At 65.4% G+C, this 56,619-nt stretch carries 51 protein-coding genes, 2 pseudogenes and 1 other annotated feature (2 of these 54 cut by a window edge); of the genes and pseudogenes, 30 read left to right on the forward strand and 23 right to left on the reverse strand.

All coding sequences use genetic code 11. From position 1 onward, the window contains the following. The 5 genes from ACXAD2_RS00565 to ACXAD2_RS00585 all read right to left on the reverse strand — a co-directional run. Positions 1-943, reverse strand: partial view of a dihydroxyacetone kinase subunit DhaK gene (locus tag ACXAD2_RS00565; protein WP_108970035.1) — the 5' portion only. Its footprint begins 59 nt before the window's first position; only the first 943 of its 1,002 coding nucleotides appear in the window; its start codon is at positions 941-943; the stop codon falls past the left edge of the window. A 4-nt stretch (positions 944-947) separates the two neighbouring features. Further along, the gene (locus tag ACXAD2_RS00570) at positions 948-2,012 is read right to left on the reverse strand and encodes an ABC transporter permease (RefSeq protein ID WP_475165485.1); all 1,065 of its coding nucleotides are present in this window, start codon (positions 2,010-2,012) and stop codon (positions 948-950) included. 2 nt (positions 2,013-2,014) lie between these two features. Further along, complete coding sequence (locus tag ACXAD2_RS00575) at positions 2,015-3,562, reverse strand: sugar ABC transporter ATP-binding protein (protein ID WP_475165490.1); 1,548 nt, start codon at positions 3,560-3,562, stop codon at positions 2,015-2,017. 67 nt (positions 3,563-3,629) lie between these two features. Next, positions 3,630-4,619 (reverse strand): substrate-binding domain-containing protein, encoded by a 990-nt coding sequence (locus ACXAD2_RS00580; RefSeq protein WP_475165495.1) that lies wholly within the window; start codon positions 4,617-4,619, stop codon positions 3,630-3,632. 30 nt (positions 4,620-4,649) lie between these two features. Next, positions 4,650-5,663 (reverse strand): ABC transporter permease, encoded by a 1,014-nt coding sequence (locus ACXAD2_RS00585; protein WP_475165497.1) that lies wholly within the window; start codon positions 5,661-5,663, stop codon positions 4,650-4,652. 175 nt (positions 5,664-5,838) lie between these two features. On the opposite strand from ACXAD2_RS00585, the gene ACXAD2_RS00590 reads away from it, so the two are divergent. Further along, positions 5,839-6,885, forward strand: a complete 1,047-nt coding sequence (locus ACXAD2_RS00590) for a LacI family DNA-binding transcriptional regulator (RefSeq protein ID WP_475165502.1) — start codon at positions 5,839-5,841, stop codon at positions 6,883-6,885. Between the two features lie 3 nt (positions 6,886-6,888). Here the strand turns inward: ACXAD2_RS00590 and ACXAD2_RS00595 are convergent, their stop codons facing one another. Then, the gene (locus tag ACXAD2_RS00595) at positions 6,889-7,902 is read right to left on the reverse strand and encodes a LacI family DNA-binding transcriptional regulator (RefSeq protein ID WP_475165505.1); all 1,014 of its coding nucleotides are present in this window, start codon (positions 7,900-7,902) and stop codon (positions 6,889-6,891) included. A gap of 159 nt (positions 7,903-8,061) precedes the next feature. On the opposite strand from ACXAD2_RS00595, the gene ACXAD2_RS00600 reads away from it, so the two are divergent. The 7 genes from ACXAD2_RS00600 (at position 8,062) to ACXAD2_RS00630 (ending at position 13,713) form a co-directional block, all read left to right on the forward strand. Then, complete coding sequence (locus tag ACXAD2_RS00600; RefSeq protein WP_475165509.1) at positions 8,062-9,042, forward strand: tripartite tricarboxylate transporter substrate binding protein; 981 nt, start codon at positions 8,062-8,064, stop codon at positions 9,040-9,042. 14 nt (positions 9,043-9,056) lie between these two features. Further along, positions 9,057-9,512 (forward strand): tripartite tricarboxylate transporter TctB family protein, encoded by a 456-nt coding sequence (locus ACXAD2_RS00605; RefSeq protein ID WP_475165511.1) that lies wholly within the window; start codon positions 9,057-9,059, stop codon positions 9,510-9,512. 10 nt (positions 9,513-9,522) lie between these two features. Continuing rightward, positions 9,523-11,043: a tripartite tricarboxylate transporter permease gene (locus tag ACXAD2_RS00610; protein WP_108970043.1), complete on the forward strand. Its 1,521-nt coding sequence runs from the start codon at positions 9,523-9,525 to the stop codon at positions 11,041-11,043. Next, on the forward strand, positions 11,040-11,816 hold the full coding sequence (locus ACXAD2_RS00615; RefSeq protein WP_475165516.1) for an HpcH/HpaI aldolase family protein: 777 nt from the start codon (positions 11,040-11,042) through the stop codon (positions 11,814-11,816). The genes ACXAD2_RS00610 and ACXAD2_RS00615 overlap by 4 nt, the downstream gene beginning before the upstream one ends. 264 nt (positions 11,817-12,080) lie before the next feature. Continuing rightward, positions 12,081-13,082 carry a Gfo/Idh/MocA family protein gene (locus tag ACXAD2_RS00620; RefSeq protein ID WP_475165518.1) on the forward strand — a complete coding sequence of 334 codons (1,002 nt, stop codon included), beginning with the start codon at positions 12,081-12,083 and terminating at the stop codon, positions 13,080-13,082. 29 nt (positions 13,083-13,111) lie between these two features. Beyond that, the gene (locus ACXAD2_RS00625; protein ID WP_475165520.1) at positions 13,112-13,303 is read left to right on the forward strand and encodes a GntR family transcriptional regulator; all 192 of its coding nucleotides are present in this window, start codon (positions 13,112-13,114) and stop codon (positions 13,301-13,303) included. 179 nt (positions 13,304-13,482) lie between these two features. Next, positions 13,483-13,713 carry an FCD domain-containing protein gene (locus ACXAD2_RS00630; protein WP_475165524.1) on the forward strand — a complete coding sequence of 77 codons (231 nt, stop codon included), beginning with the start codon at positions 13,483-13,485 and terminating at the stop codon, positions 13,711-13,713. 444 nt (positions 13,714-14,157) lie between these two features. Here the strand turns inward: ACXAD2_RS00630 and ACXAD2_RS00635 are convergent, their stop codons facing one another. Genes ACXAD2_RS00635 through ACXAD2_RS00645 form a run of 3 tightly spaced genes read right to left on the reverse strand, consistent with a single transcriptional unit; the run spans position 14,158 to position 17,622 of the window. Beyond that, the gene (locus ACXAD2_RS00635) at positions 14,158-15,147 is read right to left on the reverse strand and encodes a membrane dipeptidase (RefSeq protein ID WP_475165528.1); all 990 of its coding nucleotides are present in this window, start codon (positions 15,145-15,147) and stop codon (positions 14,158-14,160) included. 55 nt (positions 15,148-15,202) lie between these two features. Next, positions 15,203-16,633 carry an NAD(P)-binding domain-containing protein gene (locus ACXAD2_RS00640; protein WP_475165531.1) on the reverse strand — a complete coding sequence of 477 codons (1,431 nt, stop codon included), beginning with the start codon at positions 16,631-16,633 and terminating at the stop codon, positions 15,203-15,205. Positions 16,634-16,635: 2 nt separating this feature from the next. Further along, positions 16,636-17,622 carry a LysR family transcriptional regulator gene (locus ACXAD2_RS00645; protein ID WP_475165534.1) on the reverse strand — a complete coding sequence of 329 codons (987 nt, stop codon included), beginning with the start codon at positions 17,620-17,622 and terminating at the stop codon, positions 16,636-16,638. 123 nt (positions 17,623-17,745) lie between these two features. Here ACXAD2_RS00645 and ACXAD2_RS00650 point away from each other — a divergent pair, with 123 nt between their 5' ends. Genes ACXAD2_RS00650 through ACXAD2_RS00670 form a run of 5 tightly spaced genes read left to right on the forward strand, consistent with a single transcriptional unit; the run spans position 17,746 to position 21,696 of the window. Then, the gene (locus tag ACXAD2_RS00650) at positions 17,746-18,741 is read left to right on the forward strand and encodes a TRAP transporter substrate-binding protein (protein ID WP_475165536.1); all 996 of its coding nucleotides are present in this window, start codon (positions 17,746-17,748) and stop codon (positions 18,739-18,741) included. Between the two features lie 3 nt (positions 18,742-18,744). Continuing rightward, positions 18,745-19,320, forward strand: a complete 576-nt coding sequence (locus ACXAD2_RS00655; RefSeq protein WP_475165539.1) for a TRAP transporter small permease — start codon at positions 18,745-18,747, stop codon at positions 19,318-19,320. Continuing rightward, positions 19,317-20,606, forward strand: coding sequence for a TRAP transporter large permease (locus ACXAD2_RS00660; RefSeq protein ID WP_475165541.1), 1,290 nt, complete (start codon positions 19,317-19,319; stop codon positions 20,604-20,606). Before ACXAD2_RS00655 ends, ACXAD2_RS00660 begins: the two co-directional genes overlap by 4 nt. Before the next feature lie 14 nt (positions 20,607-20,620). Then, positions 20,621-21,112, forward strand: coding sequence for an esterase (locus ACXAD2_RS00665; protein WP_475165543.1), 492 nt, complete (start codon positions 20,621-20,623; stop codon positions 21,110-21,112). Then, positions 21,109-21,696, forward strand: a complete 588-nt coding sequence (locus ACXAD2_RS00670) for a peroxidase-related enzyme (protein WP_475165546.1) — start codon at positions 21,109-21,111, stop codon at positions 21,694-21,696. Before ACXAD2_RS00665 ends, ACXAD2_RS00670 begins: the two co-directional genes overlap by 4 nt. A 4-nt stretch (positions 21,697-21,700) precedes the next feature. Here the strand turns inward: ACXAD2_RS00670 and ACXAD2_RS00675 are convergent. Together ACXAD2_RS00675 and ACXAD2_RS00680 are read right to left on the reverse strand one after the other, a co-directional pair. Continuing rightward, a pseudogene (locus ACXAD2_RS00675) lies at positions 21,701-22,340 on the reverse strand (IS5 family transposase); the annotation flags it as partial. 24 nt (positions 22,341-22,364) lie between these two features. Further along, positions 22,365-23,075, reverse strand: a complete 711-nt coding sequence (locus ACXAD2_RS00680) for a GntR family transcriptional regulator (RefSeq protein ID WP_475165550.1) — start codon at positions 23,073-23,075, stop codon at positions 22,365-22,367. Between the two features lie 160 nt (positions 23,076-23,235). Between ACXAD2_RS00680 and ACXAD2_RS00685 the strand changes: the two genes are divergently transcribed. From ACXAD2_RS00685 to ACXAD2_RS00715, 7 genes are read left to right on the forward strand one after another with little or no spacing between them, the layout of a single operon-like run. Beyond that, positions 23,236-24,525, forward strand: a complete 1,290-nt coding sequence (locus ACXAD2_RS00685; RefSeq protein WP_475165552.1) for a M20 family metallopeptidase — start codon at positions 23,236-23,238, stop codon at positions 24,523-24,525. Positions 24,526-24,544: 19 nt separating this feature from the next. Beyond that, positions 24,545-26,101, forward strand: coding sequence for an ABC transporter substrate-binding protein (locus tag ACXAD2_RS00690; RefSeq protein ID WP_475165555.1), 1,557 nt, complete (start codon positions 24,545-24,547; stop codon positions 26,099-26,101). Between the two features lie 57 nt (positions 26,102-26,158). After that, positions 26,159-27,106, forward strand: coding sequence for an ABC transporter permease (locus ACXAD2_RS00695; RefSeq protein WP_475165557.1), 948 nt, complete (start codon positions 26,159-26,161; stop codon positions 27,104-27,106). Then, positions 27,099-27,923 carry an ABC transporter permease gene (locus tag ACXAD2_RS00700; protein WP_475165561.1) on the forward strand — a complete coding sequence of 275 codons (825 nt, stop codon included), beginning with the start codon at positions 27,099-27,101 and terminating at the stop codon, positions 27,921-27,923. The genes ACXAD2_RS00695 and ACXAD2_RS00700 overlap by 8 nt, the downstream gene beginning before the upstream one ends. A gap of 9 nt (positions 27,924-27,932) precedes the next feature. Beyond that, entirely contained in the window at positions 27,933-29,561 is a 1,629-nt protein-coding gene (locus ACXAD2_RS00705; RefSeq protein ID WP_475165565.1) for a dipeptide ABC transporter ATP-binding protein, read from the forward strand. Positions 29,562-29,577: 16 nt separating this feature from the next. Further along, a complete protein-coding gene (locus ACXAD2_RS00710; protein WP_475165567.1) occupies positions 29,578-30,825 on the forward strand; it encodes a M20 family metallopeptidase in 1,248 nt (415 codons plus the stop codon). Further along, the gene (locus tag ACXAD2_RS00715; RefSeq protein WP_475165573.1) at positions 30,815-31,396 is read left to right on the forward strand and encodes an aminopeptidase P family N-terminal domain-containing protein; all 582 of its coding nucleotides are present in this window, start codon (positions 30,815-30,817) and stop codon (positions 31,394-31,396) included. Before ACXAD2_RS00710 ends, ACXAD2_RS00715 begins: the two co-directional genes overlap by 11 nt. Here the strand turns inward: ACXAD2_RS00715 and ACXAD2_RS00720 are convergent. Next, a pseudogene (locus ACXAD2_RS00720) lies at positions 31,332-32,566 on the reverse strand (IS3 family transposase). The gene ACXAD2_RS00715 and the pseudogene ACXAD2_RS00720 overlap by 65 nt on opposite strands. Continuing rightward, positions 32,163-32,279, reverse strand: a sequence feature (AL1L pseudoknot). Its footprint overlaps the pseudogene before it by 117 nt. Positions 32,567-33,005: 439 nt before the next feature. Here ACXAD2_RS00720 and ACXAD2_RS00725 point away from each other — a divergent pair. The 4 genes from ACXAD2_RS00725 (at position 33,006) to ACXAD2_RS00740 (ending at position 38,575) form a co-directional block, all read left to right on the forward strand. Then, a complete protein-coding gene (locus tag ACXAD2_RS00725; RefSeq protein WP_475165576.1) occupies positions 33,006-34,514 on the forward strand; it encodes a fumarate hydratase in 1,509 nt (502 codons plus the stop codon). 148 nt (positions 34,515-34,662) lie between these two features. Then, positions 34,663-35,826, forward strand: a complete 1,164-nt coding sequence (locus tag ACXAD2_RS00730; RefSeq protein ID WP_475165577.1) for an acyl-CoA dehydrogenase family protein — start codon at positions 34,663-34,665, stop codon at positions 35,824-35,826. After that, positions 35,826-37,793, forward strand: a complete 1,968-nt coding sequence (locus ACXAD2_RS00735; protein ID WP_475165579.1) for a CoA transferase — start codon at positions 35,826-35,828, stop codon at positions 37,791-37,793. Before ACXAD2_RS00730 ends, ACXAD2_RS00735 begins: the two co-directional genes overlap by 1 nt. Continuing rightward, positions 37,787-38,575 (forward strand): HpcH/HpaI aldolase/citrate lyase family protein, encoded by a 789-nt coding sequence (locus ACXAD2_RS00740; RefSeq protein ID WP_475165580.1) that lies wholly within the window; start codon positions 37,787-37,789, stop codon positions 38,573-38,575. The genes ACXAD2_RS00735 and ACXAD2_RS00740 overlap by 7 nt, the downstream gene beginning before the upstream one ends. A 2-nt stretch (positions 38,576-38,577) precedes the next feature. Here the strand turns inward: ACXAD2_RS00740 and ACXAD2_RS00745 are convergent, their stop codons facing one another. From ACXAD2_RS00745 to ACXAD2_RS00785, 9 genes are all read right to left on the reverse strand, one after another. Further along, positions 38,578-39,327, reverse strand: a complete 750-nt coding sequence (locus tag ACXAD2_RS00745; protein ID WP_475165582.1) for a class I SAM-dependent methyltransferase — start codon at positions 39,325-39,327, stop codon at positions 38,578-38,580. 44 nt (positions 39,328-39,371) lie between these two features. After that, positions 39,372-40,121, reverse strand: a complete 750-nt coding sequence (locus ACXAD2_RS00750) for an SDR family oxidoreductase (protein ID WP_475166046.1) — start codon at positions 40,119-40,121, stop codon at positions 39,372-39,374. Between the two features lie 80 nt (positions 40,122-40,201). Continuing rightward, positions 40,202-41,671: an aldehyde dehydrogenase family protein gene (locus ACXAD2_RS00755; RefSeq protein ID WP_475165585.1), complete on the reverse strand. Its 1,470-nt coding sequence runs from the start codon at positions 41,669-41,671 to the stop codon at positions 40,202-40,204. Then, positions 41,668-42,348 (reverse strand): ABC transporter ATP-binding protein, encoded by a 681-nt coding sequence (locus ACXAD2_RS00760; protein WP_475165587.1) that lies wholly within the window; start codon positions 42,346-42,348, stop codon positions 41,668-41,670. Before ACXAD2_RS00760 ends, ACXAD2_RS00755 begins: the two co-directional genes overlap by 4 nt. After that, positions 42,348-43,127: an ABC transporter ATP-binding protein gene (locus ACXAD2_RS00765; RefSeq protein ID WP_475165589.1), complete on the reverse strand. Its 780-nt coding sequence runs from the start codon at positions 43,125-43,127 to the stop codon at positions 42,348-42,350. The genes ACXAD2_RS00760 and ACXAD2_RS00765 overlap by 1 nt, the downstream gene beginning before the upstream one ends. Next, positions 43,124-44,149 (reverse strand): branched-chain amino acid ABC transporter permease, encoded by a 1,026-nt coding sequence (locus ACXAD2_RS00770; RefSeq protein WP_475165591.1) that lies wholly within the window; start codon positions 44,147-44,149, stop codon positions 43,124-43,126. The genes ACXAD2_RS00765 and ACXAD2_RS00770 overlap by 4 nt, the downstream gene beginning before the upstream one ends. Before the next feature lie 9 nt (positions 44,150-44,158). After that, entirely contained in the window at positions 44,159-45,064 is a 906-nt protein-coding gene (locus ACXAD2_RS00775) for a branched-chain amino acid ABC transporter permease (protein ID WP_475165594.1), read from the reverse strand. A 166-nt stretch (positions 45,065-45,230) separates the two neighbouring features. Beyond that, positions 45,231-46,520 (reverse strand): ABC transporter substrate-binding protein, encoded by a 1,290-nt coding sequence (locus ACXAD2_RS00780; protein WP_475165598.1) that lies wholly within the window; start codon positions 46,518-46,520, stop codon positions 45,231-45,233. Between the two features lie 28 nt (positions 46,521-46,548). Next, on the reverse strand, positions 46,549-47,541 hold the full coding sequence (locus ACXAD2_RS00785; RefSeq protein WP_475165600.1) for a cyclase family protein: 993 nt from the start codon (positions 47,539-47,541) through the stop codon (positions 46,549-46,551). A 184-nt stretch (positions 47,542-47,725) separates the two neighbouring features. On the opposite strand from ACXAD2_RS00785, the gene ACXAD2_RS00790 reads away from it, so the two are divergent. After that, positions 47,726-48,853, forward strand: coding sequence for a zinc-binding dehydrogenase (locus tag ACXAD2_RS00790; RefSeq protein WP_475165604.1), 1,128 nt, complete (start codon positions 47,726-47,728; stop codon positions 48,851-48,853). Then, positions 48,850-49,779, forward strand: a complete 930-nt coding sequence (locus tag ACXAD2_RS00795) for a LysR family transcriptional regulator (RefSeq protein WP_475165609.1) — start codon at positions 48,850-48,852, stop codon at positions 49,777-49,779. The genes ACXAD2_RS00790 and ACXAD2_RS00795 overlap by 4 nt, the downstream gene beginning before the upstream one ends. Positions 49,780-49,791: 12 nt before the next feature. On the opposite strand, the gene ACXAD2_RS00800 is transcribed toward ACXAD2_RS00795, so the two are convergent. Both ACXAD2_RS00800 and ACXAD2_RS00805 read right to left on the reverse strand, forming a co-directional pair. Then, entirely contained in the window at positions 49,792-51,141 is a 1,350-nt protein-coding gene (locus tag ACXAD2_RS00800) for an MmgE/PrpD family protein (protein WP_475165614.1), read from the reverse strand. A gap of 576 nt (positions 51,142-51,717) precedes the next feature. After that, positions 51,718-52,698, reverse strand: coding sequence for a GntR family transcriptional regulator (locus ACXAD2_RS00805; RefSeq protein ID WP_475165616.1), 981 nt, complete (start codon positions 52,696-52,698; stop codon positions 51,718-51,720). Between the two features lie 150 nt (positions 52,699-52,848). On the opposite strand from ACXAD2_RS00805, the gene ACXAD2_RS00810 reads away from it, so the two are divergent. The 4 genes in view from ACXAD2_RS00810 to ACXAD2_RS00825 are tightly spaced (at most 14 nt apart) and all read left to right on the forward strand, a layout consistent with a single transcriptional unit that may run on beyond the window. Beyond that, positions 52,849-53,835 carry a sialic acid TRAP transporter substrate-binding protein SiaP gene (locus tag ACXAD2_RS00810; protein WP_475165619.1) on the forward strand — a complete coding sequence of 329 codons (987 nt, stop codon included), beginning with the start codon at positions 52,849-52,851 and terminating at the stop codon, positions 53,833-53,835. A gap of 6 nt (positions 53,836-53,841) precedes the next feature. Continuing rightward, positions 53,842-54,405 carry a TRAP transporter small permease gene (locus ACXAD2_RS00815; protein WP_475165622.1) on the forward strand — a complete coding sequence of 188 codons (564 nt, stop codon included), beginning with the start codon at positions 53,842-53,844 and terminating at the stop codon, positions 54,403-54,405. 1 nt (position 54,406) lies between these two features. Then, positions 54,407-55,684, forward strand: a complete 1,278-nt coding sequence (locus tag ACXAD2_RS00820; RefSeq protein ID WP_226628323.1) for a TRAP transporter large permease — start codon at positions 54,407-54,409, stop codon at positions 55,682-55,684. A 14-nt stretch (positions 55,685-55,698) separates the two neighbouring features. Further along, on the forward strand, positions 55,699-56,619 hold the 5' portion of the coding sequence (locus tag ACXAD2_RS00825) for a mandelate racemase/muconate lactonizing enzyme family protein (RefSeq protein WP_475165625.1). Its footprint extends 186 nt past the window's final position; only the first 921 of its 1,107 coding nucleotides appear in the window; it begins with the start codon at positions 55,699-55,701; its stop codon lies beyond the right edge, outside the window.

A 56,619-nucleotide genomic window follows, 5' to 3' on the forward strand; every position in this document is an offset into this window, starting at 1 on the left:
GCTCGTCGTCGAGGTGCAGCACCGAGATCGACGCCCCGGCCATCTCCATCGACGTGGCAAACTCGCCGAGCCAGCAATGGCGGATCCTCACGCCGCGTTCCTCCATCAGGATCGAGACCCGGCGGAACAGGACGTAGAGTTCCTCGAGCGGCGTGCCGCCGAGGCCGTTGAGCAGGACGGCCACCTCGTCGCCGGAATTGTAGTCGGTCTCGGCGAAGATCTTCGCCATCATCGTGTCGACCACCTCGTCGGCGGGCTTGATCGTCTCGCGCGAGATACCCGGCTCGCCATGGATGCCCATGCCGATCTCCATCTCGTTCTCGCCGATCTCGAAACCGGGCTTGCCCACCTCGGGCACGATGCAGGGCGAGAGAGCTACCCCCATGGTGCGGGTGCGGGCGCGGGCCTTGTCGGCGATGCGGGCGACCTCTTCGAGCGGCAGCATCCGAGCCGCCGCCGCGCCGGCGGCCTTGTAGAGAAAGAAGATCCCGGCCACGCCGCGGCGCTTGTGCTCTTCGCCGACCACCGAGGAGGCGACATCGTCATTGCCCATCACGGTGCGGGTCGCGATGTCCTCCAGCTCGGCCAACTCGCCGGCCATGTCGAAGTTCATGATGTCACCGGTGTAGTTGCCGTAGAGGTAGAGCACCCCGGCGCCCTGGTCGACGTATTTGGTCACCTCGAGGATCTGGTCCGAGCTCGGCGACTGGAACACCCCGCCCACGGCGCAGCCGTCGAGCATGGTCTCGCCGACGAAGCCGAGGAAAGTCGGCAGGTGTCCTGAGCCGCCGCCGGTGACGATGCCCACCTTGCCGGGCACGGGATTGGCGGTCACGTAGCAGCGCAAGTCGCCTGCGGCATAGGTGACTTCAGGGTGGGCGCGGTAGATGCCGTCGAGCATCTCGTCGACGAAGGCCTCGGGATTGTTGAGAAACTTCTTCATGGGCTCACTTCCGGGTTCGGGATTGCAGTTTGCGGCGGCGGGTCACGAAGAAGGCCGCGGCGAGAAGGATGAAGGCGCCGACCACGACGCGCTGCCAGGTCGAGGGGATGCCCACCAGCACCAGCACGTTATTGACTACGGTGATCAGCAGCACGCCCGTGACGGTGCCTAAGACCGAACCGGTGCCGCCGGTGATCCGCGCCCCGCCCAGCACCACGGCGGCGATCACGCCGATCTCGGTCCCCACGAGGTCGAAGGGATTGGCCATGCGGTTGGCGCAGACGTGCACGATCCCCGCCAGCCCGGCGAGCCCGCCGGCGAATGCGAAGACGAAGAGATGCACCCGGCGCTGGTCGTAGCCGAGCCGAGCCGCCACCTCGGGGTTGCCGCCGGTAGCAAATATGGCGCGGCCCATCAGCGTGCGGTTGAAGATCACCCAAGTCAGCAGCGCGGCGGCCGGGAAGACCAGGAAATACCAGGGCAGCGTCACCGTCGCGCCGTTCGCGGTGGTGACGTCGAACATCGAGGCCTTGCCGAAGGCGACCATCTGCGGCGGCAGCTCCATCAGCCAGACCGTGCCGACAAAGGCCAGCAGGATGCCTCGGAACAGGTATTGCGTGCCGATGGTGACGATCAGCGCCGCCACCTTGAGGCCGTGCACCAGCCAGCCGTTGACCGCCCCGAGCATGGTGCCGCCGAGCACGGCGATGACCAGGATTGCCGCCATCGGCAGCCCCGGCGCGACCTTCAGCACGAAGAGCGTCAGCGAGTACATGCTGAGCGCCGCGATTGCGGTGAAGCTAACGTCGATGCCCCCCGCCGCGAGGATCGCGAAGACCCCCAGCGCGAAGAGTCCGGTGACCACCGAGGCGCGCCCCATGTCGATCAGCGAAGTCGGCGACAGGAAGGCCGGGTTGATCACCGCCACTGTGACGCAGATGGCGATCAGCAGGCACAGGCTGACCAGTTCCGGACGGCGCGCGAAGGTCTCGGCGATACCCGGGCTGCGGCGGGCCTCGGCCTCGGCGGTCTCTGTCGTGTCTGCGGTATCGAGGGAAGATTGGGTCATGGTCATTCCGCGGCCTCCAGCTGGGAGGCGAGCATTGCCTGGTAGATGTCGTCTTCGCTGGCGGTCGCACCGGCGACCTCGGCCGCGACCCTCCCGGCGTTCATCACCAGGATGCGGTCGCAGTTCTGCAGCAGCTCGGGCAGGTCGTCCGAGACGATGATCAGCCCGATGCCGCGCTCGGCCATGGCTTGGATGGCGCGATAGATCGTGTCCTTCGAGCCCACGTCGACGCCCACGGTCGGCCCGTGCAGTACCAGCAGGCGCGGCTCGATGCTGAGCCATCGGCCGATCAGCACCCGCTGCTGGTTGCCGCCCGAGAGCGTCCCCACAGGCAGGTCGATGTCGGAGGTGTTGAGCTGCATCTCTTCCGAGATGCGCCGCGCGGCGGCGCGGGCCTTGCTACGATCGACGGTGCCGAGCGGTCCGAGGATGCGGTCGAGGATCAGCGTCACCTCGTTGTCGAGGATCGATTTCTCGATGAACAGCCCCTCGCCCAGCCGGTCCTCGGGCACGTAGCCGATGCCAAGCTCGATGGATTGCGCGGGCGTGTCGATGCGCACCGGCGCGCCGGCCATGCTGACCCGCCCGTCGGTGATCGCGCGATGCCCCGACAGCGCCAGCGCCAGCTCGTTGCGGCCCGAGTCCGACAGGCCGGTCACGCCGAGGATCTCGCCCTTGTGCAGCACCGTGCTGACCCCCTGGAAGGCCTCGTCCGAACCGAGCCCCTCGAGGCGCAGCAGCTCCTCGCCCGAGGGCGCGCCCGAACGGTAGCGCCGGGCCTCGATCTCGCGCCCGGTCATCAGCGCGCTGAGCTGGCTGCGGCTGTAATCCTCGATCGGCCCCTGCGCCACGCATAGCCCGTCGCGGAAGACGATGGCCTGGCCGCCGATGCGGTAGCATTCCTCGAGCTTGTGGGTGACGAAGAGCACCGCGACATTCTGTGCGCGCAGCCGGCCGACCACCTCGATCAGCGTCTCCACCTCGTGCCGCGTGAGCGAGGTCGTCGGCTCGTCCATGATCACCAGCCGCGCATCCTGGGCAATGGCGCGGGCGATGGCGACACGCTGACGGATCGCCAGCGGCAGGTCCGACATGCGGGTGCCCAGCAGCGTCCGGCTCGGCTCCAGGCCGACCTCGCGCAGCGCCTTGGTCGCGGTCTCGCCCAGCTTGCCGCGGTCGAGCCAACGCAGCATCCGGCCGTGCCCGCCGACCAGCTGTTCGCCAAGCGCGACGTTCTCGGCGACCGTCAGGTTCGGCAGCAGCGAGAGATCCTGGTAGACGGTCTCGATCCCCGCCTCGAGCGCCATGATCGGGCTCAGCGCGGCGTGGTGCACCCCGTCGAGCAGGATGTCGCCCTCGGTCGGCGCATGGGCGCCGGACATGATCTTGATGACCGTGCTCTTGCCGCAGCCGTTCTCGCCCAGCAGGTGGTAGGCCTCGCCGGCGCGCAGGGTCAGATCGACCCCGCGCAGCGCGTGCACGCCGCCGAACCGCTTGTGGATGCCGCGCAGCTCGAGAAACGGCTGATCCTGAAGATCGCTGTGGGTCACGGGAAAAGCGCCTCTTGATCGGATGTGTCCGAGGGCGCGGTCAGGCGCCCCCGTGCGAAGGGCAACCTCAGAAGAGGTAGTCCTTGTAGGTGTCCTTGTCGGCCAGCACCATGCCGTTGCCGATCAGCAGCTTGCCGTCGCCCGGGCCATCCTTGAGCGTCACGCTCTCATAGCCCTCGACGCCGAGATCCATGCCATCAGAGAGCTCGCCGCCCTCGAGCAGCAGCTTGGCCACGGCGTTCATCGCCATTCCGGCCTTCTGCGGATCCCAGAAGCCGATCGCGGTGATCGCGCCGCTGTCGAGATAGGCCGCCGAGGGGTTCGGCAGACCGGTGCCGACGAGGCAGACCTGATCGGTCAGGCCGGCCTCCTCGACGGCGCGGCCCACGCCCAGCACATCGTTGCCCGCCGAGGTCTGAAAACCCTTGATGTCGGGATGCTTGCGCAGCACTTCCTTGGCCTTCTCATAGGTGCCGTTGGCGTCGTCAAAGCTCTCGTTGTTGGGATCGACCAGTTCCATGCCTGGGTACTTCTTGGCATTCTCCTCGCCGGCACCGACCCATTGCATGTGGGTGCGGCTGCCCAGCGAGCCGACGAAGGTGGTCCACTTGCCCTCGCCGCCCATGCAGTCCGCCAGACGTTCGTTCAGCGCTGCGCCATACTCGGCGTTGTCGAAGGCCTCAACATCCACCATCGTGTTCATCTGGTTGTCGGCCTCGTGGGTCACGATGATCGTGCCGCGATCCATGGCACGCTTGAAGATGCCTTCGAGGATTGCCGGGTCCATCGGCACCACCGCCAGCGCGTCGGTGCCCTTGGCAATGAGATCCTGCACGATCTGCAGCTGCTGGGCGCTGTCCGCCTGCGCCGGGCCGACCTGGCTGATGGTCATGTCAGGGTTCTGCTCGGCAAAGAGCTCCACCCCGGTCTCCATCCGGTCGAACCACGGAATGCCGCTGATCTTGACCACCGTGGTGATCGTGCTCTCGGCTCTCGCGGCGCTAGCGGCGGTGACCATCAGGGCCGCGGCGCAGCCCAGTTTGAACGTCTTCTTCATGGTATACTCCTCCCTAGAGTTCCCTCGTACTCAGACCTTCGACGCGCGAGGGACCCGCCCCGAAGTTATCCCAGCGGCCAGCCTCTCGATGAGTTCGAACCGCCCCACCGCGAGGAAGGCGAGCAGCAGCGCGCCCCAGGCGAAGTCGCGGACGAAGTTCGACAGGCCGATGAAATTCAGAAGGCTCGACAGCAGCTGCAGCACCACGGCCGAGAGCAAGACGCAGAACACCCGCCCGTAGCCGCCCTCGGGCCGTACCCCGGCCATCACCGCGATCAGGATCGCGATCAGCAGGTAGCTGGTGCCATAGTCCCACTTCACGTTGACGTTGCGCGCGGCGATGATCACCCCCGACAACCCCGCCAGCGCGCCGGACAGCGTATAGGTGACGGTAAAAACGGTGTTCTTCGAAAAGCCGCTGAAGTCCGCCGCACGCGCGTTGGCACCGGTGAGCATGAGCCGCATCCCGAAGGGGGTGAAGCGCAGCACCCCGCCCAGCACCAGCGCCACGCCCAGGAAGATCAGGAAGCCGTAGGGCACGCCGAGGATAACCCCGTTGCCCAGCTCGTAAAGCGGGTCCGGCGAGCCGATGGTCACCGACCGCCCGTCCGAGAAGACCACCGCCAGCCCGGTGAACAGCATCTGCGTGCCCAGCGTGCAGAGGATCGGCGTAATCCCCAGACGCGAGATGATCAGCCCGTTCAGCAGCCCGCCGAGTGCCCCCACCACGAGCGCACCGAAGGCGAAGGCGAGGGTGAAGGCCCAGGGCGCCTCGTAGGCCGAGAAGAGCTGCGTCGCCACCAGCCCCGACGCCACGCCCGACAGGTTCGCCAGCGCGATGCCCGACAGGTCGATCCCGCCGTTGCCGGCGCACATGGCCAGCATCACGCCGATCGCCAGAAGCCCGATCTCGGGCACCTGGGTCGCCATGGACTGCAGGTTGAACAGGGACAGGTAGGTACCGCCCGAGGTGACCCCGCCGATCGCCAGCAAGACGATCACGAGCGCCCAAAGAATGGCCAGGCGGCCATCGAGCTTACGCATCCTCTCCTCCTAGGATTTAGTAAACTGACTCTTGATTTAGTAAATCGCTAACAAATAATTCAGGAGCGTTCAATAGTCTTTCCGTTGCAGTCACGAAGGCGTTCTGTCTTGAACATCCCTGCGTCCGGAACGATGTTTACTAAACAACACCAGTGCCAGGGGCCCGCGACAAACCATGACAAAGCAAGAGAAAAAGCCGGTCACCCTGCGTCAGGTCGCCGAATGTGCCGGGGTTTCCGCCGCCACCGCCTCGCTGGTTCTGAACGGCAAGGGCGACATCTCGGAGGCGACTCGCCAGCGGGTGCTGAGCGCCGTGCGGCAGATGAAATACAAGCCCCGCACCGGCCGCACGCGCCCCGATTCCGTCAACACGCTGCGCTTTCTCAAAATCGCCCGCCACGGCCACACGGTGAACCGCGACCACAATCACTTCATCTCCGACTACATCGACGGCATGTCCTACGAGGCGACCCGCCGGGACTATTCGCTGCAGGTCGAGAGCTTCGAGGGCACCGACGTGGACAAGATCGCCGAGTCCCTGCGCTCGGGCGACCTGCGCGGAGCGGTGATCCTCGGCACCGAGCTGACCAAGGAAGAGGTGCAGTGCCTCGCCCGCGCGCCCCTGCCGGTCGTCTTCATCGACACCTACCACCCGCTGCTCGACCTCAGCTTCGTCGACATGGACAACGACCAGGCGGTCTTCGCGTTGCTGCGCCACCTCGCCGGGCGCGGCTTCCGGCGCATCGGCATGGTGGCCAGCCACACCGCGGTGACCAATTTCGCACTGCGCCGCGACGCCTTCCTGCGCGGCATGGCGGCGCTGGGGCTCGAAGCGGACGAGACGCTGATCCTATCGGTGGATTCGACGCTCGAGGGCGCCTACAGCGACGGACTCGCCCAGCTTGCTGCCGCCCCGCGCGTGGCCGAGGCCTATTTCTGCGCCAATGACATGATCGCCTTCGGCTTCATTAAGGCGCTGCGCGAGCACGGGCTGCGCATCCCAGAGGATGTCTCCGTCGTAGGGTTCGACAACCTGCCGATGAGTGCAATGAGCGAGCCCGCCCTTAGCACCATCGAGGTGCCGAAGCGCCGCATCGGCGCGATGGCGGTGCGCTTGCTCGACGACATGCTGATCGCCCGCGCGCCGGAGCCCGCCACCAAGGTACTGATCAGCGGCGCGCTCGTCGGCCGCGAAAGCGTCGGGACTCCAAGCGGCGACTGAGGATCAGCGCGGCGCGGGTCCGACCGTGCCGCGGCGGATGAGCGCCGGGGGCAGCACCGAGACCTGCGCTGGGGACTCCCCGAGCAGGCAGCGCGCCGCGGCGCGGCCGATCTCGGACTTGTCCACCGCCACCGTCGTCAGCCCGGGCCAGGTGAACGCCGCCTCGTCCATGTCGTCGCAGCCGATCAGCGACACCTCCCGCCCCGGCTCGAGCCCCAGTTCGCGGATCGCGGCCAGCACCCCGAAGGCCACCAGGTCGCTGAAGCAGACCAGCCCGGTCGGGGCGTCGCTTTCCCGCAGCAGGTCGAGCGCTGCCGATCGCCCGAAGGCCCGGCTCGTCGGCCCGTGGCGGACCAGCGGCGGCGGCAGCCCGGCCTCCTTGAGCGCGGCGCGGAAGCCGCCAAACCGCCCGCGCGCGGTCGAGGTGTCCTGCCCGCCGCCGATCCAGCCGATGCGCCGATGCCCCGCCTCGATCATGCACTCTGCCGCCAGCCGCCCGGCAAGCGGGTCATCGTTGAGGAACTGCGGCAGCGCCACCCCCTCGACCTGCCGCGAGAAGATCGCCGTGGGCACGATCGGCGTCCCCCCGGGTCCACGCGGCAGCAGCACGTCGAGATCGGAGGGGCCAGTGCCGTGTACCGGGCAGAGCACGATCCCGCCCACCCCATGCTCGAGCGCAGTCTGCAGGAAGCGCCGTTGTTGATCGAGGCTCTCGCGCGCGACGCCGAGAAAGACTTTGCGGTCACGGGTGCAGAGCTCGTCCTCGATCTGCACGAGGAACTCGTTGAACACCGGGTTGGACAGGTCGCTGAGGCAGACCGCGACGAGGTGGCTCTCGGCTCGGCGCAGGTCGGCGGCGGCGCGGTTGTAGATGTATCCGAGCCGCACTGCGGCCTGGCGCACCGACTCGGCCGTGGCGGCAGAAATCCGGGGATGCGCGCGCAGCGCAAGCGAGACGGAGGACACCGATAGCCCCAGCTCCTCGGCGATGTCGCGCAGCGTCGTTCTTTTTGTCATGCCATTCCCGCCTTTATTCCTTCAGTATCCGCGCGCTTTCGCCGAACCAATCGAAAAATGCTTAGTCAAACGATTGACTAGAGATGGTATACCATGGTCCAACTATCCCCGGGCACTGTCGGAGGATGCTTTGAGGCAGTGCATCAATGGGAGGATTACATGTACAGATTTGCTCGGGTGGCCGCTTGCGCCGCCGCCATTGCCACGTCCGGAACCGCGGTGCTTGCGCAGGACAGCTGCGATTGGAAACCCGACCGCGCGGTCACCTACATCGTGCCCTGGGGCGCAGGTGGCGGCACCGATGCCAACTCGCGGATGCTGGCGAGTCTTCTTGAGAAGTCCTGGGGCGTGCCGTTCAACGTGGTGAACCGCACCGGCGGGAACGGCGTCACCGGTCACTCGGCGATCTCGCGCGCCGAGCCCGACGGCTACACGGTTGGCGCTGTCACGGTCGAGATCAACACCATGCACTGGGTTGGCCTGACCGAGATGACCTACGAGGACGTCACCCCTATCGCGCTGATCGACATCGTCCCCGCCTCGGTTCTGGTAGGCAAGAATAGCCCGTTTGGTACTGTCAACGAACTGCTCGACTATGCGCGAGAGAACCCTGGCGAACTGACCGGCTCGGGCACGTCCCTCGGGGGCATTTGGCACCTGGCCCTGGCCGGGATGCTGAACGCCGAGGGGATGGCCCCCGACGCGATCCGCTGGATTCCCTCGCAGGGCGCCGCCCCGGCGCTGCAGGAACTGGTCGCGGGCGGCGTCGACGTCGCCACCCCCGCCCTGTCTGAGGGCAAGACGCTCGTAGAGTCCGACGAGGTCAAGGCGCTGGCCTACATGCACGACAGCCCGATGGAGGCGCTGCCCGATGTTCCGCTGACCTCCGAGGCTCTCGAAAGCGGCTGGACCCTTGCGGCCTACATAACCATCTCCGGTCCCGATGGGATGCCCGCGAACATCGTGTGCTCCTATGAAAAGGCTGTGGCTGAAGTCGTCGCCTCGCAGGAGTGGGCCGACTTCAAGGCCAGCCGCGGCGCCGAGGTGGTCGACATAGGCGCGGAAGATCTCGCCGCGTACATGCAGCAGCAGGACGCAGCGCTCGGCGAGGTGATCCAGGCCGTCGGCCTCGCGAAGTAAGCGGGCCGGGACAAATGACTGCAACACGGGACATCGTGACGGGGGCGGCGCTTGTCGCCCTCGGCACACTGATGATCTGGATCGCCTCGGGCTTTCCGCAGATCGGCGCCATGGCTTTTGGCCCCGACCTCTTTCCGCGCATCATCGCCTCAGGGCTGATCCTGTCGGGGCTCGGCATCCTTCTCGAGACGGCACGCGGCATCGCCCCGGCAAGCGAAGGAAGTCGCCTTCAGGCGCTGCCGATCCTGATCTTGCTGGCGTTGGTGGCCGCCTTCGCGGTCCTGCTGCCGGTTCTCGGATTTCACATCGCCGCGGCACTGGCGCTGCTCATTGCGGTGTGGGTTTTTGGTGGCGGCTGGCCAATCGCGACTGCCGTGGCGCTGCTCGCGCCCATCGTCCTGCATTTCGTGTTCTACAGCGTACTGCGGGTGCCGCTGCCATGGGGCCCACTAACCCAGGTGGCCTGGTAGGGGACTGGTAATGGATATTTTTGCGATCTTCACCGCCGTGCTTGAACCGCACCTCATGGCGACGGTTCTGCTGTGCACGCTCTACGGCGCCTTCGTCGGCTCGATGCCCGGGCTCACCGCGACAATGGCGGTCGCGTTGCTGGTGCCCTTCACCTATTTCATGGGCCCGGCGCAGGCGGTGGCGGCCATCGTCGCCACCACCACCACCGCAATCTTCGCTGGCGATATCTCGGGGGCGCTGCTCAAGATGCCCGGCACTCCCGCCTCGGCAGCCTATGTCGAGGACAGCTACGCGCTGGCCCAATCCGGCAAGCCACGCACCACGCTGTTCGTCTCATTGTTTGCCGGGGTCCTCGGCGGTATCATCGGGGTGATCCTGCTTGCCTTGGCGACACCACAGCTCGCCCGGCTCTCCGCCAGCTTCTCAAGCGACGAAGCGTTCTGGCTGGCGACGCTGGGGCTTAGCTGCGCAGTCTTCGTCGGCGGTGCATCGGTGGCACGCAACTTCGCATCGCTTTTCATAGGACTCGCTATTGCCACGGTCGGCATCGACGTCGCCGTGGGCCATCCGCGCTACACGTTCGGGCTCATGGATCTCTACGACGGTGTCAGCTTCATCCCGGCGATGATTGGCCTCTTCGCGCTGTCCGAACTCCTGCGCAATGCCGGTTCGGGCGAAGAGACCAAGCTGCGACGGATCAAGATCGAGCCACTCAGCGCGGCCCTGTGCGGCGCGCTGCACGAGATCCGCACCCGCTGGGTTTCAGTGATGCGCTCGGGGCTCGGCGGTACAGTAGTTGGCGCTCTGCCCGGTGCGGGCGCCGACGTGGCCGCGTGGATCGCCTACGCCCTGTCGCGGCGGTTCTCGCGCACTCCGGAGAAATTTGGCAAGGGCCATCTCGAGGGGATCGTTGACGGCGGAGCCGCGAACAACGCCGCCGTGGCGGGTGCATGGACCCCGGCGCTGGTATTTGGCATCCCCGGCGACAGCGTAACCGCCATCGCGATCGGCGTGCTGCTGATGAAGGGCCTCACGCCCGGTCCGGATATCTTCACCACCGATGCCAACCTCGTCTACACGATCTTCGGCGCCTTCTTCATGGCCAACCTGCTGATGCTGCTTACCGGCGGACTAGCAGTCACCGTAGCAACCTACCTTCTGCGCATCCCTCGCGCCGTGTTAATGCCACTGGTGCTCATGCTCTCACTAATAGGCGCCTATGCCATCATGGGCAGCACGATGGCGATTTGGATCGTCTTGGTTCTCGGACTGCTCGGCTTCGTCATGGCCTGGGCGCAGATCCCGCTCGCCCCGGCGATCCTCGGCATCGTTCTCGGCAAGGTGGTCGAGGGCAACTTCATGGTATCGATGATGAAAGCGCAGGGCGATCTTACAGGCTTCTTCGAGCGCGGCACCGCCGCAGTGCTGGGCGCAATTACCCTCCTCGTGTGGGGCCTGCTGCTGCTCCGGGCGGCGCTCGAGATCATTGGCAAACGTTCTTCACATTCTGAAAGGGAAGCAAACTCATGACTGGCAAGAACAAGCTCAAGGCGCGGCTCCAGGCCGGCGAAACCGTCACCGCCGCGTGGCTCGAGTTTGGTACTCCCGAGGTGGCAGAACTTCTCGTGCACACCGGCTGGGACGTGGTGGTGATCGACTGCGAACACGGAACCGCTGGGCTCGAGGAAGGGCTCGGACTGATCAGGGCCGTTGAGGCCGCGGGCGGACAGGCTATCGTTCGCGTCCCTGATTCCTCGGAGGCTACGCTGAAACGTGCGCTCGACCGCGGCGCGCGTTCGCTCATGGTGCCGATGGTGAGCTCTGCGGCCATGGCGCGCGACATTGCTGCCTTCTGCCAGTATTCCCCCCGCGGTCGTCGGGGCTATGCAGCCCCTATCGTCCGCGCCTCGGACTACGGCAAGCGTACAGACTACGCCAAGACCGCTCATGACGAGCTGCTGATCATGGCGCAGATTGAGCATGTCGACACGGTACGCGAGGTCGCCGAAATCGCGGGCATCGAGGGTATCGACATGGCCTTCGTCGGACCCAATGATTTCGCCGCATCAATGGACCATCTCGAGGACATGACCCACCCCGACGTCCAAGGCCAGATCGCTGAGGTCGAGAAAGTGGCGCGCGCCGGAGGGCTGATGCTGGGAACAATCGTCGGCGCAGGCCGCAGCTATGCCGACCTGCGGGAAGCGGGCTATAGCTTTATTGTTGGGCCGAACGACATCAGCCTGCTGGCCGCGGCGTCGCGCGCCGCGCGGGCCGAAAGCGAAATGAACCTCGGTTGCTGAGGCACTTGAGCCTACTGACTTGTAAATTCCGAAGTAAACACTGGCTATGAAGTACTGCGAGAGTCCCGGCGAAGTGCACTGCATTTCCTACGGATATGCTCAAGAGGGCCTTCGCCGACCACGATGCCTCTTTCTTCGATCAGATGCCGAACCCCGGCTCCCATCGGAAATGGTTAAGCGAGTAGCCTCACGTCTGATTGGTTCGAATTTGTAGTAGCGCAAATTTGGGCGAGACAAGCAAACAGGAACATGGGAGGGCCGGAAATGGCTAATGACACACTAAGGGTAGCGATCGCAGGTGCCGGAGCGATCAGCCAATTTCACCTCATTGGATGGCAAGCGCAGGCAGGCGTTGAGATTGTTGGAATCTGCGATCCCGACAAGAACAAAGCACACGCACAAGCGGAGGCCTTCGGTATCTCTCGCGTCTTCGGCGACATGGCGGAAATGCTGGACGAGACCCAGCCCGACGCTGTCGACATCATTACCCCGGTGGGCAGTCACGCGCCGCTGGTGCGCATCGCCGCCGACAAGGGCGTGCACGTGATATGCCAGAAGCCCATGACCCCTACGGTGGCCGAGGCCGAGGCTCTCATCACTGATGTGGGTGAGCGCGTGCGCTTCATGATTCATGAAAACTACCGCTTTCGTCCGCATTACGCCGAGCTCGCGCAACGGATGCAGGACGGAGAGGTCGGCAGGCTGCGTCATGCTCGCATGACGGTCCGCGCCTCGGCAGTGTGGGACTACGAAGGCAAGAAGCCCTTTCTACTGGGGCGCCAGCCTTACCTCGCGGATTTCCGGCGCCTCTTGGTGTTCGAAGTGCTGATCCACCATTTGGATGCTCTGCGCGCGATCATCGGCGAATTGGACGTGGTCAGCGCAACCCTGGACCGCATTAACCCGAATCTGAAAGGCGAGGATGTCGCGTTGATACAGCTACGCGCTGAGAATGGCGCGCTGGTCGTCATCGATGCCAACATCGCCGCTCCCGGACACCCGCCACTTCCGACAGACAGGTTGGAACTTCTGGGCGAGACCGACACCCTAATTTACGATCGCGACCGGATCACGCTGCTCTCGCGACCAGACGCCGTATCACTGCATGACCTCACGGCCAACTACCAGGCCTGCTTCACCGGCGCGGTTACTGACTTTACCGAAGGACTGCGCAGCGGGCGAAAGTTCCAGACCGATAGGCTGGACAACCTCAAAACATTGCGGCTTATGGAAAGCATCTATCGCGCCGCGGGGATCGAGATCTAACCGTGCGCACGTCCACAACGGAGGCAAACGTGAGCAGCGCCGGAAAACCATCCTTCGCAGATCAGTTCTATAAGCAACTTCTGACGCGGAATACCGACGGAACTTGCGAATTGCGCATCCGTTTGCCCAACGAGGAATCTCTCACGCAAGAGTTCGGCGTATCGCGGCCCGTCGTTCGGGCCGCACTTGCCTGGCTCCGCACCGAGGGCATTGTCCAGTGACGCCGAGGGTCCGTGCGGCTACGTCGTAAGCAGGTTGGGCGGCGTCCCGGCGGGACCAAGAAGACCTTCGCAAGATCGAGAAGGCACTGCGAAAGTTGGAAACTCGCTAGCAGGAAAAAGAACTGCCGACAGAAGCAGACCAGCGGTTTCACCTCGCCGTCGCGCGGGCCTCACACAACGTGTTCTTTGTCTGGACTCTTAAATCGCTGCGACACCAGATCGCTTTCGGCGTGTCCCTATCGCTTTCACTGACGATTCTGGATGAACCGCAGCGGCAGGTGAAAGTGCTGTCCGAGCACCACGCCATTTTGGATGCCATCCGCGCCAAGGACCACGGAAGTGCGGAACGAGCCATGCGCGCGCGCATCACCGTCGCTAAGAATTGGATATGTATCGGCCAAGAACAGTGACGGGCAGCTTTACGCTTACACTCTTCGCGGCCCCCTCATCGCGCGGTGTGATCTGACTTGGTCGTGGGCCTCGCCGACCGCGTTTCTGTTGCGGGTCGCGCCGGCCTGCCCGGCACGTGTTACGAAGGCCATGCGATAGAGAAAGAGCGCTCAGGGGAGATAATTGGGCCACTTCCCTCAACCCTCGTATAAGGTCAAACTATGTAAAACAGCGGCGAAAGCGTTCGCTCCGGCCGTTCGTTTCCATGATCGTGGTCACTCGAAGTCGCATGTCCCAACGTGATCATTCGCGGTCGGACCACGCGCAAATCGCTGGGTCTGCATGTGGTCCCGGCTCAGAGCGCCAAGCTCTCAGCTTGGTTAAGCATTGGTCACAGGCTGGGGTCACATCACCCGCGCAGCGCGGCCACCATCCTTCTGAAGAGGCAGCCGCCGCGTAGACACTCAGGTCCAGGTCTGCCCGAACAGGCGCATCCAATTGCCGCCGAGGACCTTGCCGATGCGCTCGAGGCTCCAGCCACGGCGGATCATTTCGGCGGTCAGATTGGGGAAATCGTCGTTGCGGCGGATGCCCTCGGGCTTAGTGATCTTGGCCGAGCCGAACTCGGTGAGCGTCCGACCGGTGCCCTTGTCCTTGTTGGCCCAAAGCAGCCACGGGCCCGGGCGGGCACGGTTGTGGTTGAAGTCGGTGCCGATGGCCACGTGGTCTTCGCCGACCAGATCCATCGTGTATTCCATCGCGTCGATGACATCCGCCACGGTCGCATCATTGCCCTTGGCCAGACCCGGCGCGAACAGCGAGGTGCCGATTACGCCGCCCTTTTCGGCGCAGGCCTTGAACACTTCGTCGGGCTTGTTGCGGGGCACGTCGCGCAGACCGCGCGGCAGGCAGTGGGTGATCGCCACCGGCTTTTTCGAATGCGCGATGGTGTCGAGCGAGGTCTGGATGCCGACGTGGCTCAGGTCAATCATGATCCCCGCCTCGCCCATCGCGTCCACCGCCTCGCGGCCAAAGCCGGTCAGCCCGCTGTCTTTCTCCTCGAGGTAACCCGCGCCAAAGAAGTTCTGCGTGTTGTAGGTCAGCTGCATGATGTTGACCCCAAGATCCTTGAAGATCGCGAAGTAGTCGAGCCGATCCTCGACCGGCGAGGTGTTCTGCCAGCCGAAGATGATGCCCACCTTGCCCTCAGCCTTGGCCCGCTCGATGTCTGCCAGCGTCTTCACCGGCATGGCGATATCGGTGTTTTCGGCCAGCTTCTGCTTCCACATGATGACGTAATCCATGCCGCCGCGGAAGTTCTCCCACAGCACGGAGGAGGCCGAGATCGCGGTAACCCCGCCCTTCTGCGCCTCGAGCAGCAGCTCGCGGTTGAAGTCCGAGCATTGCAGGGCGTCGATGACAAGGGATTTGGAATGCAGGTCGCTGTCAGTCACGGGAGGTGTCCTTGGATCGGTGGAGATGTCGGTTGGAGAGCGCGGCGGAATGGCGTCAGGCGGTGACGGCCATGTCGGAGGGCAGCCATTCCTCGCCGGTCATGTCGGGCGTGTCGAAGGCGCGGAAGCGCTCGAGGTGCCGGTCGGCGTCTTCGGCGAAGAGCGAGCGTACCAGACCAGACGCCAGACGCCGCGCGCCTTCGCTGGCCGAGGGGATGCCCGATGTCACCTTGCCGTGGCTCGGCACAGCGGCATAGGCAAAGCAGGTCAGCCGCGCCAACGCCGGGCAGGCACCGGGGATTTTCTCCTCGAAGCTGAAATCGTCTCCAAGGTGCGGATGCGCGGCAAGAACCGGGTTCTGCGCCGCCCGGTCTGCGCCGACCACATCGCCCCATGTGCGGATGTGCGGAGCAAAGGCCGAAAGTTCGGGGCGCTCATCCAGCGCCACGCCGAAGCCGGTGGCAAAGATCGCCACATCGGCCTCGATCACACCCTTGGGCGTGGTCACGCGGATGCCGCCCGCGGTTTCTTCGACCTTCTCGACGGCGGCTCCGAGGTGCAGATGGGCGTGGGCATGGCGCGCAACGCGCTCGACCGAGTGTTTCGGCGGCGGCACCGGGAAGCGGTCGCCTTCGTCCATCAGATCCCACTTTGCCTCATCAGGCAGGCCGACGTAGCCGGCGGTCATCCCGCGCGAGCCGGTGCCGGTGAACTTGTCGATGACCGGGATCGCGGCGCGGCGCACCAGCAAGTCCATGCGGGCGCAGCCCGCTTCCAGCGCGGTGGCGGCGTTGTCCATGGCCGAGGCGCCCGCCCCCACCACGATCACCCGCTTGCCCGCCAGCTCCGAGAGGTCGAACTCATCCGCCGAGTGATAGACCTTGCCACGCGGCAGGCCGCGCGCCGCCGCAGGCAGACGCGGTGCACCAAGCGCGTCGAGCCCGGTGGCGAGCACGACTCGGCGGGCCAGCACCTCGCCTTGCGCGGTGGTCAGCCGTAACAGCGTACCTTCGGGCGCGATCGCGGACACGTCGCAATCGTTGACCACATCGGCACCGGTCATCTCGCGGTACCAGATCATGTAGTCCATCCACATCTCGCGCGGGGCGAGGTCCATCTTGTCCCAGGCCTCGGTGCCCCATTGCGCCTCGAACCACGCGCGGAAAGTCAGCGCCGGAATGCCGAGGGCGGGACCGGCGGCCTCCTTGACGGTGCGCAGCGTCTCCATCCGGGCATAAGTGATCCACGGCCCCTCGCGGTCCTTCGGCGCACGATCGAAGAGACGGACCTTGAACACCCCTTCCATCGCCAGCGCGGCATTCGCGGCGAGACCGCAGAGCCCCGCGCCGATGATCGCCACGTCGAGCACCTCTTCCCCGGCGGGGCCCGTGGTCAGCGGCATCCAGGCCTTCGGCGGCAGGTTCAGCAGGCTGCGTTGCCGGGCCAGTTCGGCTTGCAGGGCGGGAAGGCCAATGGGTGCGGTCATGGTCACGTCCTCATCAGGTTTCCGACCCGTTTCAGCAGGTCCGGGTCCTGCGGGTCTTGGAAGGTGCAATCGGGAATGATGCCTTGGCAGGCGGTGCGGAAGGCCTCGACAAAGCGCATCTGCGACGGCGCGAAGGCACGGTCGGCGGCACTGAAGAGGCCCCAGAAATAGGGAATATCGGTCGAGATCGGCAGCACGGTCACGCCGCGTACAGGGATTCCGAAGGCGGTCACCGGGTCGACCAGCGCAATGCCAAGCCCGGAGCGCGCGGCCATCATCGCGTTGAGCGACGAGTTGGTCGAGAGCGTCTGCGCCGGGCGCACCCGCTCGGCCTCGAGCGCGAGATCAATGGAATGGCGGATGCGGTAGGCATTGCCCACGGTGATCAGCCGGGCGCCATCGAGCCGCGAGAGCGGCAGGGGCGCGGCGCTGTTCAGGTCCGCTTCGGGCGCAAACTCAGAGACCACGGCCACCAGACGGGATTCGCAGATCACATGCCGTTCGAGCCCCATGTGATCCAGTGGATAGGCTGCCACGCCGAAATCCGAGGTGCGGCTGCGCACCGCGCGGACGACATGCTCGGCGCTCATCGTCTGCAGGTCCATGTGATCGGGCAGTTCATCCCCCAAAGCCTGCAGCGACGGCCCGATGAGCCCGCCCGCCATGGTCGGCGTTGCAGCGATATCAAGCGACGGCAACCGCTCTTCTCGGATCGCCTCGGCACGCCCGCGAACCTGCCGCAGACCCGCGATAACCCGTTGCACTTCTTCATGGAATCGCAGCCCGCGATCGGTCGGAGAAATGCGCGGGCCATTGCGGTGAAACAATTGAAAGCCGACCTCGGCCTCCAGATCGCGGACCAGCCGGGTCACCGCCGGCTGCCCGACCCCAAGCTTGCGCGCGGCACCGGTCATCGAGCCGCAGGACATGGCGGCTTCGAAGGCTTCAAGCGCCCGGACGTCGAAAATCCTATCATTCTCTCTTGACATGATGGCCTCATCATTATCCAAAATGTGCATACTGACAAGCCTAGAATGCGCGTCTGGAATAATCGCTCCGAAGCGCGGCGCCCCGCCTGCGCACCGCTCGAACTGCACAACAGGAGATCACCCATGTCCTTCCTTGCCCGCCTCGCCGGCACTGCGGTCCTCGCCACCGCCGCCCTGCCGCTGCACGCCGAAACCTGGCGCCTCAGCTCGATGATGACCCCCGACAGCTTCGAGGGGCAGACCTATCAGCGTTTCGCGGATCTGGTGGAGGAGTACACCGACGGCGACATCGAGGTGCGCATCTACCCCAACGAACAGATCGGATCGATGGACTCGGTGGTCGAACAGCTGAGCCAAGGCGTCATCCAACTGGCCCCCTCGGCGATCTCGTTCATGTCGCGCTGGGAAGAGGGCATCAACTTCGCCGTCGCCCCGTTCCTGTTCGACGATTACGACCACTGGGCCAACTTCATCAACGGCGAGCTGTTCCAGTCGTGGCTCGGCACCGTCGAGGAAGAGGCGAACATCACCATCCTCGGCAGCATCCCCGACATGCCGCGCGGCTCGTTCCGCACGCTGCTGTCCAACGAGCCGGTCGAAACCGCCGCGGACATCGAAGGCCTGAAGCTGCGCCAGTACCAGAACGACCTGATCATCGACGCCTGGACCCACCTTGGCGCCGAAGTGCGCGTACTGCCGTGGGGCGAAGTCTATGACGGCGTGAACCGTGGCATCGTCGATGCGGTGACCTCGCCCGCCGAGTTGATCGAGTCGATGCGCTTCTACGAAGTCGCGCCGAACATCATCCGCACCGACGAATATCCGCAGGCGGTGTCTTGGATGATGAACCAGAACGCCTGGGAAGCTCTCAGCGCCGAGCAGCAGGACGCGATGACCCGCGCCCACGAAGAGGCCGCCGCCTATGGCCGCGAGCTTCTGGCCGAGCAGGCCGCCTCGCTGCAGGCCGACCTCGAGGCACAGGACGGCGTCAGCGTGAACTTCGACTTCGACAACGGTCCGCTGGTCGAGAAGATGCAGGCGTTCTACGCGGATCTCGACAGTGCCGGCGAGCTGCCCGATGGCCTGCTCGACGCGGTCGAAGCGGCGCGCGGCGAGTAATCCATGACGCCTGCCCGGGACACCTCCTCCACACCCGGCACCGGCCCTCGCGGGCCGGTCGCCGGGCTGAACGCCGCTCTCGACGGGATCGCGCAGCTTTTCAAGGTGCTGGCGACGCTCTGCCTTGCCGTGATGGTCGGGCTCAACCTGTTCAACGTCATTTCGCGATCCGCCTTCGGCGTCGCCTACGGCTGGATCTTCAGCTGGACGCTGCTGCTGTTCGTGTGGATGCTGCTTCTGGGCCTCTTCGTTTACGTCCGCCAGCGCCGTGACGTGGTGGTGGACATCTTCGTCACCCGGCTGCCGTCGCTGCCGAAGCGCATCGCCGCGCTGTTTGCCTGCGCGGTGGGCGCGGCGGTCATGCTGGCCATCTTGCGCGGCGCACCGGCGCTGCTGTCGATGCAGAGCGCCAAGATGGATGGCATCGACCTGCCGATCTACGTGCGCTCGATGCCGCTCTTCGTCTCTGCAGGGCTGGTACTGGCGCATTTCGTGCTCGATTTCTTCTCGATCGCCACCGGGGCCCGCGCCGCCTTTCCCAAGCAGACCGACCCGGTGGAACAAGGAGCCGTTGAATGACCCTCGGATTCATCGTGATCGGCGGGTTCATCCTGCTGATGCTGCTCGGCGTGCCGGTCACCATGGCGATCGGCGCCGGCTCCATCGCCGGGCTCTACTGGGCTGGCTTCGGCGACATGTCGATGGTCGTGCCGCAGCAGATCCTCGACGGCGCCGCCAAGCCCGCGCTGCTGGCCATCCCCTTCTTCATCCTCGCCGGCAACCTGATGAACGCCATTGGGCTGACCGATCGGATCTTCAATTTCTGCCTCGCCCTCGTCGGCCACTTCCGTGCCGGTCTGGCCTATGTCAACGTCATCGCCTCGCTGCTCTTCGCCGGGGTGTCCGGTGCCGCCACCGCCGACATTGCCGGTCTCGGACAGCTTGAGGTGAAAGCGATGCGCGCGCGGGGCTACAAGCCCGAGTTCGCCGCCGCGCTGACCGTCGCAACCTCGCTCGTTGGCCCGATCGTGCCGCCCTCGATCAGCCTCATCGTCTATGCGTGGCTGGCCAATGAATCCGTCGCCCGGCTGTTCCTCGCAGGCGTGGTGCCCGGCATTCTGGTGGCGCTGAGCTTCATTCTCTACATCCGCACCGTCGCGCAGTGGGTTGAGATGCCGCACGAGCCGCGCGCCAGTTGCTCCGACGTTCGCCGCGCCGCGGTCGAGGGTCTGCCAGCGCTCGTCGCGCCGGGCATCATCCTTGGCGCCATCGTCTTCGGCTTTGCCACCGCCACAGAGGCCGGGGTGATCGCCTGCGGCTACTCGATCCTGATCGGCCTGTTCTACCGCTCGCTGTCGTTCAAGGGGGTGTGGGACGCGCTGGTGGAAAGCGCGGTGCTGTCGTCGCTGATCATGCTGATCATCGGCTTTTCGCAGATCATGGGCTGGCTCTTTGCCTTCGAGCAGGTGCCGCAGGCCTTCGCCTCGGGCATCCTCGAGACGATCAGCCAACGCTGGGTGTTCCTGACCTTCACCATTGTGCTGCTGGTGCTGATCGGCTGCTTCATGGAAGCCTCGCCGGCCAAGATCATCCTGCTGCCGCTGCTGCTGCCCGCCGCCGACGCGTTTGGCATCGACCGGGTGCAGTTCGGCATGATCATCACGCTGGCACTGCTGCTGGGCATCGCGACGCCGCCGCTCGGCGTCGGGCTCTACCTGATGTCGGCGGTGTCGGGCGTGCGCTTTGAACGCCTCGCCGTGGCGATCCTGCCGCTGATGATCCCTCCGGTGCTGGTGCTGATCCTGATCGCGGGGTTCCCGCAGATCACGCTCTGGCTGCCGGATCTGGTGATGGGGCCGCAATGACCAAGGACTTCGCCATGACACCACCCCCCCGCACCGCCGACGCGATGGACCGCGCAGCCGGGCTCAATCCCGCGGGCGAGGTCTTCGCCCTGCGCGGGCAGCGCCCGGAGTATGCGATCGGCGCCGAAGCTTGCCGTACCTCGGTGCTCGCGCCGGAAGATGACCTCGGCCTCGCACCTCCGCTGCGCGCCGCCATCGCCCGGCGCGTGGCGCTCAGCGCAGGCAACGACGTGCTGCTGGCGGGCTACGCCCTGCCCGACGACCCAGCGCTCGCAGCGCTGGCCACCGGCGAGACGCCCACCGACCCGCTGCAGCGCGCCCTGGCCGTTCATGCGGACATGATCGCCACCGACCCGGGAAAATCTGGCCCCGGGCACCTGCAGGCGCTACTGGACGTCGGCCTGAGCGTGCCACAGGTGATCGCCTTGTCGGAACTTCTGGCCTTTGTGTGCTTTCAGATCCGCATCGCGCACGGGCTTTCGCTTCTTGAGGAGGTCTGCGCATGACCACGCCGAACGGCGCCCCCCGCACACTGCCCCGCATCCGCCTCAAGGCGCTGAAATGGTCGCCGCATATGCCGCCCGTCGAGGTGGAGGATGCGACGCCCGCCCAGCTTGAGGCGATGAAGGTGACCCCCTCGGCCAAGAAGGTCTCACCCTATGTGCGCACGCTTGCGCATGATCCCGAAAGCTACGTCGCGCGAACCACGCTGTTCAACGCGATCATGTATGCCGAGGGCGGCCTGCCCCGCGCCGACCGCGAGCTTGGCGCGCTTGGCGCCTCGCTGGTCAACGGCTGCCAGTATTGCGCCAACGTCCACGCCCGCCAGCACCACAAGCTTTCCGGATCGTCCGCGCTGATCGCGGCGCTCTGGACCGCGCAGCCCGAGACGCTCTCGGAGCGAGATCAGGCCATCCTTGCGCTGGCAGAGAGCCTGACCCAGACCCCGCCGACCGCCACCACGGCACATATCAAGCGCCTGAAGGCCAGCGGAATGGAGCCGTTCGAGATCGTCGATCTGATCCACTCGATCGCGATCTTCGGCTGGGCCAATAGGCTGATGCACCCGCTGGGCCATTCCGGAACTTAGGTAATGTTGACAAATGACGGATCCAGAGGCGGATCGAAGTGATGTCAATGAAACCGAGGAAGCTTTCCGCCGTTATGTCGTAGCGTGTCGCGACACGCCTGGCGTTCTTGAGCTTGCTGAAGCAGCGTTCGACCAGATTACGCAAGCGATACAGCGAGCGATCGACACCAATCCGCTTCTTGCGGGACTTGCGCATCGGTATCACGGGCAGGACGTTGCGCGCCTCCATGCCCTTCCTGATCTTGTCTGCATCGCAGCCGCGATCCGCGAGAAGCACGCTCGGAAGGGGCAGATTGTCCTCCATCACCAGATCGAAGCCGCGAGTCCGGTCTGACCAGGCACGATCTCTGTCCTCATGGGGAGCCCGTGTGCGTTGACGAGAAGGTGGAACTCTGTCGTAAAGCCATCTCGAGAACAGCCGCAACTCTGTCGTGGCGCCCCCCTTTAGCGCCGGCTGCCTGATGGTGGGCGCGGATCACGGTGCTGTCGATCATTTGCAGGGCGCTTGGCACGGCTCCGCTCTCGTTCAAGACATCCATGCTGGTCTCCCAGAGACCCGCTAGTGTCCAACGTCGGAATTGTCGGTAGACGCTTGACCATCTGCCGAACTCACCAGGTAGGTCCCGCCGAGGCGCCTCGGCTCGGGGCCTTCGCGCGGATGCGCTCTGCTACTGGATCTCGTTAATATATACGTCGGCGCGCGTGCAGGCGCGGTGGTCGTTCAGCAGGATCGGCTGCGCCATCTCATCATAGGCGACCTCGCGCAGGACCAAAACGGCGGCCGGGGAGTCCAGCCCCAGCAGTTCAATGTCCGTCGCATCCGCCAGCTCCGCCTCGATTTGCTCGCGGATGGCGGAAATCTTCAGCCCGTAGTCATGCCAGAGCGTCAGGTACATCAGCTGCGGCACCTCGTCGGCCTGCGTCGGAAAGTCCGCCACCAGGTGCATCGGCAGGATCACCGTCTCGTGCATGACCGGACGCCCGCCAACCAGGCGGAGGCGGTGAATCTCATGCACCATCGTCGGCTCGGCCAGCGCCAGCCGCTCGGTCTCGGCCTCGGTCGACAGGCGCTGGCGCATCCGCAGCACCTTGGCGCTCGAATTCTGCAGGTCACCGGCGCGGGAGTGCAGCCGGAAGTAGTTGTAGACGATGCGTAGCGAATGGCGCGGGGTGCGGCCGGTGACCACGGTCCCGGTCTTGCGCCGACGCGTCACCGCACCGCCGGCGGCGAGCTCCCCCAGAGCGCGCCGGATCGTGCCGATTGAGACGCGGAATTCCTGTGCAAGCGCCGTTTCTGACGGCAACACCGTTCCCGCCGGCCAGACGCCGGTTTCGATTCTTCTGGTCAGCTGATCGTATATTGCCCTATAAATAGGCACAACTGGGGGTGTATTGACTGAAATTTGATCACTCCAACGCTCTCAGGGCGCGCAGGCACGCCATATCCATGACCTTCGCTGTTTCAGCATTGACGTCAAGCCTGACTGAACATCATTTATATATAGTTTATAGTTTATCTCAAGACACCGAAGGTTTCGCATGACCGGGACAGACGTACTCGACACCGCGATGTCGCTCATCGACTCCGAGCTTGACCTCGCCGTCGCGGACCTTGCCCGGATGGTGGCAACGGACACGAGCTTCCCGCCCGGTGCGGGATATGCCGATTTCGCAGCGCTGATGGAGGATGTGCTCGCCGAGCTGCCGATGCTCACCCGGCGCGTCACGGTACCCCAAGAGCTCTGGCATGTTCCACGCGGGCCCGCTCATGGCGCGCGGGTCAACCTGATCGCCGACATCCCCGGCAGCGGCCCGGTGTGCAGCCTGTATTTCCACACCGATACGGTCTGCGCCGCCTCGGGCTGGCAGACCGATCCCTTCGCGCTGACCGAAAACGACGGCCGGCTCTACGGCCTCGGAGCGGCGGATATGAAGGGTGCCGTCGCGGCCGCGGTGCATGCGCTTCGCGCGGCGCACAAGGCCGGGGTGCCGCTGGCCTACCGCCCGCAGCTGCTGTTGTGTTCGGACGAAGAGGGCGGGCTTTACCCGGGCATCCGCTACCTCGCCGAACAGGGGATGATCGACGGCCATCTGCTCAACTTCAACGGCTCGGCGGGGCCGCGGATCTGGGGCGGTTGCTTCGGCAGCTTCAACCTGCAGGTCACCGTCACCGGCTTCGCCGCCCATGCCGCCGACCGCTCGAAACAGGGCGTCAACGCCATCGAGGCCGCGCTGCCGATGATGCAGGCGGTGCAGGAACTGCGGCCCGCCGTCCTTGCCCGCACCTCGGAGCTGCCGGTGCCGCCGGGTGCCGCGCCGCTCGCCGGGCAGATCGCCGTGACCGTCGCCGCGGGCGGCACCTGCGGCGGGCAGGTGCCGGACCGCTTCGTCTTCGTGGTCTCGCGGCGCTACGCCCCCGAAGAGGATTTCGCGACCGCCCGCGCCGAGATCGAGACGGCGATCCGGGCCGCCTGCCCCGCCGGGGCGGCGCTGGACATCGACCTGATCGGCCACCTGATCCCCACCGCCGATCCCGAGGGGCCGCACACCCCGCGCTGGATCCGGGCGGTGCAGCAGGGCTTCGGATACGCCCCCGGCGACTTTGTCAAATTCGCCGCTGCCAGCGCCTCGGATTCCGGCTACATCCAGCGCGCCGGGGTGTTGCAGGAAGTCAACCTCGGCGGCCTGATCCGACCGGACTCGAACGCGCATGGCGCGCAGGAGCACACCAGCCGTGCCGACCTGTCGGCGCTGGCCAAGACGATCCTCGCCTATCTCGCCGCGGATTTCGCCCCCGATCTCAATCCAGACCTCAACCCAGACAACTAAAGCCCAACAGGAGTTCCCCATGCCCTTCAATCGACGTGCGTTTCTGTCGAGCAGCGTATCGCTGGCCGCCATCGCCAGCATCCTTCCGCAATCCGTCATGGCGCAGGCCGCGCCCGAGGCCGGCGGCACGCTGCGCGTCGCCATCGACCAGGCGGTGAGCGTCATCCACCCGCTGCTGAGCCGGGTGAACCCGGAATACATGGCGGCGGAGCTGATGTATTCGGGCCTGACCCGCCTTGGCCGCGACATGCAGGCCGAGTCCGATCTCGCCCTTGACTGGGACGTCAACGACGACCTGACGGTCTGGACCTTCGTGCTGCGCCCGGACGTCACCTTCCACGACGGCTCGGCCTGCACCGCGGCGGACGTCGTCGCCTCGTTCGAAGCGATCCTCAACCCCGATTTCGCCTCGCCGGGGCGCAACAACGTCGGCCCGATCGCCTCGGTCGAGGCGGTGGACGAGGTGACCGTGCGCTTCACGCTGACCTCGCCCTATGCCGACCTTCCTGTGGCGCTGGCCTACAACAACGCCCGCATCATCCCGGCGTCGGTGATCGAGGGCTCCTTCGACAGCCTGCGCAGCGAAGCCAATGGCACCGGCCCGTTCAAGCTGGTCTCCTACGAGCCCGATCGCCTCATCGTCGTCGAGAAGAACCCGGACTACTACGACCCCGAGCGCCCCTATCTCGATCGCATCGAGATGCATGTCTTCCCCGACCTCGGCGCGCAGGTCTCGTCGCTGATGGCCGGCGACATCGACATGATCGCGACGCTCGCCCCGAACGATTTCCTTCGCCTCGAAGGCCAGGACGGCGTGGATGTGCTGCGGTCGCCGTCGGGCCAGTTCTGCAACGTGAACTTCGGCACCGACATCGCGCCCTTCGACGACCCGCGCGTGCGCCGCGCGCTGGCTCTGACCGTGGACCGCGCGGCCATGGTCGACTTCATGACCGAGGGCTTCGGCGTCAAGGGCAACGACACCCCGTTGAACGAATCCTATCCCTTCTTCGAGGCCCTGCCGCAGCGCGAACAGAACCTCGAGGAGGCGCGCGCGCTGCTCGCCGAGGCCGGCTTCCCCGATGGTTTCGAGGCCGAGCTGATCGCCTCGGACCGCCCGGCGATCCGCGTGCAACTGGCCGTCGCCCTGCGCGAGATGGCCAAGGAAGCGGGCATCACCATCAACGTCACGACGATGCCGCATGCCACCTACCTGGATCAGGTTTGGACCAAGGGCGCCTTCTACGTCGGCTTCTACAACATGCAGCCGACGCCTGACGGCATCCTCAAGCTGCTGTTCACCTCGGACGCCGCCTGGAACGAGACGCGGTGGAACAACACGGCCTTCGACGAGCTCGTCGCCAACGCCCGTGCCACCATCGAGCCCGCCGCCCGCACCAAGCTCTATACCCAGGCGCAGGCGCTGATGAACGAGGAAGTGCCCTCGATCATCCCGGCGTTCTTCGACGTGCTCGGCGCCAAGCGCAGCTGGATGCAGGGCTACGACATCCACCCGCGCGCCTCGGTGTTCCGTCTCGATCACGCCTGGCTCGAAGCCTCGGCGCCGACCCGGGGCTGAACCATTAACTGACCGGCCTGCTCCCACGCGGAGCAGGCCAAAGCACAGGGAAGTTCCGTGTCAGAGAGCTATATCCTCAAGCGCATCGCCTTGATCTTCTACACGCTGTTCGTCGTCTCGATCCTCGTGTTCGGCATCACCCAGATCCTGCCCGCGGATGCCGCCGTCATGATGCTGGGAGAGAATGCCACGCAGGAAGCGCTGAACGCGTTGCGGGAGCAGATGGGCCTCAACGATCCGATCTGGATGCAGTACCTGCATTGGGCCGGCGCGGTGATCCAGGGCGACTTCGGCACCTCGCTGCGCACCGGCCAGCCGGTCGGACCCGCGCTGTTCTCGGCGCTTGGGACTTCGCTCACGCTGGCCGTGCTCGCGCTGGCGCTGATGCTGGTGCTGGCGGTCCCGATGGGGATCATCGCCGCCGTGCGCCGCGGCAAGATCGCCGACGTTGCGGTCGGTTTCGTGTCCTATATCGGCGTCTCGCTGCCCGAGTTCGTCACCGCGACGCTGGCCGTCGTGCTGGTCGCCGACCTCTGGGGCATCCTGCCGCCCGCCGGCTACGTGCCGCTGTCCGAGGACTTCTGGGGCGGCCTGCAACGGCTGGTGCTGCCGGTCTGCGTCGCCTCGGTGATGATGATCGCCCACGTCTCGCGCATGGTGCGCTCGGAGCTCGTGGACGTCATGCACACCGACTACATCCGCGCCGCGCGCCTGAAGGGCCTGACCCGGCGCCGGGTGCTGTTCCGTCACGGGCTGCGCAACGCGCTTCTGCCGACCATCACCATCGTGGCGCTGGATGTCGGCTATCTTCTGGGCGGCATCATCGTGGTCGAAGAGATCTTCTCGATCCCGGGCATAGGCCGCTCGCTGATGTCGGCAATCCAGGCCCGTGACCTGCCGGTCATCCAGGCCGGCGTGATGATCATGGCCGCCACCTATTCCATCGTGAACTTCGCCGCCGACCTCATATATGCCTGGCTCGACAAGAGGATCCAGTATGATTGAGTTTCTGCGCCGCCTGTTGCGGAGCCCGCAGGGAGCGCTGGGATGCCTCATCGTCGGGCTGATCCTGATCGCGGCACTTTTCGGCGGCTATCTCACCCACTACGGACCCGAGGACATGTCTGCCCTCGCCCGCTACAAGGGCCCCTCTGCCGAGCACTGGCTGGGCACCGATCAATATGGCCGCGACATCTTCAGCCGGCTTCTCGACGGCGCGCGCTGGACCGTGCTGATGGCGGTGCTCGCCACGGTGATCGGCACGCTCGGCGGCGCGATCATCGGCACCGGCTCGGCCTATCTGGGCGGGCGCGCGGATGAGTTCATCATGCGCACCAACGATGCCGTGATGGCGATCCCGTCCCTGCTGATGGCGCTAATGGTCGTGTCGCTGCTGGGCTCGAACTCGGTGAACGCGCTGCTGGCCATCGCCATTGCCTTCATGCCCTCGATGGCACGGATCAGCCGCTCCGTGGCGCTGACCGTGCGCAAGCAGGACTACGTCAGCGCGGCCATCGCGCGCGGCGAGCGGGCGAGCTACATCGTGCTGCGTGAAATGCTGCCCAATGTGATCGCGCCGATCGTCGTCGAGATGACCATCCGGGTGTCCTTTGCGGTGATGCTGTTCGCAACCCTGTCGTTCCTCGGCCTCGGCGCACAGCCCCCGGCCACCGACTGGGGCCTGATGGTTTCGGAGGCGCGGCAATACCTGCACCGGTCCTATTGGATCCTGCTGTGGCCGAGCGCCGCCATCGCCCTGACCGCCATCGGCTTCAACCTTCTGGGCGACGGGCTGCGCGATGCCCTGAACCCCCGCACCTGAGGACCGGACATGACACAGACAACCAAGGTGCTCCGGGTCGAGGACTACTCGCTGGCCTATGAAGTCAAGGGCGGCGCGGTGCAGGTGCTCAACGGCATCGACCTGGCCATCGACCGCGGCGAGATCCTCGGGCTGGTGGGCGAAAGCGGGTCGGGCAAGTCGAGCATGGCAAGCGCCATCATGCGCCACCTTGCCGGCAATGCCCGCGAGAATGCCGGAGCCATCTTCCTCGGGCAGACCGACCTGCGAGCGCAATCCGAACGGCAGATGTCGGACATCCGCGGCAGCCGGGTCTCGATGGTGTTCCAGGATCCGGCGACCTCGCTCAACCCCACGCTCCGGCTTGGGGAACAGCTGGCCGAAGTGCTGGTCCGGCACCAGAAGCTCTCGCCGGCGCAGGCCTGGGCCGAGGGCGAGGAGCGCCTCGCGCATGTCGGGCTCAAGACCCCGCGCGAGATGATGCAGCGCATGCCGCACGAGGTGTCGGGCGGCGAGAAGCAGCGCGTGGTCATTGCCACCGCCTTTGCCTGCAACCCCGAGCTCATCATCTTCGACGAGCCGACCACGGCTCTCGATGTGATCACCGCCCGGCAGATCCTCGACCTCTTTGCCGGCCTCCAGCAAGAGACCGGCGTGGCCTCGCTCTATATCTCGCACGATCTGGCGCTGCTGTCGCAGACCGCCGACCGGGTCGCCGTCCTGCAAAAGGGGGTGATCGTCGAGGAGGGTGAAACCGGCGCGCTGTTCCGCGCCCCCCGCCATGCCTACACGAAGGCGTTGATCGCCGCCGCGCCGCAACCCGAGCGGCGGCTCGTCAAACCGCTGGAGGCGGCACAGAAGCCGTTGGTCTCGGTGCGCGACGTGACCGTGAGCTATGGCCGCAAATCGCCGATCGACAGGCTGGTGCGCCGCGAGTCCCCGATCGTCGTGGGCAGCCGCGCGGTGACGCTGGACCTTCGCCCCGGCGAGGTGCTGGGCATCGTCGGCGAAAGCGGCTCGGGAAAATCGACGCTGGCCAAGGCGATGACCGGCCTCAACCGCTTCGAGGGGCTGATCGAGATCGACGGCAAGCCGGTGCGCGGTCTTTCCGACATGGATGCGGACTACCGGCGCGACGTGCAGATCATCTTCCAGCATCCCGACGCCTCGCTGAACCCGCGCCAGCGGATCTCCGAGATCCTCACCCGGCCGATCAGGCTCTATGGCAAGGGACAGGGCAGCGCCCGTGACCGGATCGCCGCGATGCTCGAGCGCGTGCGCCTTCCGGCGAGCTACATCGACCGCTACCCGCACGAGCTGTCGGGCGGCGAGAAGCAGCGCATCGCCATCGCCCGCGCCTTCCTGTCGAACCCCCGGCTGGTGATCTGCGACGAGATCACATCGGCGCTGGACGTCTCGGTGCAGGCCTCGGTGATCGAGCTTCTGATGGAGCTGCATCGCGACACCGGCGCGGCCTATGTCTTCATCACCCACGACATCAACCTGGTGCGCCAGATCGCGCATCGGATCGCGGTGATGTACCGCGGCGACCTGGTCGAGATCGCCGACGCCGAAAGCATCACCGACCCCGGGCGCGCGCCCTACACGCGCCAATTGCTGGAGGCGGTCACTCCCCCCGCCTCGACCCACAGCGCATAACTCCAAGGACAGACTGATGGACCGCACTACGCTGCTCGACAGCATCGACGCCAAGGATGCCAAGGATGCCACCGACTTCGTGTCGATGATGATCAAGCACAAGACCTACTCCGAGACCGAGGGCGAAACCGTTCTGGTCAAACGCATGGTCGAGGAAATGGGCGCGATCGGCGTCGACGCCTACATCCACGGCTTCGGCGAGAAGGGCCGCAGCAATGCCATCGGCGTGCTGAAGGGCACCGGCGGCGGCCACAGCCTGATGTACAACGGCCATCTCGACACCAACCCGGTGACCGAGGGCTGGACCGTCGATCCCTGGGGCGGGCTGGTGGATGACAAGTTCATCTACGGCATCGGCGTCTCGAACATGAAGTCTTCGAACGCCGCCTTCTTCTGCGCGGTCCGGGCGCTGCAGGCGGCTGGCGTGAAGCTCAAGGGCGACGTCATCCTGACCTATGTGGTCGGCGAATTGCAGGGCGGCGTCGGCACCGAGGCACTGCTGCGCGACGGCATCCGTGCCGACTATTTCGTCAATGGCGAACCCAGCGACCTTGTCGCGGTGACCATGCACAGCGCCGCGCTCAAGTTCCAGATCGAGCTGACCGGCGACACCCGCCACCTGTCGAAGCGCGAGGAAGCGGTCGATGCGCTTGTCGCGGGCTGCGATCTCGTGGGGCGGCTGAACGCCATGACCTTCTCGGGCGCGCAGAGCCCGGAGCACGCTTCGGTCAACCGCTGCCATGTCGGCGTGTTCAAGGCCGCCCTCGGCCGCGAATTGGAGGAATGGCGCCCTCCGCAAGTGGCGGATTTCTGCGTGCTGAAAGGCTCGTCGCGCTATGCGCCGGGCCAGACCCGCGACGGCGTGCTGGCCGACATGGAGCTTGAACTGACGGCGCTGCGCGCGCGCTACCCGGGCCTCAAGACCAAGCTGATCTCGATGGACACGATGGAAGAGCAGGGCCTGTCGCTGATGCCGCCCTACGAGGTGCGCCGCGACAGCGCCATCGTCGGCGCGATCAACGCCGCCTATGAGGCCGTGCGCGGCGAGCCGCAGCCGACCGGCGCCATCACCCCGACGCGGTTCTATGGCTCGGACGCCGGGCACCTCTACGAACTGGGCGGCATGGAGGGCATCGTCTGCGGCAGCGGCGGGCGCTACAACACCATGCCGGACGAGCGCGTGGACATTGCCGACTACCTCGACCTGATCAAGATCTACATGCTCACGATCATGGACATCTGCGGCGTCGACGATGGCAACTGAGATCCCCGCCGAATACCTCTGGCGGATCGAGAAGGCCCGCGCCGCGATGGCCGAGGCGGGTTGCGACCTGCTGGTCCTCGACAGTGGCGAGAGCCTTGCGTGGGTCTCGGGCTACAGCGTTTCCGAGACGATGTATCGCGCGGTGTTCCTCCCGCGCGAGGGTGCGCCGTGGTTCGTGCTGCGCCAGCTTGATGCCGAACCCTGCCGCGAGGGCGGCTGGATCACCGATGTCGTCGGCTACCCCGACACCGCCTGCCCCGAGCAGGTGATGGCACGCGAGCTCGAGCGCCGGGGCTTCGGCGCGGCGCGCATCGCGGTCGACTTCAATTCGATCAGCTGGAACCCGGCCCGGATGGCCGCGCTGGGGGACGCGCTGCCGCAGCTGCAGTTCCGCAACCTCGAGGGGCTGACCGACGCGCTGCGCTGGGTGAAGTCGGACCACGAGATAAGCAGGCTGGCCGAGATTGAACCGCCCCGGGTTTACCGGAGAGTTTCTGGTTCATTGATTAGGCCGCTTTTTCAGCAGCGTTCAAGTTTTCGTAGAATGCCTCCTCTGCTTCGTGCGGCGTGATGTATCCTATGGCGCTGTGCAGGCGGGTGTTGTTATACCAGTCGACCCATTTCAGGGTTTCCCATTCGACCTGACCAACGGACTTCCAGGGGCCGAGGAACTTGATGACCTCGGTCTTGAACAGACCGATGATGCTTTCTGCCAGGGCGTTGTCATAGGAATCGCCGACGCTGCCGACTGAGGTGTCGATGCCTGCCTCGGCGAGCCGCTCGGTGTATCGGATCGACAGGTATTGGCTGCCGCGGTCGCTGTGGTGGATCAGCTTGTCAGCCTCGGACGGCGCCCGCTGGCAGATGGCCTGGTTCAGGGCATCAAGGACGAAACCGGTGGTCATCGAGGTCGAGACGCGCCAGCCTACGATCTTGCGGGCAAAGACGTCGATGATGAAGGCCACGTAGACCATGCCCTGCCAGCTTGAGACATAGGTGAAATCGCTGACCCAGAACTGGTTCGGCATGTCTGCCGCGAAAACGCGGTTCACCTTGTCGTCCGGGCAAGGCTGGGCCGCATCGGGGTTGGTCGTGATGACCTTCTTCCCGCGGACAACGCCCTGTAATCCCATCACCTTCATCAGCCGCTCCACCGTGCAGCGAGCGATGTCGCGCCCTTCACGGCGCAGTTGGTGTCAGACCTTGCGCGCGCCATATCGTCCCCGCCTGCCATCGAAGACCTGCCTGATCGCTGCCATGTCCTGCCGATCCTGGCGGACCCGGCCCGATGCCAGCTCCGGATCGCGCTCCACCGCCTTGAAGACATAATACGTCGATGATGCGATCCCCAGAACCCGGCAGATCGGCCCGACACCAAAGACGCCACGATGATCGTCGATGAACGCGATCATTTGCGGAATGGGCGGTCGAGCTCCGCCGCAGCGAAATATGCGCTGGCCTTCTTCAGGATCTCGTTGGCTTGCCTGAGTTCACGGTTCTCACGCTCCAGGGCCTTGATCCGTGCTTTCTCCTCGCTCGTCGGTCCGGACAGTTCGCCTGCATCACGCGCGGCCCGCCGACACCAGTCCCGCAGGCTGAAAGTCGAACAGCCCAGCTTCGAGGCAATTGCTCGGTAGGCGGCACTGTCGCTGCTGTAATCAGAGCGATGTTCGCGGAAGAGCCGAACGCCGCGCGCGCGGAACTCGGCCGTGTAGCTCGGGCTGTGTTTCTTGTCTGTCATGAGGCTCACCTCTTGAGAGTTTTACTCTCCGGTAAACCCGGGGCGGTTAAAACGTCACCCCGGCCGACGTCTACTTCGGTCGCGCCAAAGCCATCTTAGCCGAACGAAGGAGGATCAAGTCCGACACCATCCGCCAGCGCCGCTTGCTCAACCGAACTCAGGCGGCCTAACCTCGAACAGTATGAGCCAGACCCTCCTGACCGGCTGAGCATTCCGGGTCCCAAATTATTTGATGACGGACAGTCCTTAGAAATAAGCCACACGTAGCCTTCAGCCGAGCGCCTCAAGCCGGGTCTTTCGGGGTGATAGCCAAGAAACGTATCGCTCACGACCGCCCATTGGATGTTCTTCACGCGGCAATAGGATTCCGCTCTGGCCGGCGCACTCGCAAATATCTGTGACGTGCTGCATCCTTGCGCGCGTGAGGGAGGGAGACACAATGACCACGATCCGAGGCGAGGACATCACCGAAACGATTCGCGCAGCGCTTCAGTACATCGCGGTCTACCACGCGCCGGACTACATGCGACGCCTCACCGAGGCTTATCGGAGCGAGGAGAGTCCCGCAGCACGGGACGCGATCGGCCAGATCCTGCAAAGTGCGCGGATGGCGGCGCTCGGCCACCGCCCTGTCTGCCAGGACACCGGAATGGTGACGGTCTTCGCGCGCCTCGGTCAGTCGGTGACGATCTCCGGCGACCGGACATTGGAGCAGTGCATCAACGAAGGTGTCCGCCTTGCCTATCTCGACGAGGGTAATCCGCTGCGCGCCTCGATGGTGTCCGACCCGATCTTCGCCCGGCGCAACACCCGCGACAACACCCCGGCCGTGACACACGTGGAGAGCTGTCTTGGTGACAGGCTCGAGCTGATGGTGGCCGCGAAGGGCGGAGGCTCGGAGAACAAGGCACGCTATGCCATGCTCAACCCCGCTGCCTCGGTCGCCGACTGGGTTGTTGAGACCGTCGAGGGCTTGGGTGCAGGCTGGTGCCCACCCGGGGTGATCTCGGTCGGTGTTGGCGGCAGCGCCGAGAAGGCCATGCTGCTTTCCAAGCGCGCGCTGATGGACGAGATCGACATGCACGACCTGCTGGAGCGCGGCCCCGCAACACCCGAGGAGGAGTTGAGGGTCGAACTCTATCGGCGGATCAACGCCCTGGGGATCGGCGCGCAGGGGCTCGGCGGGCTGACCACGGTGGTCGACGCGAAGGTCACGTCCTACCCGACTCATGCCGCATCGAAGCCGGTGGCGCTGATGCCGCAATGCGCGGCAAACCGGCACGCCAAGGTGACGCTCACCGGCGAGGGTCCGGTCTACCTCGATCCACCCGACCTCTCGCTTTGGCCCGAGATCGACGGCAGCGCGTCTGACAGGACCCTGCGCCGGGTGAATGTCGACACGCTAACCAAGGAGGAAATGGCCCAGTGGCAGCCCGGAGAGTTGCTGCTGCTGAGCGGGCACATCCTCACGGGGCGCGATGCCGCTCACCGGCGTATCAGCGAGATCCTCACGCGGGGTGAGACGTTACCCTTCTCACTGCAGGGCCGGGTTATTTACTACGTCGGGCCGGTTGATCCGGTCGGCTCCGAGGTGGTGGGCCCCGCCGGGCCGACCACCTCGACCCGGATGGACAGCTACACGCAGATGATGCTCGACCAGGGGCTGCTGTCGATGATCGGCAAGGCAGAGCGCGGGCCCGATGCAGTCGAGCGCATCGCTGCAGCCGGCGCGACCTACCTCATCGCCGTGGGCGGCGCGGCGGTTTTGGTATCGCGGGCGATCCGGGGCGCGCGCATGGTCGCCTTCGAGGACCTCGGCATGGAGGCGGTCCGCGAGTTCGAGATCCGTGACATGCCGGTGACCGTGGCGGTGGACAGCACCGGGCAATCGGTACACCGGCTCGGCCCGGCGCGCTGGCGCCGAAACCCCGCGCCTGCCGAAAGCTGAACCGACCCTCCGCGCGTCAACCGGAGGGGCCATAGACTGAACATATGGCCCCCATGACAAACCCGTATTTCCGCTGATCCGCCGCGATGCGGCAGTCTGCAGACCAGGGCGCCCCCGGGCGCAGGTAAGCCGACGGAAGGAGAGCGCGTTGCTTCAGCACGTTGAAGAAGACTTTCAGGACATTCGCGATGCAGTGCGCGCGCTCTGCGCCCAGTTTCCCGACGAGTACCACCGCAAGATCGACGAGGCCCGCGGCTATCCGGAAGAGTTCGTCGACGCGCTGACCAAAGCCGGCTGGATGGCCGCGCTGATCCCCGAGGAATACGGCGGCTCGGGACTGGGGCTGACAGAGGCCTCGGTGATCATGGAGGAGATCAACCGCGCTGGCGGCAACTCCGGCGCCTGCCACGGCCAGATGTACAACATGAACACGCTCGTGCGGCATGGTTCCGAGGAGCAGCGCCGCCGCATCCTGCCCAAGCTGGCCTCGGGCGAGCTGCGCCTGCAATCCATGGGGGTGACCGAGCCGACCACCGGCACCGACACCACCAAGATCAAGACCACCGCCATCAAGAAGGGCGACCGCTATGTGATCAACGGGCAGAAGGTTTGGATCAGCCGGGTGCAGCACTCCGATCTGATGATCCTGCTCGCCCGCACCACGCCTCTTTCGGAGGTGAAGAAGAAATCCGAGGGGCTGTCGATCTTCCTCGTCGACATCAAGGAGGCGATGGGCTCGGGCATGGAGGTCCGCCCGATCCCCAACATGGTCAACCACGAGACCAATGAGCTCTTCTTCGACAACCTCGAGATCCCCGAGGAGAACCTGATCGGCGAAGAGGGCAAGGGCTTCAAGTACATCCTCACCGGGCTCAACGCCGAGCGCACGCTGATCGCGGCAGAATGCATCGGTGACGGCTACTGGTTCATCGACCGGGTTGCGAAATACGTCGGCGAGCGCACCGTTTTCGGCCGTCCCATCGGTCAGAACCAGGGCGTGCAGTTCCCCATCGCGGAAAGCTATATCGAGGTCGAGGCCGCCAACCTCATGCGCTACAAGGCCTGCGCGCTCTTCGACGAGGGGAAGCCCTGCGGCGCCGAGGCCAACATGGCCAAGTATCTCGCAGCGAAGGCCAGCTGGGAGGCGGCCAACGCCTGCATCCAGTTCCACGGCGGCTTCGGCTTCGCCTGCGAGTACGACGTCGAGCGCAAGTTCCGCGAAACGCGCCTCTATCAGGTCGCGCCGATCTCGACCAACCTCATCCTGTCCTATGTCGCCGAGCACGTGCTCGGCCTGCCGCGGAGCTTCTGATGACCCTCCCCCTTGCCGGCCTGAAGGTCGTTGCCGTCGAGCAGGCGGTGGCGGCGCCTTTCGCCACCTCGCGTCTTGCCGATGCCGGCGCCGAGGTGATCAAGATCGAACGTCCCGAGGGTGACTTCGCGCGCGGCTACGATGCCGTCGCAGCGGGGCAATCGAGCTATTTCGTCTGGCTCAACCGCGGCAAGACCTCGGTCGCGCTCGACCTGCGGTCCGATGGTGGACGCGCGGAACTGGCGCGGCTACTCAAGGATGCCGACGTGCTGGTCCAGAACCTCAAGCGCGGCGCACTTGGCCGACTGGGCTTCACACCCGAGCGCCTCGCCCGCGACTACCCGAAGCTGATAACCTGCTCGATCACCGGCTATGGCGAGGGTGGTCCCATGGCAGACCGCAAGGCCTACGATCTGCTGATCCAGGCGGAGTCGGGGCTCTGCTCGATCACCGGCGGCCCGTCGGAACCAGCGCGCGTTGGCATGTCCATCGTCGATGTCGCCACCGGCGCCACCGCCCATGCCGCCATTCTCGAGGCGCTGATCGCGCGAGGGATCACCGGAAAGGGCACGGCGATCACCATCTCCATGTTCGACGTCATGGCGGAATGGATGACCGTGCCGCTGCTCAACCACGAGGGCGGTAAGACCCCGCGCCGCGTCGGTATGGCGCATCCTTCGATCTCGCCCTACAGCGCCTTCGAGACCCGCGACGGCCAGCTCATTCTCATCTCGGTCCAGAGCGACAGGGAATGGCAGATGCTGTGCGAGCACTTCCTGCAGCGCCCCGAGCTTGGACGCGATCCGCGCTTTGCCACCAACGTTGCGCGGGTGGCCAACCGTTCCGAGACCGATGGCCTCGTCGTCGAGGCCTTCGCCCGGATGAGCCACGACGAGGCTATGGCCGCGCTGGACAGGGCGGATGTGGCCATGGCATCGGTGAACGATATGGCAGGGCTTTCAACCCATCCCCACCTGCGGCGCATCGAGGTCGACACGCCCAACGGGCCGGTGTCCTACCCTGCACCTGCCCCGCGCGTTGCCGGAGAAACCCGCAGCTACGGTCCGGTGCCGGGCCTTGCCAGCGCCGCATCTCGAGACGGAGAATTGAGCATGAGCGAAACCATGACCGATCCGGAAATCGACATCGACGCCCTTCGTCGCTGGATCGGCCGGACCGAGACCCGCTCGGAACTGCTCACGCCTGCGTTTGCCGAACGTTTCAACGCCACCTTCGGGCGCAACGGGCCACTCGACAACGGCGCCGAGGCTCCCCTGCTGATCCACCTCTGCCTCACCCAACCAGCTGTGCCCGCAGGCGAACTCGGCCCGGATGGACATCCCACGCGCGGAGGCTTTCTGCCGCCGGTTCCGCTGCCCCGTCGCATGTGGGCCGGCGGTGCCTTCACCTTCCACCGTCCGCTGCGCCTCGGCGCGACGGTTACGCGGCTTTCGACCATCCGCGACGCAGTGCTCAAGCGTGGCCGCACCGGCCCGCTCTGTTTCGTCACCGTCGAGCACGAGATTTCAGACGGCGATGGCCCCGCGGTCACCGAGCGCCAGGACATCGTCTATCGCGGTGTCGATACCGGAGCGCCAAAGGCCGAGCCCGACGCCGCCGCGCCCGGCGCGCACCGCAAGGAGATTGCAGCAGATCCCGTACTCCTGTTCCGCTACTCCGCGCTCACCTTCAACGGCCATCGCATCCACTATGACCAGCCCTATGTCACCGGTGAGGAAGGCTACCCCGGGCTGATCGTGCACGGCCCGCTGCAGGCGACGCTGCTGGCCCAATATGCCGCCGACCTGCGTGGCGCGATGCCTTCCGAATTCCGCTTCCGAAGTCTGTCCCCGCTTTTCGACACGGCGGACTTCGCGCTGAACGCGCAGGACACCGCGGAAGGCATGAGCCTCTGGACCTCGCGGCCGCGTGGGCCCGTCGCGATGGAGGCAATCGCCCGATGGTAAGCATCGAGACGCTCCGCGCCCCGCTCTTCGTGCCCGCCGACCGCCCCGACCGCTTCGCCAAGGCGGCGGCCTCGGGCGCCTGCGCGGTGGTCCTCGACCTCGAGGACGCCGTGGCGGTGGAGGCCAAGGACGCGGCCCGCGCCGCCCTCGCCTGCGATTTCACCGATCTTCCCGTCCTGGTCCGGGTCAACCCCGCCGCCACGCCATGGCACACGGCGGACGTCGAGGCCGCCGCCGCCCTCCCCTTTGCCGCAGTCATGCTGCCCAAGGCGGAATGCCCGGATGCCGTCGCCGAGGTCGCGCAGCGGGCGGGCCGTCCGATCCTGCCGCTGATCGAAAGCGCACGCGGGCTTGCCGCCGCGCGCGAGATCGCCGCCTGTACGGACGTGCCACGCCTCGCCTTTGGGTCGATCGACTTTTGCGCCGACATCGGATGCGAGCACCTGCGCGACACTCTGCGCTCGGTGCGGCTCGAACTGGTCATCGCCTCGCGCCTCGCCGGGATCGCCGCGCCGATCGACGGTATCACCACCGACCTCTCGGACCCCGAAATCACCGAAGACGACAGCCGCCATGCCCGCAGCCTCGGCATGACCGGGAAGCTCTGCATCCACCCGCGGCAGATCGCACCGATCCGGGTCGGTTTTGCCCCGACCGCCGCCGAAAGGGACTGGGCCGCGCGCGTGCTGGCCTCGGGGGACGGGGCGGTTGCTGTGGATGGCGCCATGGTCGACGAGCCGGTGCGCCTGCGCGCCCGCGCCATTCTGGCGAACGCGGACTGAGTTCAGCCTGGCAGCTTACGCAGGACCCGGACCATGTGCGGCTGGGTGAGCTGGTAGGGCGCCTCGTCGCCGGGGGTCTCGGCCCAGTGCAGGAAGTCCCGGGTCACGGCCTCGGTATCAGCGTCGATGAGGGCCTGGCGCGCAGGGTCCGCGGCGCAGAGATAGGTGATAAAGGCGTCTACGGACGCGAAGCGGCTGATCCGGTCAAGCTGCACATCCTCCACGGTCTCGCAGCGCTGACCCGCACCGAAGCGATCCAGCGCCGCGCGCGCCTGCGCGCGCACCTCCGTTTCGTCGTCAACCCGGCGCATCGCCTCGAAGAAGCTGCCCCGGGCCAGCGGCTCTACGACCACAAGAACGCCGTCCGGCCGCAGCAGGCGCCATGCCTCCGCGAGCCCGGCGTCCATCATCCCCTCCGGAACATGGTGCAGAGAATTCAGAAAGACCGCCGCGCCGAAGCTGCCCGCCCGCGCGGGGATGGCCTCGGCCCCCGCCTGCAGAAACTCGGCCCCCGGTGCCCGGCCCCGGGCGATCTCCAGCGTTTCTGCTTGCGGGTCCACACCGGTGACGGCGTAGCCGCGACGCACCAGCGCCGCTGCGAGATCACCCCTGCCGCAGCCAATGTCGATGACGCGGCGCACCTCCTCGGCGGCAAGCACACCGAGGATCTTGGCCGTTACGACGCTGGTCTCGGGCGTCGCCCCCTGCCCCGTCGCCTGGCGGGTCGCGTCGAGCATCTTGCGGCTTGGCATGGGTCTTCTCCTCTGGCCTGGGGGTACCGGGACGGGATGCAGGATCAGACAGTTCTGCCGCCGTCGACCTCAAGGATCACGCCGGTGATGAAATCCGCCTCGTCCGAACCGAGATAGAGCGCGGCATTGGCGACGTCGCGCGGTTCGGAGAAGCGACCCATGGGGATCGTCGCGAGGAACTTCTGCCGGTTTTCTGGGGTGTCAGGCATGCCCATGAATTGTTCGAGCAGCCCGGTGACCCCCATGACCGGCGCAATGCCGCAGACCCTGATCTTGTCCGGCGCCAGCTCGACCGCTAGGGACTTCGTCATGATGTTCACTGCGCCCTTGGACGAGTTGTACCATGTCAGGCCGGGCCGCGGACGGATGCCCGCCACCGATCCGACATTGAGCATCACGCCGCCACCCTGCTTGCGCCAGAGCGGCACGCAGGTCTTGGTCATGTGGAAGACCGACAGCACGTTGATGTCGTAGATCCGCCGGAAAGTTTCTTCGTCGGTTTCCATCAGCGGCCGGTTCGGGTTGGTCCAGCCGGCGTTGTTGACCACGATGTCCAGACTGCCGAAGGCCTCGATGGTCTGCGCCACCGCCGCCTCGACCTGGTCGGACTTGGACACGTCGCAGGTGACCGCGATGGCGTTCGGCCCGAGTTCCTCGGCCACGGCGCGGGCGCCATCGGCGTTGAGGTCGGCCACGGCGACTTTGGCCCCCTCGCGGATATAGACCTCGGCGATGCCCTTGCCGAAGCCCGAGGCCGCGCCGGTGATCATAGTTGTCTTGCCCTGAAGTCTCACTTTCATTCTCCTAGCCATGTCTTTCGGGCCGGCCCCCGCGGGCCGGCGAAACCTGTCGCAATGTCTTGCAGCCCCGGCGCTCAGCCGTGGTTGTTCACGATCGTCTTGATGTGGGAAAACTCCAGCAATGCCGCGAAGCCCTTCTCGCGGCCGTGACCGGATTTCCGGATGCCGCCGAAGGGCAGCTCGACACCGCCACCCGCGCCGTAGCCGTTAATGAATACCTGCCCGCAGCGCAGCGCCTTGGCGACACGTTGCTGCCGGGCGCCGTCCTTGGTCCAGACCGCCGCGACCAGCCCGTAGTCGGTGCCATTGGCGATGCGGATGGCCTCGGCCTCGTCGTCGAAGGGGATCATCGCCAGCACCGGGCCAAAGACCTCCTCTTGCGCGATCCGCGCTTCCGGCGCGCAGGGGCCGAAGATGGCGGGGGCAACGTAGTAGCCGCCCTCGGGCGCGTCAGCCGCGATCCCGCCCCGCGCGATCAGCGGCGCATCGGCCTCCGCGATGTAGCCCTCGACCCGGCGCTTCTGCTTGGCCGAAATCAGCGGGCCGAGCACCGCCGCCTCATCCGAAGCGCTGGCCTCGATGCCCTCGAAGGCGGTCTTCAGCTCGGACACGACGCGGTCCCAGAGGCTGCGATGCACCAGCGCCCGCGTGCCCGCCGAACAGGTCTGCCCGCCGTTCTGGATCAGCGCTTTGACGACCACAGGGATCGCCGCGTCGAGATCTGCGTCTTCGAAGAGGATCTGCGGCGACTTGCCGCCCAGTTCCAGCGTGCAGCCGATGAAGTTCCGCGCCGCCGCGGTCTGGATCATCACGCCCACCTCGGGCGAGCCGGTGAACGAGATGAAGTCGATGCCGCGGTGCTCAGACAGCGCCTTGCCCGCGACCTCGCCACGCCCGGTGACGATGTTGAGCGCGCCGGGCGGGAAGCCAGCCTCGACCGCCAGCTCGCCGATGCGCAGTGCCGTGAGGCAGGCGTCCTCGGCGGGCTTGAGCACCGTGGCATTGCCCATGGCTAGTGCCGGGGCCACCGAGCGGCCGAACATCTGCGCCGGGTAGTTCCAGGGGATGATGTGGCCGGTGACGCCATGCGGCTCGCGCTGCACCTCGACGTTGTAGCCGGGCTGGAAGGGGATGATCTCGCCATGCACCTTGTCCGCCGCGCCGCCGTAGAATTCGAAGTAGCGCGCGGTCACTTGCATGTCGGCGCGCGCCTGCACGATGGGTTTGCCATTGTCGGCGGACTCGAGCTGCGCCAGTTCCTCGGCATGCTCGAGGATCAGTGCTGAGAGCTTCAGCATGAGCCGGCCGCGTTCCGCCGCCGAGAGCTTGCTCCATGCGCCGCCGTCGAAGGCAGCACGAGCGGCGGCAACTGCCGCGTCAACGTCCTCGAGGCCACTGTCAGCAATCCTGGTGAAGGGCAGGCCATCGAGCGGCGAAAGCACCTCCATCTCGGCGCCCGAAGCGGCCGGGAGAAAGTCGTTGCCGACGAGGTTCAGGGGTTTCGGCAGCACGAGGCTGCGCGAGCTAACAGGGAAGTCTTTCATGCGCTTTTCCTTTCCGGATCGAGCGACCCTTCGCCGACCTCGCCGCGTTCGATGACCAGCGTCCGGCTGGCGAAACCTCGCAACAGCGAGGGATTGGATTCAGTAATGATGAGGGTGATGCTGCGGTCGCTGTCGCGCAGGGCGCGCAGCGCGTCGGCGTAGCGCAGGGCCAGCGCCGGTGCGAGGCCCTGGAACGGCTCGTCCAGCATCACCAGCTTCGTGCCGAGCATGAGCGCCCGGGCAAGGGCGACCATCTTGCCCTGCCCGCCCGAGACGTTGCCTGCAGGACGTCCCGCCATTTCCTTCAGCTCGGGCAGGATGTCGTAGACCTTGTCCAGCCGGCGCTTCGTCTCCGCCGCGCCGAGCCGAGCCGCATCGGCGGGCAGCAGGATATTTTCCTCGACGGTGAAGGCCGAAAACAGCCGCCGGTCTTCGGGAGAGTAGCCAATTCCCAGTCCCGGGCGCTTGGGTGGCGCCACCGAGGTCAGCGGCTTGCCATCAAAGTGAAGCTCGCCGCGCACTTTGGTGAAGCCCATGATTGTGCGCAGCAGCGTCGTCTTACCCGCGCCGTTGCGTCCGATCAGAGCAAGCGTTTCGGCCGGCTCGATGCGGAAGTTCAGGTCCCGCAGGATCTCGATGATACCGATCGAGGCGGTCACATTGCGAAATTCGAGCATCAGGCCACCTCCTCGCCGATGACGTCCCGGATCACGTCGGGGTGTTCGAGTATCTCTTCCGGCGTGCCGCGCAGTTGCACGTTGCCAGCGTTCCAGACCGCCACTTCGTCGGCGTGGCGGGCGACGATGCCCATGTCGTGCTCGACGAAGACCGAGGTGACCCCGGCCTCGGCGAGCGCGCCGACGAGGATCTCCATCACTTCGTGCTTTTGCGACGAGGCCACGCCCGAGGTCGGCTCGTCCATCAGCAACAGGCGCGGTTTCAGCGCCAGTGCCACGGCGATGTCTATCAGCTTGCGCTGCCCCTCCGAGAGCTCGACCACGACCCGGTCCGCCACATCGGTGCAATGCACCAGATCCAGCAGATGCATCATCTCATCACGCTGGCGAATGTTGTGCAGGTTCTGCAGCGGGTTGCGCAGCCCCTCGCGGGCCGACGCCGAGATCAGCAGGTTCTCGAGCGCGGTGTGCTCGGTGAACAGTTGCGGGATCTGGAAGGCGCGCGCCACACCGCGCCGCACGATCTTGCGGGGCGGCAGCGGGGTGATGTCCTCGCCCTCCAGGAAAACCTTACCCGAGCGCGGTTTCAGCCAGCCGGTGCAGATGTTGAGGAAGGTCGTCTTGCCCGCGCCGTTGGGGCCGATGATGGCGAGGTTGCGCCCGGCCTCGATCTGCATCGAGACATTGTTGGCCGCAGTCACGCCGCCGAACTTGATCATCAGCTCGCGCGTCTCCAGCAGCGGCGGCTTGGCGGCATTCGGCATGTTTATCGCGTTCATTCTGCGTTCTCCCTCGTGCTGGTTCGGCTCTTGCCGCCGCGGTGCATGAGCCCGTCCGCGATGCCCATGATGCCGCCCGGCGCAAAGAGGATTATGACCAGCAGGAAGGCTCCGAGCAGCATTTGCCAAATGTCTCCGGCGTAGGCCGAGGCATAGACCCGCACGATCTCGTAGATCAGTGCACCGATGAAGGCCCCGCGCACCGAGCCCGCGCCGCCAAGCACTGCGATGAAGACCATCTCGGCCGAGCGAACCCACCAGACGTATTCCGGTGTCACCACGCCCTGGGTCATCGCCATCAGCGAGCCGCCGACACCACAAAGGATCGCCGAGAGCAGGTATCCCGACAAAAGTACGCGCTTGGGCGAGAGCCCGAGGTATTCAAGCCGCGTCTCGTTGGTCTTGATTGTCTGGAAGACCTGACCCACCGGGGAGGCGAACCAACGTAGCGTGAACCATCCCAGCACAACCATAAGCGCGATCGATAGGTAGAAGATCACCGCCTCGAATCCCGCCCGTTCGAGCGCCATGCCCAGCACCGTGGGACGCGGGAGGCGGATGCCGTCGGCGCCGCCGGTGACGTGGTAGAACTTCTCGAGGATGGACCAGAAGATCATCGAGAACGCGAGGTTCAGCATTCCAAAGAAGATACCGCGGTAGCGCACCACGAAGAGCCCGACCAGCAGCCCGCTCAGCGCCGCGCCGATGACGCCCGCTATCAGCACGAGAATAAGGTCCGCCGCCGGAAGCGAGGCCATCAGGAAGGCCCCGGCATAGGCCGAGATACCAAAGAACAGCGCGTGTCCGAAAGACACCTGGCCAGCCCGCAGCAGCACGGTCACGCCGAGCACGGCAATGCCCTTGGCCAGCGCCAGGTTGATCAGAAGCTGCATCGAGGGCGCGATGAAGGGCACCGCTGCCAGCAACAGCACCGTCAGAAGCGTCAGCAGCGCGCGCAGCGAGGGCATGCCGCCGGATTTGACGGCGCCCCGTGAAGTGGAGTGTTGAGAAATATCGCTCATGTCGCGTCCTCAGATCTTGCGGGCGACAGGGCTGCCGAAGAGCCCCTCGGGGCGGACCAGCAGGACCAGCACCATGATGAGATAGGGCACGAGTACGGCAACCTCGGGCCAGACGTAGACGGCGAAGGACCGCCCCAGGCCGATCATCAGCGCAGCGATCGCCGCGCCGCCAATCTGGCCCAGGCCCGCCGTGGCGACCACGGCGAAGGACAGCACGATCATATCTGCGCCCATGCCCGGCAGGATCGAGGTGGTGGGCGAGGCGAGCGCACCTCCGAGCCCCGCGAGCACCGCGCCGACGACGAAAGTGAACAGGAACACGCGGTCGGCATCGATGCCGATGGATTGCGCGGCCTCGCGATCCTCTGTGGTGGCGAGGATGAGCTTGCCGATCACCGTATGGCGCAGGAAAAAGCGCAGCCCGAAGAGCAGGCCGATCGCGACCAGCGGCAACAGGATCAATTGGTAGACCGTGTAGGTCACGCCAAAGAGCGTCACGTTGCCAAGCGCCTGCAGCGCGCTGGCCTGGAAATAGGGCTGCGTGCCCCAGACGAGACGTTGAACGTCCTCAAGGATCATGAACACCGCGAACGTGACCAGAAGCTGCAGCACCTCGGGCTTGTCGTAGATGCGCCGCAGCAGCAGCCACTCGATTGGTCCGCCCAGCAGCACGCCCACCAGGACCGCCGACACGAGCATCAGCGGGAAAGCGAACACCGGGGCGAAGCCGAGCGCGAGGAAGAAGCCGGTCAGCGAGACCGTGGCATAGGCCCCGATCGCGTAGAGCGAGCCATGGGCAACATTCAGGATGCGCATCACGCCGAAGATCAGGGTCAACCCGAGCGCGACGATGAATACCAGCGCCGCGTAGGAGATTCCGTCGAAAAGCGCGAGCAGGAAGATGGTCAGGTTCATGAGACCGCCTCTTGTTGGTGGGCCGTTCGAATGTGTCGCGGAAGAGCGACCGGGCGCTCTGCATGGCCCAAATCGGCCGGCAACCGGCCCGGGTCCTCAGATCAGCCCAGCACGAACGCCGGCCATGTCGAGAGCCCGTCCGGCGCGTGCGCCGGACGGGAGCGCATCAGTTCTCGTAGGTTTCGACCGACAGCCCGTCGGCGAAGCTCGCATCGAGGCCCTTGATCCAGTCGATGGAGGTCTCGCCCACCGGAGGCAGCAGCCCGTCGCCGTCGAAGATCATGATGTTCTCGAGGGTCGCGAACGGGTACTCGCCGGTCTGCGCGCTGGTGCCCATGAGCTGTGACTCGACGCCCTGGTGATCCTCGCGCAGGTGCAGCGCGCGGCCGAGGCCCTGAAATTCGAGGCCGTCGAGCGCCGCCAGCAACTGCTCCTCGTCCGGCCAGTCAACGCCGTTGTCGGCAATAGCCTTCTCGTAAGCGGTCTTCAGCGCCGAAAAGGCTTGGCTGGCGTGGAAAACTGAATAGACGGGGATGTCGCCGGTTGCTTCCTTGTATTGCTCCATGAACCCTTTGAAGTCGGGGTCGTCGCGGCGCTCGGGGTGCAGGAAGTAGTGATCGCCGCGCGCGCCGACGATGTGGCCTGCGGGCAGGCTGCTGCCGAGACGCTCGAGCGAGCTTTCGGCCAGCGGCAGCACGAAGGTCGAGGTATTCATCAGCCCGCGCTGGAAGGCCTGCTGCACGAAGGTGTCGAGATCGCCGCCCCAGGAGGTCGAGAGCACCACGTCCGGACGCAGCGCCTGCAGCCGCGAGATCTCGGTCGAGAAGTCCGGCGCGCCGAACTTGGGAAAGAACTCGCCTACCACTTCCACGTCGGGCTTCATCACTTCGAGCGCGGTGTGGAAAATGTCCCAGCTGTCGCGGCCCCAGGCGTAGTCCTGGTTCACCACTGCGATCGTCTTGAAATCCGGGTGGGTCTTCAGGAGGTAGGCCACGGCCGCGAGCATCTCGGACGTCGCGTTGCCCTGCGGGCGGAAGACATAGTCATAGCTGCCTTCCTCGAAGATGCGCTGCGTGCCGCAGTCCCACATCAGGTTCGGCACCTTCAGGTCCTCTGCCAGCGGCGCGAGGGTCTGGCAGTTGCCAGAGGAGATTGAAGCGAGCATCACCTCGGCGCCCTCTGTCTGCGCCACCCGGCGATATTCCGAGGTCAGCGCCTCGGCGCCGGCGCCCTCGTCGATGTAGGTCACTTCGATGGGCACCCCGTTGATGCCGCCCTCGGCGTTGAGGTTCTCGACAAAGATGTTCATCGCATCGCGCGCCGGAACGCCGAACACCGAGGCCGGGCCGGTCAGGAACGTAGTCATGCCGATCTTCAACGCCTCGGGCTTGTCCGCCGCCATCGCGGCCAGCGGCATCGCAATGCAGAGCGCCGATGTGGTCAGTAGCTTCTTCATGTTGGTCTCCTCCCTGTTTCAGTCCCGATCAGCGAATTGCGATCGGGTTGATGATCATCTGCACGGCGCCCTGCAGTCGGGCCTGTCCAAGCACGAACAGGAACTCGTGCACGCCGTCCTCGGCGAGCGCGCGGGTGTCCATGTTCTCGAGGATGTAGATGCCGTGTTCGGGCTGCAGAATCTGGTGTGCGCGGAAAGCCTGTCCTTCGGTTTCCGCTGGGACCACCTCCATGCCCCAGGTGTCGGCGCCCACGGCCATGACACCGATCTCGGCCAGGTACTCCGCCCCGCTCACTCCGACGCCGGGCTCGACCGCGCCGAAGCGTTCCGGATCCGGCGCGTCGCCATCGAGCAGGTCCATCCAGTTCGAGTTGAACAGGACCACATCCCCTTCGCGCAGTTCGACGCCCTGCGCGTCCGCCGCGGCCTGGATGTCCTCCTTGCTGTAGGCCGTACCCTCCTCGACCATGTCGGTGCCGTAGTAGGCCGCCATATCGAGCAGCACGCCGCGGCCAACGAGACCAGGCAGCTTTTCAAGCCCCAGTTCAGTGAGGCCCGATGCCGGAGCGAAGTCGCCATAGGTCCGGCCGCCGTAATAGACATGATCGACCCCGGCATGACCGAGGCCGTCGATCTGCGGCCCGATGCCGAGCCAGCCCATGAAAATGTCGTCGTTATAGGTGAAGTTGTTCTCACCAAGCCCCGAATTACCGTTCTGACCCGGCTGTAGCACCGTCAGCGACAGGCTGCGCGGCGGAAAGGCCGGCGTGTCCGGTCCGACGATCATGCCAAGGCTGTAGACCTTCCCCTCGGTGACCAACTCGGCGGCCATCTTCACCCGCTCGGGGGTCATCAGGTTCGCCGCGCCGAGTTCGTCATCGGCGCCCCACTGACTTTGCGTCCAGTCCTGCGCCGACGCGGTCTGCATCGAGAACGTCAGCGCGAGCCCGGCAACCACCAGACCAAGGCCTTTGATCCATGCGCCGTCGCTTGCGCTCTCTGCTTTTGATTGAGTCCTCATAGCTTCCTCCCAGAGCCCGAGATGTGATGGAGCGTAGGGTCAGAGCGTGAACCGCCGCCAATACCTTGGCGCAATTCCGGTCATAGGTTTAAGCTATGCCCCTAGGGAAAGGTGTTTCGACCCTCGCCCGAAGCCTTAGCCTGAGCATCGGAGGAGCCGCTCAGGCCTATGGGAGGAGAGAAGGATGAAGATCGAAGCTGCCGTGCTTTTGCACGGGGGGGTGGAGCGCGATTTCGAGGCCGCGGGCACATTGGCGGTGTGCGAGCTTGACCTCGCGGCGCCCGGCCCGGGTGAAGTGCGGATCCGCGTGGCCGCCGCCGGGGTGTGCCATTCGGATCTGTCGGTGATCAATGGCACGCGCCCGCGTCCGGTGCCGATGGTTCTGGGGCACGAGGCGTCGGGCTACGTCGAGGAGGTCGGCGCGGGGGTCGACGATCTTGCCCCCGGGGATCATGTTGTCTGCATCTTCGCACCGGGGTGCGGCAGCTGCCTGCCCTGCGCCGAAGGACGGCCCGCGCTTTGCACCCGCGCGGCGAAGCACCATGGCGTCGGCGAGCTGATGACCGGACACCGCCGGCTGTCGATGGACGGCGCGCCGGTAAATCACCACGTCGGGGTTTCCGCCTTTGCCACCCATGCCGTTCTTGCGCGCCAATCGCTGGTGAAGGTCGAAGCTGACCTGCCCCCACACATCTCGGCGCTGTTTTCCTGCGCCATGCTCACCGGCGCGGGTGCCGTATTCAACACCGCGCGGGTGATGCCCGGCTCGAAGGTCGCGGTCTTCGGGCTGGGCGGTGTCGGCCTGTCGGCCATCCTCGGCGCGGCGGCGGCCGGCGCGGGCGAGATCATCGCCATTGATCCGTTCGAGACGAAGATGCAGACCGCGGTTGAGATGGGCGCGACCCGCACGGTGAAGGCCGACGATCACACAATTGAAGCAGTGCGCGACGCCACCGGCGGCGGAGTCGATGTGGCGATCGAGCTTGCCGGTTCGACCAGAGCGCTGGAGACCGCCTGGGGCTGCACCTGCCGCGGTGGCACGACCGTCACCGCCGGCCTGCCCCACCCCGACGCCCGCATGTCCCTGAACGCACTGCAACTGGTGGCCGAAGAACGCACACTCAAGGGCAGTTACATCGGTTCCTGCGTTCCGCAAAGAGACTTGCCTCGCATGTTCTCTTTGCACGCGCAGGGCAAGCTGCCGGTCGAGAAAATGCTGACGCACCGACTGAGACTGCGCGACATCAACCGCGCGATGGACCAGCTCGACCAGGGCACCGCCATCCGCCAGGTGATCGAGTTCGGCGGATGATCGACATAAGACAGCTACGCTATTTTCTCGCCATCGCCGATTCGCCGTCGATTTCGGCGGCGGCGCACAGCATCGGAGTTGCTCAGCCCTCGCTGTCACAGCACATCCAGCGCATGGAGGAGGAACTGGGTGTCAAGCTGATGGACCGCTCGCCGCGCGGCACGCTGCTGACGCAGGAGGGTCATGTCTTCGTCGAGCACGCGCGGAAGATATGCGATAGCCTCGACCGCTGCATCGACGACATGCGAGAACTCGGCGGCGTGGTACGCGGACGGGTGGGTTTCGGCATGCCGCCGTCGTGCTCGATGGTCATGTCGGTGCCGCTGGCCGAAACGGTCCGGCTGGAGCTGCCCGAGGTGCGCCTGCGCGCGGTCGAGGCGATGAGCGGCTATCTGAAGACCTGGATCGAGGATGGCACGGTGGACATCGGGTTTCTCTATGACCTGACCGATGCCGGGCATTTGCGGGCGACACACGTGATGGACGAGGAACTGTTCTTCTATTCGGCCCCCGACGCCTGGCCCCTGGATACCCCGCCCGGCACGCCGGTGCCACTGGCCGAACTGCAACCGCTCGATATGATCCTCACGTCGAATGGGCTGCGCAACACGATCGAGGGCTACTGCAGCAAACACGGGATCAAGCTCAACGTGGTGGTCGAGATGGACGCGATGACGCAGATCAAGGAGCTGGTCGCGCGCGGCTCTGGCTACACGATCTTTGCCCCCGTCGCCGCGCAGGATTTTGTTCAGCGCGGCGAATTGCTGCGCGCGCCGATCATCGCACCCACCATGATGCGACCGGTCTATCTTGTTTCGAACCCGGCGCGCGTGATGACGCGGGCCTGCCGCGCGGTGGAGCAGGTCACGCTCGACGTGGCGCGCGAATTGGTGCAGCGCGGCATCTGGGAAGGCACCCTGGTCTGATGCCGCCTGCCGTCACGCGCGGATCAGCGCGCCGACATTGCGGGCGGAAACGCTATGCGGGTCGGCATCGATCCGCTCCGCCATGTCCAGCAGCGGCGCGGCGCGCGCACCGAGCACGGTCCGGGCCTTGCCAGCAACGCGCTGCATCAGCTCGGCCGGAGGCACGGGCGCGGCGAGGTCATGCCTGTAGGTGAGATGAGTTCCGTCTCGCAGAACCAGCGTGCCCGCGCCTTGCTGATCACTGAGCGTGGCGTCGCCCGTGACCTCCACCTTGCGTGCGAAGGCTGCCAGTATGGGGTCGGCCGCGAGGGCATCGGTGTAGAGCCCGCCCTCGCCGGTCTCGAGCCCACTCAGCACCATCCCCGCCAGCCAGACATAGCTGAACTTCACCTCGAGCCCGGTGCGTGGTGCCTTCAGGTCGCAGACCTTGAGCCAGCGCGGGTTGGTCCTGACCTGCAGCCTCTCGACCTGCTCGATATCGACCTGCGCGGCAATCGCGCGCAGCCCCTCGATCATCGCGTGCAGGCCGTGGCAGCAGGCGTGGAACTTGTAGCGGTTGTCCATGAACCGCATGTCAGACAATCCGTAGATGAACGGCTCCGGCGCGTCGGCATGAGTCTCGACGAACCCCTGCTGCCCGAAAATGCCATCGTCCGGCGAACTCAGCCCCAGCGCAGCAAGCTGTACGGCCTCGACGCCATTGGACGCCGCAATGCCCGCGTTTAGCGGTTTTCCCATGGTGCCAAACTGGTTCTTGAGCCCCGACGCCCGTGTCGCGCAGAGCCCGAGCGCCGCGCGCATCTGCGCATTGTCGAGCTTCGCGATGCGTCCGGCTGCGAGTGTCGCGCCAAAAGCCCCAGCCGTCGCCGTCTGATGAAAGCCGCGATTGTAATGCGCCAAGCCAAGGACTCGGCCAAGACGTATCGCGCCTTCAGCCCCGACGAGAAACGCTGTGACAAGCTCCTCCGCCGAGGCATCCTGCGCCTCTGCCATGGCCAGCGCCGCGGGGTAGATGCCGACCGAAAGGTGACCGACGTGGTCAAAATGTGTATCGTCGTAGTCCAGCGCATGCGAGATGGTGCCATTGACCATCGCCGCCGTTCGCGCCGGCGCATGGCTGCCGCCGAAGACCGAGACCGCGGCGGACGCCTCCCCCTCCGACACGGCAAAGCTGCGTATTTTCGTGGCCACAGGCTCGGACGCCCCGGCGATGCCGCAGATCAGCCAGTCGACCAGCGAAACGCGGGCCAGCGCGAGGGCCCCTGCCGGGCAGTTGGCCAGCGGCAGGGCCGCCAACTCGATCAGTGCATCAAGCGGTTCTGCGACGGCGTTTTCCCGCGTGGCGACGTGTGCTTCGAGCATGGGTCGACCTCTTTTGTTTATCACCCGTAGCATTCCGTTCAGGTCCTTCGCCGACCAATAGTTCTTGGCTCTGTCGGCCATAGAGGGAGGTTCTGACCGGCGATGCCAAAGGGGGATCTGGCTTAAACAATGGCAGGCAAGTTCGCGATGAGCCGGTGTACGGCAAAGAATTTGGACGGCTTTCGCGGGTCTGTAGCGACCGATAACTTGAAAATATGTAATTTCAATCAATGAATTGGAGATGCTGAGCTTCGCTGAGAATACAGCGCCATCCGAGCCAAAGCAACTCCGCATGCCAGACGTCCAGATATCGTTCTGTATATCAACCTGTCCATGACAATCTTTCCGACCCATGCGACGTCGGGTTTATCGCAACGAGACCGGTGTATGCAGGTCAGATCGAGTTATGGAGGTCCATCTTCATGACGGTGAGGATGCCTACTGGCAATCCTCACCCGACATATTCTCTTGTCGGACAATAGCTGGATAAGATCTGGCGTCGCCCGGCTATTGACGTGCTGAGATGCGCGGATCCCTTCCGGGAGTGGCGCGGTCCGGATGGCACGCCAAACGAGCTTAGTCCAGCTCCGTCAGAAAGGGCAATCCAACCGGCAGGTCTTCGGGCGTCAGATTCTTGACGCGTCCGACCGCAACGTCGCAGGCCTGCTCGAGGTGCCGCTCAAGCGCCGCGGCCGCTTCGCGCACGAAGCCGCCCTGGAGCGCCTCGAGTACAAGCAGGTGCTGGTCAATCGTGCTGTACACTGACGCTTCGGAACGGGTCGCGGTGAAGGAGATATGCGTCGAGATAAGGGGCAGCTGGCTGCGCTCGATGGAATCCGCAAGAATCCGGTTCCGGCAGGACAGCACGATATCGCGATGCAGCCATTGCTCGATCAGCAACAGCTCGGGAACGCCGACCTCCGACACCGCGCCGCGCATACGCCGGAGCTCGGCAATCTGGTGCGCCACCGTCCCTTGCGGCAGAAGGCCAACCGCCTCGACCAGAGCCACCGGCTCGAGCAGCAGGCGCATGGTGTAGTGGTCCTGCACGTCCTGCTCGGTCATCGGGCCGACCTGCCAGCGCCCATTGGCCTGCTGCCGCACCAGCCCGACGCGCTCCATCCGCGTAATGATTTCATGCGCGACGCTGCGGCTGACGCCATAATGCTCGGCCATCGCCTTCTCGTTGACGCCGAAGCTGCCAAACACCATGGCCGAGGCGATCGCTGTCTGCGCCTCCTCGAAGAGCCGTTGTCGCCAGTTGCGAGATTCAAGCCCGTCTCGGGCGATGGTCGGAATCGCAAGAACCGGGGCGTCCTCGTCGCACGCGTCTGTGCAATCACCCAGCACGCGGTAACCGCGACGGCCGTTGAACTCCAGCAGGCGCTCGCTCTCGAGCCGCTTCAGCGCAGCGCGAATCGGCACCCGGCTTAGCTTGAACTGACGCGCCAATTCGGACTCTCGCAGACGCATGCCCGACCGCAGCTTGCCAATCGCAAGGTTGTCGACCAGCACAGCGTAGACCACGTCCTGCAGGCGTTTTGGCTCTGGTTTCATACGATTAGTCGCCCTTTCCCGTCGGTTTCAATTGAATGCTTTCTGTTGGATTTTTGCAATGCGTCTCCGCATCTTTGTATCTTGTCGCCATTATACATTTGTTGCTACAACTCTTACAGAGGCACTCATTTTGCCAGGGAGGAAATCACAGTGACCCGACAGAGATTGACAGCTACCGCCATCGCCTTGATGACATCCACCGCTCTTGCCGGCCCGGCACTCGCGGCCGAAACCGAGCTGAAGTTTGCCCATGTCTACCCCGACGGCAGCCTGTTCGATCAGGCCCTGGAGCGGGCCTCGGACGCGATCGAAGAATCCACCGAGGGGCGTTACGCGCTGGCCATATTCCCGGCCTCTGCACTGGGCAACGAGGAGGCGCTCAACGACGCGCTGTCTCTCGGCTCGATCGATCTCATCTACACTGGCGTCGCCTTCATGGCGCAGTCGGTTCCTGAGATCGCCATCTCGGACTACCCTTACGTCTACCGCGACTTCGCCCACTGGGAGGGCTTCTGGCAGAGTGATCTTCTGAAGGGGCTGATGGAGTCCTACACCGAGGTGACCGGCAACGAGTTCGTCACCAGCACCTACTACGGCCAGCGCCACGTCACGGCGAACAAGCCGATCCTCAAGCCTTCCGACATGGAAGGGCTGAAGATTCGCGTCGCCAATGCCCCGGCCTACCTGATGTTCCCCGAGGCGACCGGAGCCAACCCGACGCCGATGGCCTTCTCCGAGGTCTACCTCGGGCTGCAGCAGGGTGCGGTCGACGCACAGGAGAACCCGCTGCCGACGATCCAGTCCTCGCAGTTCTACGAGGTCCAGAGCGACATCAGCCTGACCGGCCACATCACCGCGACGCTGGTGACGCTGATGTCGGGCTACACTGCCGAGAAGCTCTCGGAAGAGGACCACGACGCGATCTTCACCGCGCTGCAGGAGGCGGCGGACTGGGCGACCGAAGAGACCCGCGCCAATGAGGCCGACCTGATTTCCTTCTTCGAGGACGAGGGCGTCTCGGTCCACGAAGTCGACCGCCAGCCGTTCATCGACGCGGTGACCCCCTACCTGACGGATTACGACAACGTGCCCTGGGACGAGGCGACCTTCACCGCGCTTCAGGCCATCGGGCGCTGAACCGCCATGATCCAGCATCAGACCCACGCGAGCCATGAGGCTCGCGACCCCCATGCCGTGCCCGAACCTGACGCGCTCGACGAGACCATCGTGCGAGAGATGGATGCCGGGATGGAGGATGTCTCCGACGTCCGCTGGTGGGACTACCCGGTTTTCGCCGTCTTCTGGGCGCTGATGGCCGTGGTCTTCCTGCAGTTCTTCTCGCGCTACGTGCTCAATTCGTCGATCGGCTGGACCGAGGAGATCGCCCGCTACCTGCTAATCGTGCTGACCTTCACCGGCTCGCTGATCTGCCTGCGCAAGCGTAGCCACATCCACCTCGAGATCGTGCTCGATCGGGTCTCCGAGAAGACCGCCCGCGTCCTGCGCCTGATCGGTGACCTTGTCAGCCTGGTGTTCTTCTGCGGGCTCGGCTGGACCGGCATCGCGCTGGCCGAGCGGATGAGCCGACAGCGGCTGATCAGCCTCGATCTGTCGCGCGGCGTCTTCTACTGGATCGTCACCGCCGCACTCGGCCTGGCCGCGATGCTGGTGGCCTGGCAGATCCTGCGCAACCGGGGAGCGCGCTGAAATGGCCCTGACTCTGATGTTCGCCGCGCTGGCCCTGCTGATCGCCATAGGTGCGCCGATCTCGATCGCGCTCGGCGCCTCCTCTTTGCTTTACATTCTGCTCGAGGGGCTGCCGTCGATTACCGCGCTCAACTACATGATCAACGGGGTAAACAGCTTTTCGCTGCTCGCGGTGCCCTTCTTCATCATGGCCGGCAACCTGATGAACTCGGGCGGCATCACCTCGCGCATCTTCGACTTTGCCCGCGCCGTCGCCGGCTGGGCCCCGGGCGGGCTCGGTCACGTCAACGTCGGCGCCAGCGTGATCTTCTCCGGGATGTCCGGCGCCGCCGTCGCCGACGCCGGCGGGCTCGGCAACATCGAGATCAAGGCGATGCGCGACGCCGGCTACGAGACCGATTTCGCCGTCGGCATCACCGCCGCCTCCTCGACCATCGGTCCGATCATCCCGCCCTCGCTGCCGCTGGTGCTCTACGGGGTCACCGCCTCGGTCTCGATCGGTGATCTTTTTCTCGCAGGGATCGTGCCGGGGCTGCTGATGGCGCTGTCGCTGGTGCTCATGGTCGCCTGGTACTCGCACCGGCGCCACTACCCGCGCGATCGCGCCTTCGATCCGCGCTATGTCTGGCACACCTTTCGCCGCGCCTTCCTGCCGCTCTGCACGCCCGCGATCATCATCGGTGGCATCGGCACAGGGGTATTCACACCGACCGAGGCGGCGGTGGCGGCGGTGGCCTACGCGCTGGTACTTGGGCTGCTGGTCTACCGCACGCTGACCCCGAAGGCGCTGATCCGCATCACCATGGACAGCCTCGAGACCACCGCCTCGATCATGATGATCGTGGCCGGCGCGGCGATCTTCGCCTGGATCCTCACCGCCAACCAGTCGGCACAGGCTGTCGCCGGTGCGGTGCTCGCTCTGACGCAGAACCGAGAGCTGGTGCTGCTGCTGATCATGCTGCTGGTGCTGGTGGTCGGCTGCTTCATGGAGACCATCGCCGCGATCACCATCCTGGTGCCGGTCTTGCTGCCGGTGGCGCAGACGGTGGGCATCGATCCGGTGCATCTTGGCATCATTGTCGTGCTCAACCTGATGCTGGGCCTGCTGACACCGCCCGTTGGCATGGTGCTCTTCGTGCTGAGCCGCGTGTCGCAGGTGCCCTTCGAGCAATGCATGCGCGCCACGCTGCCCTTCCTCGTACCGCTGGTGATCGTGCTGTTCCTGCTCGCCTATTTCCCGCAGCTCAGCCTCTGGCTGCCCGACCTGCTGAACCCCTGAACGTGGAAAGACCTATGAAAATCACGTCTCTCAAGACCTTCATCCTGCACGTGCCCGTGACCCGCAACGGCGTTGCGGACAGCACCCACACGCTCACCCACTGGGGCGCCCCGGGGGTCATCATCGAAACCGACGCGGGGATCACCGGCTATGGCTACACCGGCACCCATGCCCACCTGCCCTCGGACCGTCTGATCACCCAGTGCATCGAGACCTGCTTCGACTGGATCGTCGGCCGCGACCCGCTGGAGACCACCGCCCTCTACCGCGAGATGGAACGCTTTCCGCCGGTGCAATGGGTCGGGCGAGGCGGCATCTCGCATCTCGCCATCGGCGCGATCGACGTGGCGCTCTGGGATATCAAGGCCAAAGCGGCGGAGCAGACGCTGTGGCAGAGCATGGGCGGAGCTGAGCGACCGATCCTCGCCTACAACACCGACGGTGGCTGGCTGAACTGGCCTCTCGAGACGCTGGTTTCGGACTGCAAGCGGCTGGTCGAGGAAGAGGGTTATCTCGGCGTGAAGATCAAGGTCGGCTCGCCCAACCTCGCCACCGACATCGAGCGGCTCGAGGCGGTACGCAAAGCGATCGGCAACAAGGTCACGCTGGCGGTCGACGCCAACGGCCGCATGGACCTGCCTACCGCGATCCGCTTCGGCCGGCACCTCGCCGACTGCGACGTGATGTGGTTCGAAGAGCCGCTCTGGTACGACGACGTCATCAGCCACAAGCGGCTGGCCGAGACTATCCAGACCCCCATCGCTCTCGGCGAGCAGCTTTACCTCGCCCATAACTTCCAGACCTTCTTCGACGCCGGGGCGTTGCATTACGCGCAGCCTGACGTGGCGCGGCTCGGCGGTGTCACCCCGTGGATCCAGGTGGCTGACATGGCCATGGCGCGCGGCCTGCCGGTGGTCAGCCACGTCGGCGACATG

Source organism: Salipiger sp. ABN3_019 (assembly GCF_056158605.1).

Excerpts from the sequence above, each read along its gene's own strand:
- ACXAD2_RS00790 (WP_475165604.1), top strand. The coding sequence starts at position 47,726 with ATGAAGATCGAAGCTGCCGTGCTTTTGCACGGGGGGGTGGAGCGCGAT.
- ACXAD2_RS00795 (WP_475165609.1), top strand. The coding sequence starts at position 48,850 with ATGATCGACATAAGACAGCTACGCTATTTTCTCGCCATCGCCGATTCG.
- ACXAD2_RS00570 (WP_475165485.1), bottom strand. The coding sequence starts at position 2,012 with ATGACCCAATCTTCCCTCGATACCGCAGACACGACAGAGACCGCCGAG.
- ACXAD2_RS00650 (WP_475165536.1), top strand. The coding sequence starts at position 17,746 with ATGTCCTTCCTTGCCCGCCTCGCCGGCACTGCGGTCCTCGCCACCGCC.
- ACXAD2_RS00755 (WP_475165585.1), bottom strand. The coding sequence starts at position 41,671 with ATGAAAGACTTCCCTGTTAGCTCGCGCAGCCTCGTGCTGCCGAAACCC.
- ACXAD2_RS00700 (WP_475165561.1), top strand. The coding sequence starts at position 27,099 with ATGATTGAGTTTCTGCGCCGCCTGTTGCGGAGCCCGCAGGGAGCGCTG.
- ACXAD2_RS00780 (WP_475165598.1), bottom strand. The coding sequence starts at position 46,520 with ATGAAGAAGCTACTGACCACATCGGCGCTCTGCATTGCGATGCCGCTG.
- ACXAD2_RS00610 (WP_108970043.1), top strand. The coding sequence starts at position 9,523 with ATGGATATTTTTGCGATCTTCACCGCCGTGCTTGAACCGCACCTCATG.
- ACXAD2_RS00770 (WP_475165591.1), bottom strand. The coding sequence starts at position 44,149 with ATGAGCGATATTTCTCAACACTCCACTTCACGGGGCGCCGTCAAATCC.
- ACXAD2_RS00620 (WP_475165518.1), top strand. The coding sequence starts at position 12,081 with ATGGCTAATGACACACTAAGGGTAGCGATCGCAGGTGCCGGAGCGATC.
- ACXAD2_RS00785 (WP_475165600.1), bottom strand. The coding sequence starts at position 47,541 with ATGAGGACTCAATCAAAAGCAGAGAGCGCAAGCGACGGCGCATGGATC.
- ACXAD2_RS00605 (WP_475165511.1), top strand. The coding sequence starts at position 9,057 with ATGACTGCAACACGGGACATCGTGACGGGGGCGGCGCTTGTCGCCCTC.
- ACXAD2_RS00670 (WP_475165546.1), top strand. The coding sequence starts at position 21,109 with ATGACCACGCCGAACGGCGCCCCCCGCACACTGCCCCGCATCCGCCTC.
- ACXAD2_RS00775 (WP_475165594.1), bottom strand. The coding sequence starts at position 45,064 with ATGAACCTGACCATCTTCCTGCTCGCGCTTTTCGACGGAATCTCCTAC.
- ACXAD2_RS00710 (WP_475165567.1), top strand. The coding sequence starts at position 29,578 with ATGGACCGCACTACGCTGCTCGACAGCATCGACGCCAAGGATGCCAAG.
- ACXAD2_RS00660 (WP_475165541.1), top strand. The coding sequence starts at position 19,317 with ATGACCCTCGGATTCATCGTGATCGGCGGGTTCATCCTGCTGATGCTG.
- ACXAD2_RS00590 (WP_475165502.1), top strand. The coding sequence starts at position 5,839 with ATGACAAAGCAAGAGAAAAAGCCGGTCACCCTGCGTCAGGTCGCCGAA.
- ACXAD2_RS00640 (WP_475165531.1), bottom strand. The coding sequence starts at position 16,633 with ATGACCGCACCCATTGGCCTTCCCGCCCTGCAAGCCGAACTGGCCCGG.
- ACXAD2_RS00595 (WP_475165505.1), bottom strand. The coding sequence starts at position 7,902 with ATGACAAAAAGAACGACGCTGCGCGACATCGCCGAGGAGCTGGGGCTA.
- ACXAD2_RS00760 (WP_475165587.1), bottom strand. The coding sequence starts at position 42,348 with ATGCTCGAATTTCGCAATGTGACCGCCTCGATCGGTATCATCGAGATC.
- ACXAD2_RS00745 (WP_475165582.1), bottom strand. The coding sequence starts at position 39,327 with ATGCCAAGCCGCAAGATGCTCGACGCGACCCGCCAGGCGACGGGGCAG.
- ACXAD2_RS00735 (WP_475165579.1), top strand. The coding sequence starts at position 35,826 with ATGACCCTCCCCCTTGCCGGCCTGAAGGTCGTTGCCGTCGAGCAGGCG.
- ACXAD2_RS00820 (WP_226628323.1), top strand. The coding sequence starts at position 54,407 with ATGGCCCTGACTCTGATGTTCGCCGCGCTGGCCCTGCTGATCGCCATA.
- ACXAD2_RS00655 (WP_475165539.1), top strand. The coding sequence starts at position 18,745 with ATGACGCCTGCCCGGGACACCTCCTCCACACCCGGCACCGGCCCTCGC.
- ACXAD2_RS00600 (WP_475165509.1), top strand. The coding sequence starts at position 8,062 with ATGTACAGATTTGCTCGGGTGGCCGCTTGCGCCGCCGCCATTGCCACG.
- ACXAD2_RS00765 (WP_475165589.1), bottom strand. The coding sequence starts at position 43,127 with ATGAACGCGATAAACATGCCGAATGCCGCCAAGCCGCCGCTGCTGGAG.
- ACXAD2_RS00715 (WP_475165573.1), top strand. The coding sequence starts at position 30,815 with ATGGCAACTGAGATCCCCGCCGAATACCTCTGGCGGATCGAGAAGGCC.
- ACXAD2_RS00740 (WP_475165580.1), top strand. The coding sequence starts at position 37,787 with ATGGTAAGCATCGAGACGCTCCGCGCCCCGCTCTTCGTGCCCGCCGAC.
- ACXAD2_RS00690 (WP_475165555.1), top strand. The coding sequence starts at position 24,545 with ATGCCCTTCAATCGACGTGCGTTTCTGTCGAGCAGCGTATCGCTGGCC.
- ACXAD2_RS00685 (WP_475165552.1), top strand. The coding sequence starts at position 23,236 with ATGACCGGGACAGACGTACTCGACACCGCGATGTCGCTCATCGACTCC.
- ACXAD2_RS00815 (WP_475165622.1), top strand. The coding sequence starts at position 53,842 with ATGATCCAGCATCAGACCCACGCGAGCCATGAGGCTCGCGACCCCCAT.
- ACXAD2_RS00800 (WP_475165614.1), bottom strand. The coding sequence starts at position 51,141 with ATGCTCGAAGCACACGTCGCCACGCGGGAAAACGCCGTCGCAGAACCG.
- ACXAD2_RS00665 (WP_475165543.1), top strand. The coding sequence starts at position 20,621 with ATGACACCACCCCCCCGCACCGCCGACGCGATGGACCGCGCAGCCGGG.
- ACXAD2_RS00805 (WP_475165616.1), bottom strand. The coding sequence starts at position 52,698 with ATGAAACCAGAGCCAAAACGCCTGCAGGACGTGGTCTACGCTGTGCTG.
- ACXAD2_RS00725 (WP_475165576.1), top strand. The coding sequence starts at position 33,006 with ATGACCACGATCCGAGGCGAGGACATCACCGAAACGATTCGCGCAGCG.
- ACXAD2_RS00615 (WP_475165516.1), top strand. The coding sequence starts at position 11,040 with ATGACTGGCAAGAACAAGCTCAAGGCGCGGCTCCAGGCCGGCGAAACC.
- ACXAD2_RS00705 (WP_475165565.1), top strand. The coding sequence starts at position 27,933 with ATGACACAGACAACCAAGGTGCTCCGGGTCGAGGACTACTCGCTGGCC.
- ACXAD2_RS00645 (WP_475165534.1), bottom strand. The coding sequence starts at position 17,622 with ATGTCAAGAGAGAATGATAGGATTTTCGACGTCCGGGCGCTTGAAGCC.
- ACXAD2_RS00580 (WP_475165495.1), bottom strand. The coding sequence starts at position 4,619 with ATGAAGAAGACGTTCAAACTGGGCTGCGCCGCGGCCCTGATGGTCACC.
- ACXAD2_RS00585 (WP_475165497.1), bottom strand. The coding sequence starts at position 5,663 with ATGCGTAAGCTCGATGGCCGCCTGGCCATTCTTTGGGCGCTCGTGATC.